A 56,637-nucleotide genomic window follows, 5' to 3' on the forward strand; every position below is an offset into this window, starting at 1 on the left:
GTGGACAGGCTGGCCTCCATGGCCGAGAGCCACCAGGACCCCGGCCACCAGGCCAACGCCCTCATGGCCCTGGAGACGCAGCACCGCTTCGAGCCGGCCATGCTGGAGCGCCTCACCACGCTGGCCAAGAAGGACACGCTCATCACCGGCGTGGCCATGCACACGGTGCGCTCCATCGGCCGGGTGATGGACACCGACTTCCAGCGCACCGGCCGCTTCGACCCGTACATGGGCAAGCTGCTGGAGGTGGCGCTCGACTCCACCGAGCCCAGCGTGCGCGGCCTCGCCATCGAGATGGGCACCTACCCGGACGCCCGGCTCGACGGCGCGTCGGTCCAGCAGCTGGCGAAGCTCCATCTCGAGGACCCGGACCCCGACGTGCGGGAGATGGCCGCGCTGGTGCTGTCCTCGGGACGCGACACCCAGGCGGTGCTCGAGGCCTTCCGCCAGTCCTTCCCCCAGGAGAAGAACGAGTGCGTGCGCTGGGCCATCGTCCGCTACGCGGTGCGGGCCGCGGGCGCCCGGGCCCTGCCACTGCTGAAGGACTTCGCGCGGCAGGACGCGCGCTTCCAGCAGGACTACGCCGACTTCAAGACGATGTACGAGGCGGGCCAGGTCGACTTCGACCGGGCCTTCATCGGCAAGACCATCCACCACAGCTGCGAGGCCCCGGAGGGGTAGGAGATGAGCACGGGAGCGAGGAAGAAGTGGGTGGGTGTTGGCGCGGGGCTGATCGCCGTGCTGGCGGGACTGATGCTGTGGCGCTCGGGCAGGGAGGACGGGCCCTCCGCTGAGGCGCCGGCCCCCACGGCCTCGGACAGCGCGAGCACGGGTGGCGGGCGGAAGGCTCCGGCGTCGTCGGCCTCGGCCCCCGTGGCGACCCCCCCGCCACAGGACATGCTGCGGGCGGTGCCGTGCGAGCTGGACGCGCTGGTGGAGGAGTACCGCCAGGGCAAGGGCTCACCGGCCTGGCGCCGGTATGTGATGGAGCAGCTGCGCGGCATCCTGGAGAACCTGCCGCCCGAGCAGCTGTGGGCGAAGGTGGAGGCGGAGCAGGATCCGGAGGTGCTGGAGGCGCTGACGTCCCTGTGGGTGATGCGCTTCAACCTGACGGGGGACAGCACGGTGCTGGAGCGGGTGCTGGACAAGGTGGGGCGCGAGTCGGACCCGGGGCGCAAGGCGGTGATGGTGCGGGCGCTGCGGGCCTCGGACGAGCCGGCGAGCGACGTGCTGGCGAAGGCGGAGTCCACGCGGCAGGCGTACCGGCAGTGGGTGAAGGACCCGGCGCCCGAGGTGCGCGAGGCGGTGGTGGGCAACCTGAAGGACGAGGCCGGGCGCAACTTCGGACGCACCCGGGGCGTGGCGGAGCAGGCGGTGGCGCTCGCGTCGGAGGCGGGTGATCCGAAGACGGCGGCGGGGCTGCTGAGCGCCTCCTCCATCGAGGCGGCGCGGACCCCCGCGGTGGACTCCGTGCGGCAGCTGCTCGAGAAGTCCGAGCACCCCGAGGTGCGGGCCGCGGCGGCGAAGACACTGGGCACGGTGGCGGTGGGAGAGGCCGAGCGGACGATGAAGGCGCTGACCGGGCGCTTCGCCACGGAGGGCTCCCGCGAGGTGCGGAGCGCCATCCTGGAGAGCATCGCGCGGCTGGGCCTGTCGGGCGCGGTGCCGGTGCTTCAGAAGCTCAAGGGCGTGGACCCGGCGATGGACGGGGAGCTCGACACCTGGCTCACGCTGCTGGCCTCGCAGCCGCAGACGTGGAACCTGCTGCTGCGCGACAAGCAGGCGCTGGAGCTCGGCCGGGGCCAGAAGGGCTGAGCCCCGCGGGGAGTCCCCGCTCCAGGGGCGCTCCTCCCCTCCCCCACCCGGCGGCTCATCCGGGTGGAGGCGGGGGCGTGGCTGGAGCCGTGCTACTCCGCCAACAGGTAGCTCATGTCCACCCGGGTGGTGCCCGCGGTGCCACGGCCGAGCGGATCCAACACCTGCCACATGGGCTGCGTCGCACCGGGCACCGTGCCCGTCCGGTACACGCCCGGGGTGAAGATCTCCCCGGCGCCCACCGGCCACAGGTGCACCTCGCTCTCGAAGGTCCGCCAGAACTGGGCGGTGAACTTGAACGGGGACGCGTAGGTGGTGGGGATGCAGCTGGTGCCGTTGTAGTGCGTCTTCATCTTGTTGCTGGCGAAATCGGTCAGGTAGTTGAAGACGTTGTAGACGTCGTTCGCCTTGGTGTAGCCCGGGTGGTGGTTGAAGGTGATGCCGTAGATGGACGCCAGGTCCGTCTTGAGCTGCCCGCGCTGCGCGTCCTGGTAGCCATTGGCGTACACGTCATGCGCCACCGCCTCCAGGAACAGCCGCTTCGCCACCGGCGAGCCACCGCGGTTGTTGCTGTAGTGCAGGATCTTGGCGATGGCCAGAGACGCACCGATGTTGTTGGCGCCCGTGCCCCAGCCCGAGTAGCCCAGGTAGTCACACTGGGTGGGCGCGGAGGTGTTGTTCCACGAGCCGTTGTGGGTGCGCGCGTCGATGATGAAGGAGCGCTGCCGGTCCGCCGCCGTGTAGGTGTTGAAGTACGACATGAAGCTGGAGTCGTGGCTGGCCTGGTTGGTCCGGTCCACCGAGCAGCGGAAGCCGCCCGTGGTGCTGTCGCCGTAGTAGAGCCAGTCGTCGATGCCGTAGGTGCCACCGTCGCAGCGGGCGGAGCCGCTGGCGATCTTCGTGCCGATCTGCGGCTCGCGGGTGAGCACGTGCACCTCGAAGGCGGCGGTGCCACGCGTGGTGGTCTCGGTGAGGCCCACCTCGGGGAGCTTCTGGTTGAACAGCACGCGCGTGGTGCGCAGCCCATCATAGCGGTGCTGCATGTTCGGGTTGGAGATGCGCACGTACACGGGGTACTGCACGCCCAGGGCGCGCGCGAAGGCCACCGGCATCAGCTCGTCACCTCCGAAGGAGATGGGCTGCGGGGTCAGGCCCGCGGCGGTGAGGATGCGATCATAGCGCTGCTGCAGCTCCGTCTTGATGGACTGGATGAGGCTGTTGTTGTCCGTGGTGTCACCCAGCGAGTAGAGGACGCCCTCCACCTGGATGCCCATGGCATTGAGCAGGGACAGCGTGGTGCGCAGCTTGAAGAGCTCGCGCTCGTGGCGCAGGAGGACGGCGCGGTACTTCGGATCCGAGGTGGTGGAGATGCCACCCAGGCCCATGAAGGAGCCCACCACGTAGGCCTTCCGCTTCTTCTGGATGTAGGGGAGGTAGGCGTCCGGCGTCTGCGCCACGCGATCCGGGTGCAGGAAGGCGTAGGTGGTGCGCACGGAGGACGGCAGCATCAGGTACAGGGTGCGCACCAGGGAGTCCGTCTGCCGGCGGCCGGAGAGCACGAAGGGCGGCATCGGATTCTCCGAGCGCTGGAAGTCCGCCAGGGCCGAGCCGGTGAGCGAGTAGAGGCCCGAGCTCACGATGTCGTTGTTCTCGTAGGGGACGCCGTACACCTCCGGGTTGCTCTTCATCAGGGCCACCACCTCGGCCTGCGTCTGCGAGGTCAGCCCCGCGGTGTCGATGATCCGCAGCAGCTGGTCCGTGGGCCAGTTGTTGGTGGCGCAGTTGGTGTAGCCCAACTGCTGGCAGCGCGTCCGGTAGAGCGTGGGGAAGGGCCCCACGGCGGTGGTGGTGCCGTTGAGCACGCAGTACTTCGTCTTGATGTCGAACGTGGAGCCCGTGGCGCACGAGTAGGTGCCGCCCTCGGGGCCCAGGTAGCGCGAGTCGCTGTACTGGATGTAGGTGCCGGAGGAGCCGTTCCAGTCGAAGAAGTACGTGCGGCCCGAGGTGATGGTCACCGTGCGCGTGGTGCTGTTGTAGTTCACCTGGGCGCCGGCCGCGTCCGCGATGAAAGCCGCGGGCACCAGCGTCTTGTTGTACTCCTGGGCGATGAAGGCCGCGGCACTCATCGAGATGGTGCCCGCATCCAGCCCGTAGATGGTCTTGTACGCGGTGCGGGTGCCCAGGCAGGTGATGACCTTCAGGTCATCCTTCGTCCCGGTCAGCTTGTAGGCCGGTGAGGGCTCGAACGTGATGGCCAGCCCGAGCGCGTTGTAGAGCGCCGCCATCTCCACGAAGACACGGCCGTTGATCATGAACGGCGCCACGCTCTGGTAGGTCAGCGGCTGCCCATTCACCAGCACCGTGACGGGATCCTGCGGGAAGTAGCCACTGATGGGCCGCACCGTCGACTCATCCACCCCAGCGGGACATTGGGCGTGGGACGTGGAGCTGGCCAGCGCCGTGGTCAGCGCCAGCGCCAGCCCCACAAAACCATACAGATTCCTCATTTCACGAAATCTCCAGGAAAATTTGAAAATGGACGTACCCGGGGATTCCTATGAACCAAGACTATAAATCGCAAGTGACAAGTTCATACGCCGGGAGAACCGCCGCCGCGGCTGGAGATTGACGATGGATTGACGATGGACTGACGATGGATTGACGATGGGCCTTGAGCGGTGCGCCGCGTGGCCAGGAAGCAGGCATCACTGCCGACGGCTACTTCCAGTGGAGGCGGCGGGAATCGAACCCGCCGCCTGGATGGAACGTGTGCAGGTCCACGGCTGTCATTGAAGAAGCGAGGAAGGCAGCAGCCGCACCTCGCCCCGGTAGGGCTCTCGCGGTGGGTAGAGCAGCGTCTCGCGCAACGCGCCCTCCTCGTGGCGCAGCTCGACCAGCGGGTGGCGCACCGGCTCCAGGCTCTGGTCCGGGTGCAGCAGGGCCCCTCCCCCGGCGGGAATGCCAATCCCTCGCACTCCCGGGCCGGCCTCCCGCACGGCGCGCTTCAACTCCGCCCACTCTGGCTGCTCGTGCGCCCCCACGATGAACGGGGCCAGTCCGAGCACCGGGAACAGCGCCGACGCACCGGGCCCGGACTCACTCCACGCCCGCTCTCCGAGCTGCATCGCTCCCGCGGAGATGCCCATGAGCACCGCGCCGTCCAGGTAGCGCTGCCGGAGCACGGGCTCCAGGCCGTTCTCACGGAAGCTCTCCCACCCCAACAGTGGATCTCCCCCCGCCAGCAGGATGACGTGCGCTCCCGCGAGCCACTCGCGGTCCTCGTCCGTGGGCCTCGAGGGAATCATCCGGCAGTGGGTGATGCCCGCCAGCTCCATCGCCGCGGTGAAGAGCTCGAAGAAGGCGGGCACGTCTCCGTTCGACGCGCCCAGGTAGGCCGCCTGGATGGGCGGCACCGCGAGGTCCGCCCCCGTCAGCACGCGCAGGCAGTCCAGGAACGGCTTGTCCCCCACGCGCCAGAACAGCAGCGAGCTGTCCGCGAGCAGGAACAGCGGCTTGAGCGGTGTCTTCATTCGGAGCTCTTCGCGGGTTGCAGGACGAAGATGCTGTCGAGCCGGATCTCCCCCCGCTTGCGCGGCGTGTCCACCTGGTAGTCGAAGTCGAAGACCTCCACCACCCGAAGGCCCGCCCGGCGGAACAGGCGCCTCGCCTGCGCCAGGTCGTACGTGCGGAAGTACCAGTGCGTCTCGATGAGCAGGTCCTTCCCCGGCCCCGTTATCCGCAGCCGGTTGCGCATCTCCGAGCGTCTCTGGCGGCGCTCCGGCAGCCCCTCATGGGTGTTGCACACCACCGTGTCCTTCCCCAGCCGCTCCACCCAGCGCTCATGCTCCGGCTTGCGCCGGGCGTAGTGCGTGAGGTGGAAGCCGAGCACGTACAGGCCCTCGGGCTTCAGCAGCCGCCGCGTCCCCTCCAGGTGCGCCAGCGCCGCCGCCTCGCTGTCGAGGTAGCGGAACGTGGACACCAGGTTGAACGCCAGGTCCACCTGCCCTTCCAGCTCCGGCCGGTGGAATGTCTCCATGCGCGAGGTGTGGAGGCGCACCCGCCGGCGCTGCGCCGGAGTCAGGCGCTGGCGCGCGTGGGCCAGCATCTTCTCGGAGATGTCGTAGCCCACCACCTGGCAGCCCCGGCGCGCGGCCTCGGCCACCAGCCGCCCCGCTCCGCACGCGGGCTCCAGCAGCCGCTTGCCGCCCGTGCCGTAGCGGCGGCCCACCTCCAGCAGGAAGTCCATCTCCCGCTCGGTGTCCGTGCCGAAGATGGCTTCGTAATACTCGGGATGATCGTACCAGTCGGAGAGTCGTTCCATGGGCGCGGTGCCGCGCTGGCGGCGGCGCGCATCCTCGGCGCATCGGGCCGAAAAGCAAGCATGGCCGCGCGCCATGCGGCCAACCTCCGGCGTCCACCGCATGGACGGCCCACAACGGCCTCATGGCGCATGTTCCATGAAGGCACTGGTGTCGCGGACCCTCGGGTCCGCTCGCAGGGAGACAGCCATGATGGCCCAACCCATCCGCCGCATCCTCGTGGCCACCGACTTCTCGGAATATTCGCGGCGCGCCATGCAGTACGCCCTCTCGCTCGCAGAACGGATGGGCGCCTCCATCGATCTGCTTCACGTCTGGGAGCCCCCCCCGCACCTGGAATCGGAGAGCCTGGTGATGATTCCCGGGGACCCGGGATCGCAATTGGAATCGACGGGCCTCGCCCATGCCGGCCGGCTGCTGCACGCCTGGTCCGAGCAGTACCACTCCAGCTCCGTGCCCCTGCGGGTCCACCTGGAGCGGGGGCCCGCCGCCGACACCATCCTCCGGATCGCGAACACTGGCTATGACCTGGTGGTGATGGGCACCCATGGGCGCACCGGGCTCGCCCGGCTCTTCATGGGCAGTGTGGCGCAGAAGGTCGTGGCCCGGGCCACCTGCCCCGTGCTGACGGTGCACGGCATGGAAGAGGAGCAGGAGGCCCTGCCAGTGGGGTGAGCCGTCTCAGTGCCGCTCGTCCTTGTCCAGCAGGCGGCCCGCGAGCCGGATGAGATCCGTCTCGGTGATGATGCCCACCAGCCGGTCCCCGTCCTCCACCACCGGCACGCAGCCGAACTTGCGGTCGAGCAGCTTGTGGATCGCCTCGCGCACCGAGCTCCGGGGCCGCAGCGTCTCCGGCGCGCGCGTCATGATGTCCCGCACCTGCACCGGGGGCGAGCCCGGGCTGCGCTCGTGACGTGCCAGGGCTCGAATCAGGTCCCGATGGCTCACCAGCCCGACGAGCTTCCCGTCCTTCACCACGGGCAGATGGCGGATGTCGTGTTCTGCCAGCAGGTCATCTCCCCGGACGACGTCATCGTCCTCCTTCAGGGTGACCAGCTGCCGGGCCATCAGTTCATCAACGGTGAGCATGGGGGTCCTCGCGGTCGCTCCAGGTCCACGACTCAGGGTGCGACCTCGGAAGGTCCCTTGCAGCCCGGGAACCCGCGGCCGGGCCGGGGCCACGTCCACCGGCTGTCCACCGGGCGGCCAGCCGTTCCGCCCCATGCCCGGGCGGGGCTCAGTGGCCGGGGTGCCCGGTCACCTGCGCGAGCGCCAGCATCAACAGCAGGCCCGCCGCCAGCGCCACCAGGTTGCGCCCCCGGTTGTCCTTGCCGTGCCGGTTCACGTGCGGCAGCAGGTCCGACACCGCCACGTAGAGGAACGTGCCCGCCGAGAAGGCCAGCGCCCTCGGGGCCAGGGACTCGAAGCGCAGCACCGCGTCGAAGGCGAAGTACAGCACCGCCCCCACCGGCACCATCAGCCCGTACAGCACCGCGTAGACCAGGATGCGTCCCGAGCTCTTCCCCTCGGTCTTGAGGATGGACGCCAACGAGAGCGACGACGGAATCTTGTGCGAGGTGATGGCCAGCAGCGCCATCAACCCCACGCCTTCCTTCACCGCCGAGCCCAGCGCCACGCCGTCGAACAGCGTGTGCGCCGACAGCCCCAGGAACGCCGTCAGTCCCAGCGTGTTCCCGTGCATGTGCTCCTCGCACTCCGGCGGCTCCTCGCACGCGTGCGTCAGCACGTACCGCTCGAGCACCATCAGGAACACGAAGCCCGCGGGCACCAGCGCGAAGGCCCAGAAGCCTCCGCCGTGGTACGCCTCCGGCAGCATGTGGAAGAAGGCCGCCCCGAACATCACCCCCGCCGCGAACGCCAGGAACGTCACCAGCCGCGTCGGCTTCCGGGTGAACACCACCGCCAGCGCGCCCACGATGGCGCCCAGCAGGATGATCAGCGAATAGGTGGAGAGGGCTACCGCGAGAGACATGGGGGGCCCGACACCTAGCACAGATTGGTGTCGTGGGTAGGAGGGGGCATACACTGCGTTGAATCCAGGAGACGAGCCCCCCTCACCCGGCCCTCTCCCCAAGCGCGACAGGGAGGGGAGGCGCTTGCAGGGCCTCCTCGAAGGCCTTGCGGTCCAGCCCCCCTTCCCAGTTGGACACCACGACGGTGGCCACGGCGTTGCCGATGAAGTTGGTCAACGCGCGGCACTCGGACATGAAGCGATCGATGCCGAGGATGAGCGCCATGCCGGCGATGGGCACCGAGGGCACCACCGACAGGGTGGCCGCGAGGGTGATGAAGCCCGCGCCCGTCACGCCCGCCGCGCCCTTGGAGCTCACCATGGCCACCAGCAGCAACAGCACCTGCTGGCCGAGGCTCAACTCGGTGTTGGTCGCCTGGGCGATGAAGAGCGCCGCCAGCGTCATGTAGATGTTGGTGCCATCGAGGTTGAAGGAGTAGCCGGTGGGCACCACCAGGCCGACGATCTGCTTGGGGCAGCCCGCCCGCTCCATCTTCTCCAGCAGGCTGGGCAGCGCGGCCTCGGACGAGCTGGTGCCGAGCACGAGCAGCAGCTCCGCCCGGAGGTAGCGGATGAGCCGCAAGACGGAGAAGCCGTTGTAGCGGGCCACCAGCCCCAGCACCCCGAGCACGAAGACGACCGACGTCAGGTAGAAGGTGAGCACGAGCGCCGCCAGGTTCACCACCGAGCCGATGCCGTACTTGCCGATGGTGAAGGCGAACGCGCCGAAGGCCCCGATGGGCGCGGCCTTCATGAGGATGCCCACCAGCCGGAAGAAGGCGTGGCTCAGCGACTCGAGCAGCTGCAGCGTGGGCCGGGCCTTCTCTCCAATCATCGCCAGGGCGATGCCGAAGAGCACGGAGACGAACAGCACCTGGAGGATGTCGCCCTCGGAGAAGGCGCTCACCACCGTGTTGGGGATGATGTTGAGCAGGAACTTCACCAGCGACTGCTCATGCGCCTTGGCGGCGTAGTTGCTCACCTCGCCCGCGGAGGTGAGGGTGCTCGGGTCGATGTTCATCCCCTGCCCCGGCCGCACCACGTTGGCGATGACCATGCCCACCACGAGGGCCAATGTCGAGAAGGTGAGGAAGTAGGCGAAGGCCTTCGCGGCCACGCGGCCCACCTTGTTCAGGTCCGAGGAGCCCGCGATGCCCGTCACCACCGTGAGGAAGATGACGGGGGCGATGACCATCTTCACCAGCTTGATGAAGCCGTCCCCCAGGGGCTTCAGCGACGCGCCGAAGCCCGGGGAGAAGTGGCCGAGCAGCGCGCCCAGGGCGATCGCCACGAGCACCTGGACGTAGAGGTGCCGGTGGAGTCCGCGGGGCGCGGGCGTGGCCCGCAGGTCCTGTACGGCCATGGAGGGAGGTTCCTTGGGAAGTGGGGGGCTGGAGCGTATCTCGCGGCGGGGAGCGGTCAATCGTAGCGGCGGAGCACGAGGATGCGCACGCGGCCAGGCTGGACCTCGACCTCCCGCTCGGTGCGCAGGCCCTCGGCCTCCACCGTCACGGTGTGCCGCCCCGCTGGCAACCGGAAGCGCGCCAGCTGGAACTCCGCCGGCAGCGACATCCACGAGCGCAGGTCCGGCTGGTTCATCGTGTTCAGCAGCAGGAACGTCAGCGCCCCCACTTCCTTGCTCTTCGTCAGCGCGCCCGCCCCCGCCGCCACACCCGCCTTGGCCACGGCCCCGGCCACCTGCCTGGCGAGCATCCGGCCGATGCGCTCGTTCAGGTGCACCTTCGCCACGTCCGCCAGCGACGTCACCGTCACCGCCCGCTGGCCGCGCTCCCCCACCCAGACCCGCGCCAGGCCCGGGCGGCCCCGGTCCCGGAACACCGGCACCTGGATGAGATCGTGCGTCTCCAGCCTCCGGTCCACGGGCTCCTTCTCCGGCGCCAGCCCCGCCTCCACCACCACCAGCACCTGCCCCTCGCCCGGGCCCAGCGGCTCGTGCGCCACGTCCGGGAAGCGCTTGCGCAGCCGCTCGTACTCGTCCAGCCGCCCCGTCTTCTTCGCCAGCCTCAACAGCGGCTCCGCCAGCGGCCCCAGCCCCGGCTCCAGCTCGAGCGCCTTCGCGTAGTCGATGTACGCCGAGTCCCACTCCCGCTGGTCCTCGTACAGCACGCCGCCGAGGTAGCGCGCGATGGCGAGCTGCTCGTACGGCTTCTTCTCCTCGGTGATCATCTTCCGCAGCCGCTCGTTCACCCGGCGGACCTCGACGAGGGCTTCCTCGTCCTGGCCCAGCTGCGCGTAGTTGAGCGCCTGCAGCACGGAGATCATCAACCGCTCGAAGTCCTCGCCCCGGTAGGCGCGCTCCCGCTCGTTGGTGAGGAGCGTCCCGGCCTCCTCGCTCACCGAGACGACGTCCAGCTCCGAGGCCAGCCGATCCGCCTCCGCCAGCACCTGGATGCTGTCGCGCCACCGCCCCGCGGCATGCAGCACCATGCCCCGGTCCAGCAGCACCAGCAGCGCGTCCTTGCCCGTGCCGTGCTTCGCCACCGCGTCCAGCTCGGTCAGCGCGAGCTCGTACGACTCGCGCTCGTACGCGGTGCGCAGGTTGCGCGTGCGCGCGACGTAGTCCCCCGCGCAGCCGGACAGCAGCACCAGGCCCGCCAGCACGAGCACGGTACTTCCCAGCCCCCTGTGACGGCGCGAGTCGCTCATGGCCGGCTACCAGGAGATGGGCTTCCGCTCGAACTTCTTGCGGATCTCCTTCTCGTCTGTCCACTCCACGATGCCCGTGCGCACGTTGTTCAGCTTCACGGTCATCTTGTAATAGACGAGCTTGTCGTTGCCGACCTGCTGGACGATGGAGGCGAGCTCTCCGGTGAGCAGGTAGTCCGCGCTGGCCTGCTCGCCCGGGCCCTTGGCCGAGTCGGGGCGCACGTAGCCGGACTGCTGGTACTCGTACTCCTCGGCCAGGTCCTCGCGCGCCGCCTTGTCGAGCAGGGCGAACCGGCCCGTCTGCGCCAGCCCCGTCTGGATCTTGTCCCCCAGCGAGACCATGTCGATGTGCTCGGACGTCTTGTTCTTCAGCCGGCCCACCAGCACCACGGGCAGCTGCGGCCCGGGGGGCTGGGAGAAGCGCGGCGAGGCGGCCAGCGAGTTCACCATCTTCTTGGCGATGAGCTGCAGGTCGTTCTCGTTGAACTGATCCGACAGCATCTCGATGGTGTTCGGGTCCTCGTAGGTGCCGCGGGTGAAGGCGCGAGGCCCTCCGCAGGCGGTGGCGAGGAGCCCGGCGAGCGAGGCGGAGACGATGAGACGGGTCTTCATGGCGAGCACTCCTAGTTCCATTCGCATTCGAAGCGGCTGCCCTGGAAGTTCCACTTGTAGGTCAGCACCGCGTCGCGCTTGTACCCGGCCGTCAGCCGGCAGAGGCTCTGCAGGGACGAGCGCGGGTAGTCGAAGGTGTAGAGCTGGGCCTTGGCCCGCTCGGCGCCGGTGAGCTGCGAGGGGTGGGTGAGCGTCGGGCTGGCGCTGGCCACCACCATCACCCGGTGCGGGCCGTACGTCTTGAGCGGCACCTGCCCGGCCAGCTGGATGCGGCGCACCGTGCGGGCGCGCAGGATGTCGCTGCGGTCCACCATCGTCTCGTGCTGGTTCTGGCGCGCGAGCAGCTCCGGGAGGTTGGCCGTGAAGACGCGCGTCACCTCCCCGTCCTCCACGAAGAAGTAGAGGAAGCCCTCGCGCGCCGTGCGGCTCTCGCCGGTGAAGTCCAGCGTCACCAGCAAGTCCAGCGCCCGGTTGGGCCGCAGCGCGTGGGTGGACACCGCGTCCAGCACGCCCTTGGGCACGCCGGCTTCCTTGAGGCGGATGAGCCCGTCCGCGCTCGCGTCGCAGGCGCAGCGGCGCTGTTCGATCATCTTCACCAGCTGGGCCTCGTCGAAGCCCGCCTTCGCCAGCTTCGCCACCTCTTCATCGGTGAGCGGGAGCTGGTCCGTGCGTTCGTAGATGCGCGGCAGCTGGTTGGGGTCCCACTGGATGATGTTGTACGTCTGCGTCTGGCCCGGGAAGGGAAGCACGGGCACGGGTTGCCGCACCTGTCCGGTGGCGAGCGCGATCACTGCGGCGAGAGCGTGGGCGAGCATGGCGTCAGAACCTGTACCCGACGTTCATGAACAACCGGTTCATGATGCCGCGAAAGTCCCCGGAGCCGACAATGGGAACGTCCAGCGCATAACCCAGGCCGAGCACCAGCCGCTCGTTGGCCGCGAACAGGTCCACGCCCACCTGGGGCGACAGCCCGAAGCGCAGGCCCGTGTCGGGGATGAAGAAGCCGCCGGCCTTGAGGCCCACGTTCAAGCTCACCGGGAAGCCGTAGGTGCGGAAGCGCGGGCCCGCCAGCACGCTCCACTGGCCGTTCTGCAGCACGTAGGCACCGCTCAGGTCGAACTGGTACCACTCCGCGCCCCAGAGCGAGGCGGTACCGCCGAAGAACAGCGGCACGCTTCCCCGGCGCACCGTGGTCGCATCGGCGGCGAACGCCGCGCCCCAGTTGAACTCGAGAGAGAACCGGCTGTCCGAGGACCGGGAGTACCCTCCCTTGCCGTACTCGGAGCCCTCCGGTCCATCGGTGCGGCCCCGCTGCTGGGCCCGCGCCGGCAAGGGCGCCATCATCACCGCGGCCGCCAACGAGGCGGCTCCCCACAACCAGGCAAGACGCTTCATCACAGGCTCCACCCTCTGGTGCACCCGGCCAGGTCTGGCAACCCCGGGTGCGTCAACCACTCCCCCAGACGCGCGGGGGGCGGAGCCTATTCACGCCTCGGGCTGGCGGAGCCGGCGCTCTGTCCGCTGTCCTACGCCCGGGGCGTGGTGGGAGGAGCCGGTGGAGCCTGCTCGCCCGCCGGGGCGGGGGCGGGCTGCGGGGCCGCCGGACGGGACTCGGTGCGCGTGGTGGGCAGCCACTCGGGCCGCGCGCGCAGGTACGCCATCAGCTTCTCGCGCACCAGCGCCCTCAAGTCGAAGAGGTTGGACGGGTGGGCGCTCAACAGCACGCGCACCTGCAGCGTCCGGTCCAGCACGTCCTCCACCACCACGGTGGCCACCTTCCCGTCCCACAGCGCCTTGCCATCGGTGTCCAGGATGCGCCGCAGCTCCGCGCGCAGCGCGTCCATGTCCGTCGAGAAGTCCGCCAGCAGCTTCACCGGGCCCAGCATGCTCTGCCCGCCCTTGCTCCAGTTCTGGAAGGGCTTGTCGAGGAAGTGCGGAATGGGGATGACCAGCCGCCGCTCGTCCCACACCTTCACCACCACGTACGTGAGGGTGATCTCCTCCACCGTGCCGAACTCGTTCTCCACCACCACCTGGTCTCCAATCCGGATGGGCTGGGTGATGGACAGCTGGATGCCGGCCAGCAGCGAGGAGATGGACTTCTGCGCGGCCAGACCGATGACGAGGCCCGCGATACCGGCCGAGGCCAGCAGCGACACGCCCACGTTGCGCACCGTCTCGAACTGCATGAGCAGCAGCGCCGCCGCGATGAGGTAGGTGGCCGCCTCGAACACGGAGCGCAGCACCGCCAGCTGGGTGTGCAGCCCGCGCGCTCGCGAGGCGTCCTTGCCCTCCTTCGTCACCGACTGCTGGACGAACTGCGCCGTCACCCGGAGGAAGCGCAGGATGAACCACGCCACCGACACGATGAGCAGCGTGGTGAAGAGGTGCGATGCCAGGAACCGGGCCGTGGGCGGCAACAGCAGCAGCGTCGCCCCCAGGGCCCCGAGCAGCGCGAAGTACAGCAGCCGCATGGGCCCCTTGCACGCGGGCACCAGCGCATCGTCCCAGCCGTTGCGCGTCCACTTCGCCAGCTGCCCCAGCACCTTCAGGGAGAGCTTCTCCAGCACCACGCACAGCAGCCCCGCCCCCAGCACCGTCAGCACCAGGCCCAACCACTGCCACAGCTCCATCCCCAGCACCGGCTTCTCGAAGAACCACGGCGGCAGCACCTCGCCCAGCGTGGACGGCCCGTACGCCTCGTAGAGCGGATCAATCGCCCGCACCGTCGCCTCGCTGAACACCCACACCCGCCCACCCGCGGCGGGGACGTGGGCCAGGCGGATGGGGTAGGAGGCCTCGCCCACGGTGAGGACGGCGATCTGGTCGAAGCGGGTGCCCTCCGCGTCCCCCTGGGGCTCCTTGCTCAGGGTGGTCAGGGCGGTGGGCAGCTTGTGGTCCAGGACGAACTTGAGCCGCCGGGCCAGCACGGCGCCCCGGGCCTTCTGCTCGGCGGGGGGGATGAAGTCCAGGTCCAGGTAGTGCGCGGCCAGCTCGTAGTCCCCCCGGTGCACGGCGGCGGAGAAGCCCTGGGCGGCGGCATAGGGCGTCTGCCGGTCCAGCAAGGGGGGCTCCCCGAGGCCCGCGTTGAGGGCCCAGGCCCTCGGCAGCAGGAGGACGGACAGCACCAGGCACAGTCCAGTCAGAGCGCGACGCATGGCCGCCTTAGTGCCCACCCCCGTCCCGCCGGGCAACACCAATGTGCCGCCGGGCCGCTCGTCCTCCAGGGTAGCTGACGACTCGTGCCCCGGTGGATTCCACCCCCACGAGAAAGCCTTGGAGTCATCGGAGCCCTGGGCTAGAAAAGGCCGCCCAGGAAGAGGTTGCCGTGCAAGAGAAGCGAAAGATCCTCCTCATCGACGACAGCGAGATCACCCTCGCCATGGAGAAGGCCGTGCTGGAAGCGCGCGGCTACGAGGTCATCGCCACGTCGACGTTGATGGAGTTCGAGAAGACCCTGCAGACGTGGAAGCCGGACCTCATCCTCACGGACATCCACATGCCCGAGGCCAAGGGCACGGACATCTGCCGGACGCTGAAGAACGAGTACGGCACCCAGGACATCCCCATCATCCTCTTCTCCAGCCTCCCGGATGACGAGCTGAGCAAGCTGGCCGAGCAGGTCGGCGCCGACGGCAGCCTGTCCAAGGTGAACGGACTGGAGAAGATGGGTGAGAAGATCGACGAGCTGGTACAGAGCATCATCTGGTGAAGCGGTGAAGCGGCTCGTCACCGGACTGGCCCTGCTGGCGGCGCTCTCAGGGTGCTCGCGCAGCAAGGAGTCCCGTCCCGCCGAGCCACCGGCCGCCTCGCAGGGAAACACCGCCGCCCGGGAGGACGCGCCGGGAGCCATCCTCTTCGTGTCCGCGGACGTGCGCGGCTACCTGGGCCCTTGCGGCTGCAGCGAGAACATGCGCGGAGGCATCGCGCGCGCGGCGGCGCAGGTGAAGGAGGCGCGCAAGGGCGCCCTGCCCGTCCTCTACGTGGACGGCGGTGACAGCCTCTTCGGAGAGAAGGAGCTGAAGCCGGAGCAGGTGCCGCAGGAGGAGCGCAAGGCGCGGGCGCTCGCCGAGGCCATGAAGGACATGGGCCTCGTGGTGCGCGCGGCGGGTGAGCTGGACGACACGCGCGGCGCCGCCTTCCGCCAGGGGCTGGGACTGCCCGAGCTGGAGCCCGGCGGCGTGAAGGTGCTGGCCGCCGGGGCGCGCAAGGTGGGCGTGGTGGGTGCGGCGGACGCGGCGGGGCTGAAGCAGGCCGCGGCCAGGGCCCGTGCCGGGGGCGCCCAGTTCGTGCTGGGCCTCTTCCACGGCACCATGCAGCAGGCCCAGCAGGCCGCGGCCACGCCGGAGCTGGGAGTGGACCTGGTGGTGGCCACGCACACCGACTCCGAGTTCGACGGCGAGGAGAACAAGCCCGCGCGGGACGTGCCCGTCGTCGCGCTGCAGAGCAAGGGCCGCTCGCTGCTGCGCGTGGACCTGGCCTACGGCGCGAAGCCGGGCCCCTTCACCCTCCAGAAGACGGCGGCGGACACCGAGCGCGAGGCCTCCTCCCTCGAGCGGCGTCTGGCGCTCATGGACAAGGAGATCAACCTCCCGGGCCTCTCCCCGGAGCGCAAGCAGCTGCTGCAGCAGAAGGTGCAGGAGCTGGTGGCGCGCCGGCAGGCCCTGCTCACCGCGCCAGTGGCGGCGGCCGGCGAGGGCGACAGCTTCTCGGTGCGCTTCGTCCCCCTGGAGTCCACCCTCCCCTCGGATCCCCAGGCCCTGAAGGTGGTGACGGCCTACGACGCGGACGTGGGGAAGATGAACCTCGAGTGGGCCAGGGCACACGGCCAGGACTGCCCGGCTCCGGAGAAGGGCCAGGCCGCCTTCGTGGGCAACGCCTCGTGCGCCGAGTGCCACGCGGAGTCCTTCCCGCTGTGGGAGTCCTCCAAGCACAGCCACGCCTGGAAGTCGCTGGAGGACGCGGGCAAGCAGTTCCACCTCAACTGCACCGGCTGCCACGTCACCGGCTGGGAGAAGCCCGGCGGGGTGTGCCGCCTGGACAAGGTGGCCGGCCGCGAGAACGTGGGCTGCGAGAGCTGCCACGGCCCGGGCTCGCTCCATGCCGAGGACCCGTCCGACGCCAACATCATCGCCCGCCCGGGGCAGGACGTGTGCGTCACCTGTCACAACCGGGAGAACTCTCCCTACTTCGACTTCGCCACCTACGTGCCGAAGATCCTCGGTCCCGGCCACGGCCAGCCACCGGCAGTGAAACCGAAACCTTGAAACACATCCAGGCGGTGTGTTTCTTCCCGTTGGCACCATCCAAGGGGAAGATGGCCCGCCCGGATGCTTGTTTGAGTGAAGCGAAAAGCATCGAACACTCGAGTCCCCCATCAACCCGGCCCCTCCAGCAGCCGGCTCCCAGGTGACCATGCCGCCCTTCAGCCTGATCTTCCTGGTCCTCTCGTCCGTCCCGCCCGCCAAGGAGGCGGTGCCGATGCCTCCGCCGCCCCCCGGGATGCGGGTGCTCGGCGCGCAGGACAAGCAGTTGCTGGCGGGGGCCGCCACGGCCCGGGCCCAGGAGCCCGAGGCGGAAGTCCCTGTCCAGTCCGCCGACGAGGTGCTGGAGGACCTGCGCAACGAGTCCACCGAGGCCGCCGACGGCGAGGAGCCCACGGAGGAGTCCACCGAGCTCGAGGAGATGCGGGCGCTGGAGGGCGCCACGCTGGACCCGGGTGCCCGGCCCAACGCCGAGGTGCTCCAGTCGCTGCGCCGGCTGGGCCTGGCCAACCCGCTGCGCCAGCGCATGCTGGACGCGTTGGAGGAGCCCACCTTCCGCGAGGACGAGGAGCTGGGCGAGCTGCCCCTCATCACCGACCTGTCCAGCTTCGACGTGGCGCGGGTGCAGCCCAAGTACGACATCCCGGTGGAGATGCAGCCGCTGGTGGCCCAGTACATCCAGTTCTTCCAGGGCCCGGGCCGCAAGTGGTTCCGCAAGTGGGTGAGCCGCTCCACGCGCTACCTGCCGGTGATGCAGCCCATCCTCGAGGCCCAGGGGCTGCCGCGCGACACGGTGTACCTGGCGATGATCGAGAGCGGCTTCTCCCCCACCGCCTACTCGTGGGCGCACGCCTCGGGCCCCTGGCAGTTCATCTCCAGCACCGGCCGCCAGTACGGGCTGCACCAGGACTTCTGGGTGGACGAGCGCAGGGATCCCATCAAGGCCACCTACGCGGCCGCGCGCTACCTGAAGGACCTCTACAAGGAGCTGGGCCACTGGTACCTGGCGTGGGCCGGCTACAACACCGGCAGCGGCCGGGTGCGCCGGCTGGTGGAGCGCCACGGGACGGATGACTTCTGGGTCATCTCCGCCGAGAAGGGGCTGGCCACGGAGACGAAGCACTACGTGCCCAAGCTCATCGCCGCGGCGCTCATCGCCAAGCACCCGGCGGCCTTCGGCTTCTCCGAGGACGAGTTCGTCTACGAGCAGGCGCTCCGCTTCGACGAGGTGAAGATCACCGACGCCACGGACCTGGACGTCATCGCCCGGGCGGCGGGGGTGTCCGTGACGGACATCCAGGAGCTCAACCCCGAGCTGCGGCGCTGGTGCACCCCGCCGGCGAGCGCGAAGAACCCCTACGTGCTGCGCCTGCCCCAGGGCACGGCCCCGCGCTTCGCGGAGAACTTCCCCCGCATCGCGCCCAAGGATCGGCTCACCTTCCGCGTCCACAGGGTGAAGCGCGGCGACACGCTGTCGCAGATCGCCCTCACCTACGGCACGGCGCCCGAGGCCATCCTGCAGATGAACCAGCTCAAGAGCGTGCGGACGCTGAGGCTGGGGGCGGAGCTGGTGGTTCCGGTGCCGGCCGGGCGTGGGGCCAAGGCGGACGCGGACAGCGCGCTGGCGCGCAAGGTGGCGCAGGCCCGGCGCAGCGGCGTGACGGTGATGCGTCCCGAGGACGAGGTGCCCGCCGGCACGCCGCGCGGCCCCGTGGCCACCGGCCCCATCAAGACGGAGAGCCTCAACGGCCGCAAACGCATCACCTACGGCGTGCAGTCGGGGGACAGCCTGTGGGCCATCGCCCAGCGCTTCCAGGTGAACGTGGAGGACATGCGCAAGTGGAACAACCTCTCGGTGCGCGCCAGCAAGAAGGCCCTGAAGGTGGGCTCGGTGCTGTACGTGTGGCCGGACAGCGCGCCCAAGCAGGTGGTGGAGCGCGCGGGCACCGTCATCGCCCAGCGCGCCCCGGCCGCCAACGCGGGCCGCCCCGGCGCCGTGCACGAGCTGGCCGCGGGCGAGTCCATCTGGAGCGTCGCCCAGCGCTACGGCGTGACGGTGGAAGACATCAAGCGGTGGAACAACATCAAGGACACCACGCGCCTGCCCACCGGTCTGCGGCTCGTGGTGAAGGCCCCGTAGGGCCCCTGCCCGGCCCCGGCCGCCAGGCGGAGCCCGGGGCGCATGGCCACACCGTGCGCCATGGCCTCGGCCTTGCCTCGCCTCAGGGCACGGCCAGGTTGATCATGTAATACAGGCCCTGCAGGTAGCGGTTGAGGGCGCCCATCAGCATCGGAAGAACCGTGATGATGCTCGCGCCTCCGCCCAGCGCCAGGACGAAAACGACGGCCGAGTATTCGACCATCGCCTGACCGCGCCGGCGCCGCCAGCCCAAGAGGCCTCGCCGCCCGGCACGCTCCACGCACTTCGCCTCACCCGCTTCAGTGGTCCTCATCGTTCTTCACCTTCACACCCGGGGGAGCCTTGGGCGGCTTGATGTTCTCCATCATGTACTGGGCGTCCAGCTTCCCCTTGGACTTGCAGCTCCCGTTGCAGGCATCGGCCATCTGCTTGCAGTTGGCCTCGCAGGCCTGCTTCGCATCCGGGTTGTTCTTGATGTCCTTGCAGGGATCCGCGCACACCTTGTCGATGATCTCACACTGATCCGCGCACGTCTGCGGAGCCTTGGTGACAAGGGGTTTGGGAGGCTGAGGCGCGGCCTCCTTCTTCTTCTTGGGGGCCTGGGCGGAGGCCAGTCCCGCGGCGAGCAACACTCCCAGGGTCACGGAACGCAAGGTAGGGACGAACACGGCTTTTCCTCTCATTGATCGAGCCACATCAAGCCTACAGCCACCGTGGCGGGATCCGTATGGGCCTGGGCGGAAATGGCCAGCAGGGAGTTGCCCTTCTGGTAGCTCTCCATCCCGGGCAGCCCATCCTTCACCGACACGGCGACGAAGCCGCGCTGGAGCAGCTCCTTGCGGTAGAAGGACTGGACGTTCTCCACCGAGCTCTCCCGCACCAGGAAGAAGGTGCTGCGCGAGGACATGCCAGGCTCGAGCTGCTGGATGGCCGAGGGCAGCTCCGCCTTGGGCGGCAGCGGCACGCCGTCCGGCAAGGTGGAACGCCCTTGGATCAACTCCTCCGGGTTGCCCACCGAGGCCAGGATGACCGTGCCCTCGCCATGGGGGACCAGGGTGATCGTCTTCAGGTTCTTGCTGCCCGGCGGCCGGAAGCTCAGGTACGTCATCCCGGGCACTTCATCCACCTGGCCCTGGATCGGCGCGATCCCCATGTCCTCCAGGGACTGCAGGTAGAACTTCGTCACCACCCGCGGAGGCTCCTCGACGATGAGCGAGGCGATCTCCATCCGCGCGCCGTTGACGAGCTGGCTGCCCATGGGCTCGGGACGCACGCCGCGGTACACACCGAAGCCGAAGAGATCCGCGTCCGCCGGCTCCGTCTCCGGGAGCGGGCCCTGGGACATCACCTCACGCACGAACGTCCGCCAGCTCTCCTCCGAGGCGTAGGGGTCGTGCCCATTGGCCCGGTGCACGGCGAGGGGATCCTCCCCAGGCTGCGCCGCCGCGCCACACGAGCCGCCCGAGCCACCGCAGCACGAGCCCCCAGCGGCGGAGGACGACTGCGCCGGCCTGGCCTCGGAGAGCGCCTGGGCCACGGACTCTTTCGGACCCTGGCCGGCCAGGGCGGGGGCCGCCCAGACCAGGGCGGCGGTGACAACGACGCTTCTCAAGGACACCGATCCCTCTCCTCCTGACGGCAGCCCATGTAGTGCACGCCCCGGTTGCTGGCGGCGTTCACGTAGTTGTTGTTGACGTTGCGGTAGGGCGTGGACTGGAAGCCCTGGCCTCCGCCGAAGCCGAAACCCGCGGACTGTTGCCGCTGTCCCGGGCTCTGCGCCCTGTAGCGGGAGATGAGGAACACACCCGCCATGTTGGGCAGACCCGTCACACTCCGGGTGCTCGCCCCCGCGGTGATGGCCGTCAGGATGCGCTGCGACGCGGCCCGCGCCGTGAAGGCGCCCGAGGCCCCCGCCACCGCCGCGTAGGTCGGCGAGTTCGTGTAGTGGAACGTCACGCGATCATAGAAGGGACCATCCACGTTGCCCGGATCGGCCATCGCGTTGGGGCGCGCGCCGATGTCCGCATCCGCGAGCCTGCCGGAAGCCGCGCCGTTGCGCAGCGCCCACGTGTGGTAGATGAGCGAGCCCGTCTCGTGGGCCACGATGTTGCCACCCCGGCCCTGGAACTCGTGCGAGTCCGAGTTGTTCTGACGCTTGGTCAGGTTGGACATCTTCACGTCGGTGAACTCCGTGAAGAGCTTCTCCGGGATGAGGTAGTTGTAGATGTAGCCCGTGGCGTTGCACCGTACCTGGCCGCCCACGTTGTATCCGGAACTGGCGAACGCGGACATCAGGCCGGTGGGATCACTGGTCACGCCCGAGTCCCCCGACAGCGTGCACTGGAACTGGGTGTCCGGCCCCACGTTCGCGTCGAAGCGGAACGTGTACTGGGCGGCGAAGTAGATCTTGTGGTGCTTCTGGTGGTTGTGGTTGCCCCGGATGCGCTCGACCTCGCCGTAGCCCGGGTTGTTCACCTCCGCGCCATCATCGATGGCGGAGGTGTGGTCCGAGTACGTGGCGCGCACGGCGCGCTGAATCTGGCCGAAGTCCTCGTCCCGGGAACCGGACTCGGAGTTGCGGACGGAGAAGTCCCACAGGCCCGACACGACCGTCTCCTGGAGATCCAGCTTCATGAACGCCGCGTCGATGAGGAACAGGGCGTAGAGCAACAGCGGGATGAGGACGATCATCAACAGCGCGGTCTCGGTCAGCGCGGCACCGCGCCGGCGCCTGGAGCCCGCGAGGGCCCACCGTGAGGAGAGGCTGCTCATTGGACGTTCACTCCCTTTCCGCCGCTATTGGGCACGGCCCTCGCGCCGCCCACCACCACGGCCGCGTCCGAGTCGACGCTCGTGAGCGACGCCAGATCCTGAGCCGTCAGCGGGTGGAGCTTGGCCCGCCAATAGGGATTGAAGAGGTTGGGGTAGTCGGACCAGTCGCCGATGCGGTGGTAGTAGACCTGGGCCTTGGAGAAGGCGTGCATGGGCTCGTTGTTGGTGAGCGTCAGCACGGCATCCTGGGAGCCCGTGTTCTTGATGCGGACCGTCCCGGTGCCGTTCTTGGCCACCTCATAGGGGCCGCGGATGCCGTACTCGTTGACGCGGGCGTCCGTGGTGACCGCGGCGAAGACCGCGGGCTGATTGAACGGAGCGCTGGTGCCGATGTTGAACTCCGTGAAGCGCTCCATCCGCATCTGGGGAGAGGAGTGCTGGCTGCCCGAGTGCGGCCGGTTGAAGAAGTCCAGCATGCCCAGGTCCGCCCGGTGGCGCGCGGACTGGCCACTCACCAGCTCACCGGGGCCCATGGGGCCCATGGCCGGCAGCGGCCCCATTCCGGCGCCGTGCCGCCACTGGCCGTTGAGCGTGCCCCAGTCATACGAGCTCATGCTCTGGCCCTGGGTGGACGACGCCGCGCTGTCGCGCGCCATGAAGACCATGCCGCCCGTCTGCCCCGGGAAGTTGCCGTCCGTCGCACCCGTGCGGCCGCCCGCCATGAAGCCGGTGTCCGGCACCTGGGAGACGAGCCAGTTGCCCTGCGGCCCCATCCACAGCGAGGCCCGGACGAGCTGGTTGAGCTGCGGGAAGAGCACCGCCTGGATGGCCGGAGAGCCCTTGCGGTTCCACGCGAAGTCCTGACGGGAGGCGTTCACCGTCTCGGCCATGATGCGCCGCTTGAGCTGGGTGTTGGTGTAGAAGATCTTGTTCCACTGGGCGACGTTGAAGGCGTTCACCATGTCCTCGTCCTTCGTGACGGACGAGGCCTTCGCCATGTTGTCGTCCTTGAGGGAGCCGAGGCTGCCCGACATCAACGTGGACGTCATGCCCACCCGCACCGCCGTCTGCGAGCCGCTCAGCAGGGTGACGTGGGCGTCCAGGGCGCGCATGAGCTGCTGCGCCGGCTGGTCCAACTGGCGGATGCGCTGGCCCATCCGCCCGCTGATCCAATCGATCGTCAGGCCCACGGCGTTGATGCTCGCCTCGAACGAGTGGATGCAGTGGGTGAAGCAGCAGGGCGCGCACCCGAAGGGCGAGCAGCAGCAGTAGCACAGCGAGCGCTCCTGCGCGGCGATCTGACTCATCACGCCCGCCGCGGACAGCTTCAGGTCCACCAGCATGGCCGCCTCGGACATGTACGCGTGCACGTTGGCCATGCCCACGTAGGCCGAGGCGATGGCCCTGTTGGTGTACGCGAAGTGGTTGAGGGCGCGAGCCTCGGCCACGGCCAGGGAGAAGGCCTTGGCATCCGCGTAGTTCTGCAGCCGGATCTTCTGCTGCACCGACACCGTCACGTTGATGGTGATGAACACCACCAGCGCCAGGACCAGAAGGGTCACCACGCCCAGGATCATCGCCTGGCCGCGCGAGCGCATGGCCCCGGAGCCGGGGCCTCGTGACTGAGCTCGAAGCAACTTCATCATGGAAACCTCGTCATGCCGCATCCGGGGAACCCGCCCCCGCTCAAGGCGTGTAGTGGATGCACTTGTTTTCTTCGGGCAGTTTGAATCGGTTGAGGAACAGGTTGCTCTGCATCCGCATGGCGTAGCTGACGTTGATGGGCAGCGTGTAGATGCGGCGGTTGGCCAGATTGCGGACCGCGGTGAACTGGGCACCCGACTTGGTCACGGTCGGCGGCGCGTCCTTGTCCGTCATCATCAGCACCGACGGCAGGGAGAGCCCCAGATACGTCCGGGTCATGATCCAGTTGGCGAAGGGGATGGGCATCCGGTAGAGCAGCTGCAGCTGAACGCGCAGGCGCATGCGGTTGTAGCGCCGCATGCCCTCACCCGTCTGGGCGTCGAAGCCGGTGGGCAGTTGCACCTGCGGATCATCGAAGTCCACCTCGTTGTTGCTACCGAGGCCGTGCAACGCGCGCTGGGTGGCCGCCGGCAGTGGCGTCGAGCCGGTGCCGCGCAGCTCCCCCAGGGTGGGCCCACAGATGACGATCTCCACCATCTTGGCCCCCCCCATTCCGCTGGCCCGGTTCTCCGCCATCATCCGGTTGTACTTGGTGAGGATGTCGCTGGTGCTGCTGGTGGGCAGGATGGTCTCGGAGCTGCTGACGAGCACGGGCAGCAGATGGAAGATGGCCGCGGCCTCCATCGCATCCACGCTGGCGTGGTTCATGGCCCCCACGCGCGCCGCCCGGTACACGGCGTACTTCGCCATCACCCGGGTCTGGGCAATCATCCCGAGTTGTAGGATTCCGAGAATCAGGAACATGAAGAGTGGAATGATCAGGGCAGTTTCCACTGCGACCTGACCTGATTCTCCACGGGGATGGCGACGAGTGACAAAGGCCATGGCACCGCGCACATTAGGAGCGGGAGAGCCCCCCACACTATCGGTCAACTTGCCGCACGGGCTCTGCGGTAGGGTGCAACCCGGAGGAAGAACGAAAATGAGAGAGATGTGGCGGAACCTGGGAGCAGTGCTGGCGTTATCGCTCGCGGCCTGCGGCGACCCGAACGACGGCGGCGGCAATGGCAACACGGTCTGTACGGGTACCTACAGCGGGGCGCTGACGGGCCGTGTCAGCTTCTGCAGCCTGGAGGCCACCCGGCTGGCCAGCGGGCAGCTCCAGTACAACCTCCAGATCGACCCCGCGCCCGGCAGCGGGACCGTCCAGAGCAACGACAACATTCTCATCACCCTCACGGGTGAGCCCAAGACGGGCACCCTCACCGGGACCGCCATCTCGCAGGCCCTCGGCTCGGTCTACTCGAGCAATGACCGGCAATACACCCTGCAACAGGGCCTCGGGGGCGAGAGCCTCGGCTTGGTGTCGCTGACGATCGACTCGGTGCCTGGCGGGCAGAGCGCGGGCAACGGCAACACGCTCTACCAGTGGTTCGGCGGTAAGGCGCAGATCCGGTACGCGGCCCCCGCGGGCGCGGGCTACACCGGCACGGTCGATCTGTCGCTCGACTTCAAGCCGCAGTAGCGGCCGCCTGCCCGGCAGGTGGGGCGCTCGCCAGGAGTCCGGCCGAGCGCCCCTCGCCTCCCGGCCCTGCTCACCCCTCCTCGAGCAGCATCTTCAGCTCGCGGATGCGCCGGGTGACGTGGTCCCGGTCCAACCGGCGGAAGCTCTCGGGCAGCAGCTCGCGGCTGGTGCACTCCTGCACCGCCACCAGGTTCTGCAGCTCGATCTCCAGCGGGTAGCTCGGCGGCACGAAGTCCTCGAAGACGGCCTTGAGGTCCTCCACCGTCGCCTGCTCGCGCCCCTGCGCCAGCGCCCGGAAGCGCGTGCGCACCAGCACCGCCTCCATGTCCGCGCCGCTCAGCTGCCGCGTCCCCGTGGGAATCAGCTCCGAAATGGACGTCACCTCCAGCTTCAGGCCCGTCTTCTTCTGCATCACCTTGAAGAGCTCCTCCCGCTCCGCTTCCGTCTCCGGATAGAAGAGCGCCAGGTGCTCCTCGGCGCGGCCCTGCCGCTTCAGGTCGATGGGCAGCAGGTCCGGCCGCGCCGTCAGCAGGAACCAGACGATCTTCCCGCGGTACACCGTGTTGCCCATGAACGAGGCGATGGAGCCGAAGATGCGGCTGCTCGTCCCCGAGTCCCCGCCCGAGTCACGGTTGCCCAGGAAGGTGTCCGCCTCGTCCACCATCACCGCCACGGGCCACAGGGCCTTGAGCAGGTTGAAGATCTTCTCCAGGTTGGACTCGGTGACGCCCTGCCACTGGCTGCGGAAGTTGAGGAACTTCACCACCGGGATGCCAATCTCCCCGGCGAAGCAGGACACCATGAACGTCTTGCCGGTACCCACCGGGCCGCTGACGAGGTAGCCCATGGGCATCACCTCGATGCGCCCCTTCTTCAGGGCGTTGGCCGCGTGGCGCAGCATGTCCTTGGCCTTGCCGTGGCCCGCCACCGCGTCCAGCGTGTGCACCGGCTCGATGAACTCGAGCAGACCGTGGCACTCGGCCTGGATGAGCTCCTTCTTCTTCTCCTTGAGCAGATCCGTGGTGATGCGCACGTCGCGCTCGAGGGCCTCGGTGAGCACGCGGTCCAGGTTGATGCGGGAGAGGCCGGCCGTCATCTTCGCCAGGCCCGCCAGCGGCACGTCCGACACCGCCGCCAGCTTCTTGCCCTCCAGCTTGTAGCGCACGTACTCCAGCCGCTCCTCCTCGGTGGGCAGGGGCAGCTCGATGGCCGCCACGTACGGGTTGCGCGACAGGCGCTGGGACACGTCCGCCAGGTTCTCCGCCAGCAGCACCACCGACGCGTCTCCGCCGAGGAACTGCGGGTCGTGCGCCCACTTCTCCAGCGTGGCCAGGACGAACCGGTCCTCCGCCGACAGGTGGCTCATCTCCCCGCCCGGCACCAGCGTCTCGGCGAAGTCGATGATGAGCGCCAGCGACTTGCCCTCGCTCAGGCGCATCCGCAGGAAGTTCTCCAGGATCTGGAGCGCCCGCGCCGGGTCCCTCGGCAGGCTCTTGGCGTAGTCCGTGCCGTAGAGCGCGTCGTAGCCCGCCATGGTCCGCTGGAAGTCCTTCTGCGTCTCCGCGGACGCGGAGCGGATGCCCGACGAGCGGTCATAGAAGATGACGTGGTCGCGCCCGCCGAAGAGCTCCTCGGACAGGAAGGTGCGCAGGGTGCCGAAGCTCCGGCTGCCATCCTCCTGGGTGGTGGGCTGAAGGTCCCTCACCGCTCCGTAGAGCAGGAAGGTGCTGACGGTCTTCGTGTAGTACTTCTGGGCCAGCTTCTGGGCCCAACCGGGCAGCCCCGAGAGTGGATCCGCCGCCTCGGCCTTGCGTGACTTGGACACCGACACACCCCTCCCGCCCCGGACGGGGCGCGCACGCCCGCCCCTCTCCGGGCGGGCGCCTCTCTTTACCTCGCTACTTGCAGCCGCGCTGCTTCTTCAGCCGCTTCTTCACCTCGCCCGCGCCAGGAGCCACGTCCACGTCCACGTCGTCGTGGCAACGCAGCTTGAGGCTCACCTGCTTCACGCCGTTGGCCAGCCGCACCCGCTTGGGCGTCGTGCCGAGTTCCTTGCCACCCGCGACGATGGCCGCTCCCGACGGCGTGGACGCCACGTCCACCTCGAAGCCATCCGCCTCGAGCTTGAACTGCACGTCCGTGGGCTTGTCGCCCGCCTCCGGGGTGACGCGCTGCTGCTTGGGCAGGTAGCCCGGGGCACTGGCCTCCACCAGCACCTCGGTGCCCGCGGTCAGCTCGCCGAAGTACGTGGAGCTGCTGCCCTTCTCGCGCACCACCTTGCCGTCCACCTTCAGCTCCGCGTCCGGCGGCTGGGTGACGATCATCACGCGCGCCACCTGCACCTGGCACTCGAGCTTCGCGGTCACCTGCGTGGGCGTCATGCCCTCGGCGATCACCACCTGCTGCGTGTAGGGGTGGTAGCCCTCGGCGGTCACCATCACCAGGGCGGGGCCGGCCTTCACCTCCTGCAGCACGGGCAGCTTGGACGTGTCCAGCTCCTGGCCACCGAAGCTCACCCGGATCGGCCCCTTCACCTCGGGAGGCACGTTCACGAGCACGTAGCCCATGGGCGGCGGCCGGGACATGAGGAAGCCCGCCACTCCCGCCAGCACGAGCAGCAGGACGGCGAGCCCCGCGATGAGCGGCATGAGGTTGCGTCCCGCCTTCGCCGGAGCTTGCGCGGGAGCGGCCACGGCAGTCAGCGCCGGAGCCGTGGGAGCCGCGGCCGGAACGGAGCGCTGGGCAGCGGCGGCCGCTCGCAGCGGAGTGGCCGGCGTGAGCTCCATGGCGTCCTGGGAATCGGGCTCCTCCAGGAGGGGAGGAGGCGGCGCCACGGGGGACCGGGGAGCCGCCACCGCCGGCGTGGCCGCCAGCGAGGCCCTCGGCACGATGGACGGCTCGGACACGGGAGGCTCCGGCCGCACGGCGCGCAGCCCATCCATCGTGTTGCGGCCCTGACGGGCCACGGTGGTGCTCTCCGCGGACGGCGGGGCGGGCGCGAGCGTCGGAATGGACGGCCGGGGCGGGGCCGCCAGGCCTGGCGGCCGCATGGCCGCCATGCGCTGGGCGGGCTGCTCGTCGATGACGGGCGGGCGCGGCACCTCCACCGGCGTCACCGTGCGCCCGGGGCCCACGAGGCCCGGCTGCGTGGTGGGCTCCGCGAGGTAATCGGGGCTGCTGACCACCATGGTCGCGCCGGACTCCTCCTCGTCCGGCACCGGGGGCGCCGTGGGCGCGGGCGCCGTCAGCTTGGGCATGGCGCCCAGCGTGGGGGCCCGGCGCACGCCCCCCTGCGAGGGGTTGGCGGGCATCGGCGGCGACACGGGCGGCTGGCTCGGCACCGGCGCGCTGGCCGGCACCTGCACCTGCGGCGCCGAGGGAGTTCCGCCGAAGCCCATCTCGATGGCGGCCAGCATCCCCTCCGGGGGCTTGATGTCCGCGTACTCCTGCAGCCGCTGCTTCTCGCGCTCCACGTCCTCGGCGAAGGTGGACTTCATGTACTGCATGAGGTCCTTGCGCCCGAAGATGGAGTCCGACGTCAGCAGGAAGCGCTGCAGATCGTCCCCCAGCTCGTTGGCGTACTGGTAGCGCTCGTCCACGTCGCGCGCGAGCGCCTTGAGGACGATCTTCTCCAGCGCCTCGGGGATGCGCCGGTTGTACGTGGAGGGCGGGGCCACCTCGGCCTTGCGCACCTTCTCCAGCACGCTGAAGTCGCTGTCACCCACGAAGAGCCGCTCACCGGTGAGCATCTCGTAGAGGCACACGCCGATGGCGAAGATGTCGCTGCGCCGGTCCAGCGGCAGGCCGCGGATCTGCTCCGGGCTCATGTAGCCGAACTTGCCCTTGAGGATGCCGGCCTGCGTCTTGGTGGCCTTGCCCGCCGCCTTCGCGATGCCGAAGTCGATGACCTTGACCTCGCCCTCGAAGGAAATGAGGATGTTCTGCGGCGAGATGTCGCGGTGGACGATGTTGAGGTCCTGGCCCTGGTTGGTCTTCTTGCGGTGGGCGTAGTCCAGGCCCTCGCACATCTTGGAGACCACGTAGGCCACCAGCGGCACCGGCGCGGGCTCGCCCTTCTTCCGGCAGCGGTCGAAGATGGCCCGCATGTCCCGGCCAGGGATGTACTCCATCGCGATGAAGTAGCTGTTGGTGATCTGCCCCAGCTCGTAGATCTGCGCGATGTTGGCGTGGTTCAGCTGGACGCTGATCTTCGCCTCGTCGATGAACATCGAGATGAATTCATCGTCCTCGGCGATGTTCGGGAGGATGCGCTTGATGGCGACGAGGCGCTCGAAACCTCCCGCGCCGAACATCTTTCCGCGCCACACCTCCGCCATGCCGCCGATGTTGATGCGGTCCAGGAGGAGATATTTCCCAAACGGGATGGGCTGCCGCTTCGGTTGAGTGGTCGTCACGTGGGTGCGTGGCTCGGTGTTTGAGAGCCGAGCCTATCGACCGCGCCTCCATAGGGTCAACCGCGCGCCGTCCCCCACCCGCAGAACGTCCCAGGTCAACCTCAGGGAGTGGGGGCCGGGGCCAAGGCCCCGGCATCCATTGTCTCGGGGGACACAGTGGGTTCCTCCTCGGAAGAAGGAGCCAGCGGGAGAGCGAGCGGCTCTCCTGCGTCCTCCTCCGGCGGTGTGGGTTGCACGATCGCCACGTGCGGCTGGCCGTCCACGGACAGCACCGCGGGGAGCCCGAAGCGCTCGCCCGCTGGCAGGGCGACCAGGGAGACCCAGGCCGTCTTCCGGTCCGGGGCCACGCAGTAGATGAGCGTCCCCACCGCGAGGCCCGGCGCCTCCCGGACGGGCCCCTCGCACCCCGGACGCACCTGGAGCGACCAGGCCGCCGCGCGCTGTCCCCGGACGAGGTACGGAGGTGGCTCGAGGTCCGCCAGCAGCGGCTGGAGCACCGCCGGGTCCGACGGGACGGTGCGCCCATCGGACAGCGCCTCGGCCTTCTCCTCGAACTGGCCGAGCACCAGGAGAGAGATTTCCTCGGAGCGCAGCGGCACCCGGTTCTCGGCCCGCACCAGGTCCACGAAGAGGGCGCACAGCAGGAGGATGGGCAGCAGCCGGTAGCCCTTGAAGTCCTCGCTCCTGCCGCGCACCAGCCCCCAGAGGACGACGCCCACCACGCCCACGGTGGCGGCGAGCACCCCGGCGGGCCACACCAGCGGGGGCAGCTCCAGGAAGGCGGACACCTCGGCGCTCCGGGCCCGCGAGGCAGCCAGCAGGTCGCTCCCGTAGAGCCACGCGAGGGCGCCCCCGGAGGCGGCGTTGCCGAGGAGCGTCTTGAGGGAGGGCCGCGTCATCCGGCGAGCGTGCGTGCGGGGTCCGTGGCCGCGGCCCTGTGGCTGGGGAACCAGGCGCCGGCCACCGCGGCCAGCAACCCGAGCCCCACCCCCCCCACCACCACGTACCAGGGGAAGGAGAAGAAGCTCTCGGGCTTGAAGGGGAACCGCGGCAGGTAGGAGACGGCGAGCCGGTCGATGAGCAGCGCCAGCAGGAGCGCGACGACGGTGCCCAGGAAACCACCGGCCACGCCCACCACCCCGGCCTCGGCCAGGACGATGTTGCGCACGTCCGAGCGCGAGGCGCCCACCGCCTGCATGACGCCGATCTCCTTGGCCCGCGCGCGCACCGAGGCGCTCAACGCATGGGCGATGTTCACCGCCGCGAGCACGCAGATGAGGATGGACAGCAGCGCCAGCGCGGACGTGGTGAGCGTGACGGCGGCGCCCACGTTCTCGGCGAGCCGCCGCTCCTGGTCGTCGATCTCCAGGCCCATCTCCCGCACCGCCGCCATGATGCCGGGCACCGCGCCGGGGCTGGTGGCCACCAGGGTGATGCCGGAGTACGTCTCCGCGTCCTGGCCCATCTCGCGGTTGAGGCGGATGGCGGCGTCCAGGGGGATGGTGACGCCCGCGAGCAGCGCCCGGTCCGACGCGCCCACCACCTGCACCTGGGCCGAGATGACGGCGACGTCGGGCAGCGGCGCGGTCACGTAGGAGCGGTTGAAGTCCACCGGCAGGGTGAAGCCCACGAGCAGGCTCGGGGTGAGCGTGGGCAGCTTGCGGGCCGGGGCGAAGGTGTTGTTGTAGATCTCCAACAGCCGCGTGGAGATGAGGCCCGGCAGCGGCTGGCCCGGCCCCGGGTCCACGAACTTGCCGAGCTGCACGTCGCCCTCGACGAGGCCGGGCTCCACGCCCACCGCGAGGACGTCCATGCCCATGCGCATCTTCCGGCCGAAGAAGTCACCGTTGTAGAGGCTCGCCGCGGGGGCGCGCACGCTCATCTTCCGGTAGAGCTTCTCCACGCCGGGCAGCGCCTGGAGCCGCTCCACCATGGTGGCGTCCAGCTTGCCACCCCCGAGGAACGAGCCGAGCGACACCGCGGGAGGCACCACGTCCACCAGCCGCGCGTCGTTGGGGAAGATGCGCTCGCGGATGACGCGGCCCACGCCCAGGCCCAGGCCCACGAAGAAGACGAGCGCCCCCACGCCCATGGCCACGCCGAAGGCGGAGAAGAACGCGCCCCGCCGCTCGCGCGCGAGGCTCAACCGCACCAGTTGGGACAGCGCCGCCAGCCTCATGACACACCTCCCGCCAGCGCGGGCCGGGACTCCTCGACGAGCCGGCCCTCCTTGAGGCGCAGCACCCGCCGGGCCGCCGTGCTCATGCGGTCCTCGTGGGTGACGGCGAGCAGGGTGATGCCCTCGCGGTTCAGCTCCTGGAAAAGCGTGATGACGCCCGCGCCCGTGGCGGCATCGAGGTTGCCGGTGGGCTCGTCACACAGGAGCAGCCGGGGGCCGGTGAAGAGGGCCCGGGCGATGGCCACGCGCTGCCGCTCGCCGCCGGAGAGCCGCACCGGGGCGCGGTCCTTCTTGGCCAGCAGCCCCACCCGGTCGAGCAGGGCCTCGGCGCGCTTGCGGGCCTCGGGGGAGGCGGGGCCGAAGTGCGAGGGCATCAGCACGTTCTCCACCGCGGACAGGTTGGGGATGAGGTGGAAGGACTGGAAGACGAAGCCCACGTGCTGGTTGCGGAAGCGCGCGAGCTCCTTGTCCTTCAGGCCGGACAGCTTGACACCGGCCACCTCCACGTCGCCCTGGTAGTGCACGTCCAGGCCGCCCAGCAGGTGCAGCAGCGTGGACTTGCCACTGCCGGACGGGCCCACCACGGCGACGAAGTCACCGTCCGCCACGTCGAGCGAGAGCCCATCCAGGACGCGCACCTCGGTGCCATCTCCGTCCCGGTACTGTTTGACGATGTCGCGTGCGCGTATCAATGGGGTGCCAACCAGAGGGTGAGCTCGGCCTGCAGGGCCTTCTCCTTCTCGGAGAGGCCCAGCGTGACCGCGCGGAGGTCATCCGTGGCGTCCAACCAGCGCACCGTGGTCGCCTTGATGGCGAAGCCGCCAATGCCCCAGGCCTCGGAGGGAAGCGCCTTCACCGCATCGGCGAGGCGCCGCAGGTCCAACACCGCCCCCAGCACCGGACCCTGGAGCGCCGGGCGCAGGTCCTCGGCCAGGGGGCTGGTGCCCGGGGGGCCCTTGAGCTTCGTGAGCGCCGCCTCGAGGCGCGACTGCGGCGCGGCGAGCACCACCTTGTCGCCCACCGAGGCGAAGTGCGCGCCCTCGCCCTGCCGGTACGAGGTGAGGTAGACGCGCTGGCCGCCGACGTCCGAGGGCTTCACCTCGGCGCCGAAGCGCTGGGCGATGGGCGGCACCTTCTCCAGCGTGGAGGCGAGGGCCGCCGGGTCCTTCCCCTCCCCCACCACCACCAGGTGCACGAAGCGGAAGGGGTTGGTGCGCCGCAGGTCCAACGACGGCACGCCCGCCGCGAACTGCGCGGTGGGCGCCAGGGACACGCCCGCGACGAGGCCGGGCTTCAGCTTGTCCAGCACCTCGCCCTTCAGGTCGAAGCCGCTCTCCTGCACCGCGCGGGTGACATAGGGGCCGACGAGGTAGGGCCAGACGCCGCCGAGCTGCGCGGGGTCTCCCCGGTAACGGGCCACGAGGAAGCTGTCCTCCGGGAGGTAGCCGGTCAGGTCCGTGGCCTGCTGCGGCACGAGCGCGGCGAGCGAGGCCTGCGTGTCCGGCCACGGCGTGTCCATGCGCAGCGTCACCGCGCGCTCGCCGAGCGAGCCCGCCAGGGTCACGGCCTGGGTGGTGCCGGCCGGGACGAGGAAGCCCGTGCCACCGGGGAGGAAGGCGTAGAAGTCGCGCTCGGCGGGCAGCCTCTTGAGAGACGCATTGAGGAGCGGCTCCTCGACGAGCGACTTCTCCACGGGCAGCGTGGCGTAGCCGGAGAGCTGGGACACCATGGCGCCCGCGCCCAGCAGGGCGTAGTCGCCGGTGAAGAGGAGCCCCAGCGCGGGCTGCTGCGCGCCGGGCCGGGTGAAGGTGACGAGCGTGCCGCCGGCCACCTTCTGCTCGGCGGTCTCCGAGGCACCGAGCCGGTCCCGGGCGAGCTTGGAGAAGGTGTCCCGGAGGGTCTTCTCGTCCTTCACGCCGAGCACGGTGAAGGCCTGGTCGCCACCGAGCAGGGCCGCACCCGCGCCCCGGCCCGGAGCGAGGCCGGCGGCCTCCATGGCCTGGCGGCTGCGCAGGTCCACGCCCACCTGACGCATGATGGCGGAGACGTAGGCCTCGGCGGACGCGGCGTTCTGGAGCTGGGCGACGAAGTTGGCCAGCTTGAGGTTCTGGAAGCGGGCGAGCCGCTCGCCGAAGGTGCCAAGGTCGGGGACGACGAGGGCGGCCTGGGCGCCACGGGGGAGGAAGCGGGCGGGGTTGTTCGTCTTCACTCCCTGGGTGCCCTGCTTGTCGCCGCAACGGGAACAGCCGGCGAACACGAGCAGGACGAGCAGGAGCCAGGGCGAGGCGCGGCGGAGCATAGGAACGGGAGTGCAGACGGCCCCGGGCCCGGAGTCAAATTCTTCCTGCGGAAGCTTTGGCACGGCCGTCTGGGGGGGGGACCTTGCCCTACCTGGAAGCGCACTGGGAGAGTGGGTGATCAACCCGCGGACCGGCGAGTCCAGAGGCGGCAATCCCCACGAGAAGGCGAGCACCCCCATGTCCGATTCCTTCACCCGCAGAACCGGCCTGCTGGCCGCGATGTTGCTGCTGGCCATGAGCACGGCGGCCGAGGCCACCACCGTCCGGGTCTTCTACGACGTTGGCTACGGCAACCGCATCAGCATCCGGGGCAGCAAGGCGCCCCTGTCGTGGACCACCGGCACGAATGCCACGTGGACCCCGGGCAACATCTGGACGCTGTCCTGGGCCAACACCGTGGGTGACGTGGAGGTGAAGCCCCTCATCAACGACGCCACCTGGTCCACCGGCGCCAACTACCGCATCAAGGCCGGCGCCACGGTGGACATCTACCCGTTCTTCGGCCCCGCCTCGGGCCGGCTGCAGTCCGTCTCCAACTTCTACTCGCCGCAGTTCGGCAACTCGCGGACACTCACCCTCTACCTGCCCCCGAGCTACTCGGAGAACCCGCTCAAGCGCTACCCGGTGCTGTACGCGCACGACGGGCAGAACCTCTTCGATGCCGCCCGGGCCACCTACGGCGTCGAGTGGCGCATGGACGAGACGGCCAACTCGCTCATCGGCAACGGCTCGATGGACGAGGTCATCATCGTGGGCATCGACCACGGCGGGAACAACCGCATCTACGAGTACACCCCCTGCTGCGATCCCCAGTACGGCGGCGGAGGCGCGGACAAGCACGAGCGCTTCATCCTCGACACGGTGAAGCCGTTCATCGACCAGAACTACCGGACGCTGGCGACGAAGACGAACACGGCGTTGATCGGCTCGTCCTTGGGCGGGCTGGTGTCGTTCTACGTCGGGCGGCGCAACCCGGCCGTCTTCGGGAAGCTGGCGGCGATGTCGAGCTCCTTCTGGTGGAACAACCAGGCGCTGACGCAGCAGGTGGAGGCCTCGACCACGAAGGTGGCGGTGAAGTTCTACATCGACGCGGGGACGAGCAGCGACGGACTCACCGAGACGACGCGGATGCGGGACGCACTGGTGGCGGACGGGTACGTGCAGGGCAACGACCTGTACTATTACGTGGCCCAGGGCGCGGGACACACCGAGTCCGCCTGGGCGGCCCGGCTCAACATCCCGCTCACGTACCTCTTCCCCTGGCAGAGCACCGTGTACTGAGGGAGAGGGGACGACCGCGGACCTCCGCTACCGCACCCGAGTCCCGTGCGGCAGCGGACCCGAGGTCTCCTCGGTGAAGTCGAGGAAGCGCTCCATGTCGCGCACCGTATCGTCCGTCGCCTGCGCCTCCGCGCTGAGCGCCTCGAGCTGCCGGTTCACGCTCTCGGGGTCCCGGATGGCGATGGACTGCTCGTGCGTCAGCCGCATCAGGTCCTCGATGCTCGCCAGCTGGTGGCTCACCATCTCGCGGCTCTCCCCCGCCTGCTCGAAGCGCGCCAGCCGCTTGCGGAGGATCTCCAGCCGCTTCTCCTTCACGTCCTTCAGCCGCGGGTTCGTCTCCTGCCCCAGCTCCGACTCCAGCGCGCGCACGTCCTTCTCCAGCGCCTGCCGCTCCGAGGAGTTCAGGTACGTGCGGTACTGGTTCAGCGTGGAGATCAGCCGCAGGAACGAGGTGAGCAGCGCGTCCAACCGCTGCTCGCTGCTGGCCGCCAGCACCCGCCCGCCGGGCAGCTTCGCGTAGTTGGCGAGGATCTTCTCCTTCAGCCCCACCAGCACCTGGTAGTGCTCGCGCTGCGAGGCGGCCAGATCCGACAGCAACGCGTCCACCTGCTGCCGCGCGGCATCGTCCGCCTGCGCCTCCGGGTTGCTCGCGCGCACCGCCCGCTGGAAGCGCTTCGTGAAGGGCACCACGCCCAGGTAGACCGCCTCCACCCCGAGCGCCACCAGCGCTGGAGTCGGATCCCCGGTCATCGCCGCCGAGGCCCCCGCGGTCAACAGCCCGACCAGGTTGGCGGGCAACAGGAGGGCAGCCTTGAAGAAGTTGGGAGTGCGGGCCACGGAAGTCCTCGCCAGCAAGGCGCCTCGCGGACAGAGGGCTCAGGGCCCTCGCGCCTCCGACACGTATTTCAGCGCGCCGAGGTCGCGAGTGTCCTCGGCTGGCGGGGCCGCCGCCGTGCGCCTGATCTTCCGGTAGAGCGCCGAGGCGCTCTGGAAGAGCTCGTCATAGGTGACGGGCGCCTCGCCGGAAAGCCCGAAGAAGGCCCGATTGTCCGCCAACGTCGCCGGAGGGGCGCTGCGGATGGCCTCGGTGGGGTCTCCCAGGTAGGGGGCCACCTCGCCCAACAGCCGCGCCCCGGGCCCCGGGTCCTTCTGAACACTGGCCCCCGCGTCCAGCAGCCCGCGGATGACGCGGCGGACCGCGTCCGGGTAGCGCGCGGCGTAATCCCCCCGGGCCACCAGCACCGTGGCCACCAGGTGCGGCGCGTCCGCCGTGGTGGCCAGCACCGCGCCGCCCCGGTCCCTCGCCGCCAGCTCCACGTCGCCCCACAGCCCCGCCACCGCGTCCGCCCGGCCCTCGCGCAGGGCCCGGCCCGCGTCCAGCGTGGAGGGCAGGTCCACCCACCGCACGTCCGCCATGCGCAGGCCCGCGCGCGACAGCACCCACAGCGCGAAGTAGTACGAGGAGCCCGAGGCATACACCCCCAGCCGCTTGCCCCTCAGCGAGGCCAGGTCCGGCACGCCCACCGCCGCCAGCGCCTCCTGCCCGCGGCTGCGCCCCAGCAACATCACCGTGCGCGGCGCCGCGTCCCGCAGCGACGGCAGCCACGCCGCCAGCCGGTCCACCGAGATGGCCGCCATGTCCACCCCGCCGTGCTCCGCGCCCACCGCCAGCGCCTGCCGCAGCTCCTCGTCCGTGGCGAAGACGACGGCCCGCGCGTCCATGGCGTAGGCCGTCTTCAACAGGCCCTGCGCCGCGCCCGCCGGTACCTCGGGGTTGTCCAGCGTCGAGGCCCCACCGGTGGCCAGCAGCAGCGCCGCCGCCGAGCCTCTCGCGGTGAAGCCGATGAGCGTGGGCCTCAAGGGCACCGAGGCCAGGTCCGCCACCGGTGCCGCCACTCCCGCGGGGAAGTCTCCCGGCGACAGGCGCACCGCCTCCTTGGCCGCCGGGAAGAACCGCGCCTGGAGGCGGTCCAGGTACCCCAGCCGCGAGGCCAGCAGGTACAGCGCCCCCAGGACACACAACGCCAGGAACGGATAGAGGCCGGGTCCGCGTCGCAACGCCATCAGCTCGGCCTCCTCCGTCCCACGGGACTACTTGATCTCCACCTTCTTGCCGATGGTCTTCTCCGTGCCACCACCCACCTCGGACACCGGCGCGGGGCTCTGGAGACCCATCTCCATCTTCATCTGCTTCACGAGGTCCATCGCCTGCAGACGCTCGGCGTCCTCCTCGATCTGCACGGCCTGGTGGTCCACCGACTCGAGCGCCATCTGCATGCGCGCCTCGTTGACGGCGGCCTTCTCGTTGACCTTGCGCACCATCTCGTCGTGCGTGGCGTCGATGCCGGCCACCTGGAAGGACTCCATGGCGTCGGCCACCTTGGACTGCCACTGCGCACGCCGCGCGTCGCGGATGGCGTTCATCGCCTCCTGCGTCTTGCGGTCCTTCTCGCGCATGAAGGCCTTCTTCAGGTTCAGCGACTTCTCGTACGCCACCTTGGCCGTCTCGAGCTGCTGCTCGTTGCGCTCCAGCGCCGCCTTCTCCGTCTGCAGCTTGGTGGCGTACTGCGCCGCCAGGTCATCGCGCCCCGCCTGGATGGCCGCCTTCACCTTCGCCGTCAGGTCGCGGATGTCGTTCTTGTACTTGGCGTTCTCCTTCTCCAGGAGCGTCAGGTTCGCCCGCACCATGGCGATGGACTCGTTCATCTTCGGGACCTGATCGTTCAGGTCACGGATGTTCTGCTCGAGAATGAGCTCCGGGTCCTCGATGGAGGAGACGAAGAAGCCGAAGAAGCTGCGCATTGCCCTTGTGAACCGGTTCCACATGGCCGGGGTCTACCTCCTGCGAATTCGAGTCTTGTGGGGACCTTACACCATCCCACCGTATTCCACGTATGACGAATGCCTGGGGCCTACGCTCGGCGAACGGTGCCCATTGCCCAACGTTCTCCCCGTGACTCCGCTGGTTCGCTCGGAGTGCGAGCAGGCCCTACCTGTCACGGAATCGAGGCCTCAGCGGACCCGGGCGGTGATGCGGGCGGAGTGCTGACGGGCGCTCGAGGCCACGGAGGCCGCGTCCAGGGTCAGGAGGGCGCGGTCCTTGAGGACGGGTTTGCCGTCGATGAGGACGTGGACCACGTCGGTGGAGCGGGCGGCGTAGACGAGCGGGGAGAGCACGTCCCGGGGGTCGGCCGGGGTGGAGTGGAGACCGGCGAGGTCCACCACGGTGATGTCCGCGCGCTTGCCCTCCTCGAGCGAGCCCAGCTCCGCCTCCATGCCAATGGCCTTGGCGCCGCCGAGCGTGGCCATCTCCAGCACGCGCTCGGGCGGCATGCCCCGGGGGCCCACGCGCGGCTTGTGCAGCAGCGCCGCCAGCCGCATCTCCTGGAACATGTCCAGGTTGTTGTTGCAGGGCGCGCCGTCGGCACCGAGGCACACGGTCACACCGGCGTCCAACAGTTCGGGCACCGGAGCGAAACCCGAGGCCAGCTTGAGGTTGGAGCCGGGGCAGTGGCACACCACCGTGCGCGTGTCGCGCAACAGCTTCTGCTCCGCCTCGGAGACCCACACGCAGTGGGCCAGCGTCACATGCGGGCCGGTGAGGCCCATGTCGTGGAACCAGGTCACGTTGTCCCGGCCGGAGAGGTCTCGCACCGCCTGGATTTCCGAGCGGTTCTCGCTGGCGTGGGTGTGGATGCGCACGCCCTTCTCCCGGGCCAGGCGCCCCACCTCGCGCATCAGCTTCTCCGTGCACGAGAGGACGAAACGCGGCGCGAAGGCGTAGCGCAGCCGGTCCCCGTGGGTGCCGTGCCAGCGCTCCAGCAGCGCGAGGCTCTCGGCCAGCGAGGCCTCGGTGGACTCGTGCAGCCCGGTGGGGACATCGGGCGCGTCCATCATCGCCTTGCCGCCGGTGAGCCGGAAGCCGCAGTCACGGGCGGACTCGAAGACGGCGTCGTAGTGGCGCACCGTGCCCATGTCGAGCGCCGCCGTGGCCCCCGAGCGGATGAGCTCCGCGAAGGTCAGGTCCGCCGAGGCGCGCATGGAGTCCGCGTCGTGCGCGGCCTCGAAGGGCCAGATGCGCTCGCGCAACCAGTCCAGCAGCTCCAGCCCGTCCGCCCGGTTGCGGAAGAGCGTCTGGCAGGCGTGCAGGTGGCCGTGGATGAGGCCGGGCAGCACCACCTTGCCGGCGACGTCCAGCACGCGCAGACCGCCGCCCCGGGTCCGGATGTTGCGTCCCACCCGGGCGATGCGCCCGTCCTGGATGAGGACATCTGCCTCCGCGAGCACCTCGCGCTCGCGGTTCATGGTCACGACGGTGCCGTTGGTGAGGAGCAGATCCACGACCGGCACTCTAGAGGAAATCGCTGGTGAAGGCGTGGGGGAGCAGCTCCCCCAGGGAGTAGCGCGCCTCGTCACCCTTGAGGTTGCGGCTGCGCACGGGCAGCTCCTTGGGGGCGAACTCCAGCATCACCTGCCGGCACATGCCGCAGGGGGGGCACGGGGTGGGCGTGTCCACCACGATGGCCACCGCCACCGGCTTGCTCCGGCCCTGGGCCACTCCGGCCGCGAGCGCACCACGCTCGGCACACACGGAGAGTCCGTAGGAGGAATTCTCCACGTTGCAGCCCGTCACCACCGAGCCGTCCGCGTAGAGCACCGCCGCGCCCACGGGGAACTTCGAGTACGGCGCATGGGCGCGCTCCCGGACCTTCCTGGCCGCCTCGAACAGCTGCTCCCAGGGAATCTCCGCGCTCATGGGCCGCCTCCCCTCTTGGATTCCGCCAGCTCGAGGTCATCGAGGTAGCGGGCGATGAGCATCTCGAGCTCCACCGGCAGATCCAGGAAACGCACGTGCGCCGAGGAGCCACGCGAGCCGTGCGCCACGTGGAGGACCTCGCCACGGACCTGGAGCTCCTCGGTGGAGCCGGGCAGCGTGAAGCGCGCCTCCACCTTCATGCCCACCGACAGGGACGTGCCGAACCAGGCGAAGCCCCCGAGTGAGATGTTGCCCTCCCGGGAATCGAACGCCTGCGACGAGTTCTCACGCCGCACGCGGATGCGCATGGGAACCCGGGGAGACTCCCGCCGCTCATCCGCTCGCCGCTGGCCATCGTCCTTGGACTGCTCACTCATGCCTTGCTCGCTCCCGCGCGGGCTACTGCTGGCCCATCATACCTACACTCGCGCCCTTCGCACGGACTCCCGTGCACAGGTGTGGAATGGGTGACCCCTGGACAGTGCGCCCCCTGGGGGGGAAACGACAGGACTGGGAGAGCGCCGGTGGTCCCACAGCCAGGGGTTGGGCATGCTGCACGGCACATGAGGACAGCCCCTTCGCTGCCGCGTATGGCCCTGGCCCTGGGCTTCGCCCTTCTCTCCGCTTGCGCCACCTCGCGGGTCCAGGCGGTCAGCCTCCTGCACTCGCAACCGCCCGCGGTCGTCCGCCAGCAGGCAACGCCCCTGGCCGGTGGACCCCTCTCGGCGGAGCTCCTCCCCGTGCTCATCCATACGCCACTGGAAGGCCCCCTGCGATTGTCCTTCCCCGCCCTGGCACCTCATTCCAGCCTCGAGGCACTGACCGTGACGGAGATACGCCCGCTGCTCGGGGCATTCGACTCCATCCGGCCTCGTGCCACCCCTCGGCTGCGGCTGATGGAATTCCCGGGAGCCACGAACCCAACCCAGGGAGCCGCGACCGCATGGGAGCAGAGGCTGCGCGAGGAGTTCTTCTCCCTTTATGGGCCCGCGCTCCTTCCGGTGCCCGAGTCCCTGGAATCGAGCCGGCTCTCCCTCGCCCTCAAACTCTCCACCCGGTACATGGGTGACGGCATCCGCGAGGCAGCCCAGGAACTCTTCAATGCCCCGGCCTTCCTGACCAGCGTCTCGCTGTCGATACTGGTGTACTTCGCCGCCTGGCTGGCGCCCGAGCCGTTCTTCTCCAAGGCCTTCGTCGCCACGCTCACGGTACGACTGGCCCTGCTGGTGGGGCTGGTGGAGTTGGGACGCCTGGCCCTGGCGTGCTTGCGCCTCCATCAGGAGGCCGAGGCCGCCACCACGCATCAGGAGTTGGAAGCAGCAGCCGAGCGCTTTGGCAGATCTGTCGGGGGCACGGCACTCCGGGTGCTGGTGGTGGTGGCCAGTCTCGGAGTGCCCCAGGTTCTTCCCAAAGTGCCCGAGGGGGGCCTGTGGACGCTCTTGAGCCCTCTTCGCCATGCGCCAGCAGGCGGGCCGGCGCTGGGGTCCATCACCACGGTGCAGATCGTGGCCGACGGGACGCTCGTCGTCACGGGGGTGGCCACGGGCACCGCTGCCGCGTCCCTCTGTGGGGAGCTCGCTTTCTGCGCCGCGATGGATGACCCGGGCGGTGGTCCCAGGCTCTCCACCCGTTATGGCAAGCCCCACACCCGGCAGAACCCTCCCCACAACGAGGCCATCGAAGAGGAACTGGCCAGACGCGAGGCCGCCGGACACACCGCCTTGAGGAAGAACAAGGCACAGCGGACGGCCCAGGGAGATCGGGTCTACGATTCGGAGCCAGTCCAGGGTGTCCGCTCCCGAAAGCCGGATGTCACCTCGGTCCGGCCCGATGGCGTGAGGCACAACACCAACTACGTCTCCAACGCTCGGGATGTGCAACGGGAGCTGACGGCCTTCGAGTCCATGATTCGAGCGGACCCACTGGCCATCCACGAGTTGTACCTGCTCGACGGAACCCTGCTCAGGCGTTATGTCCCGCGAGGCGTGAGCTTCCCCTGAGCAAGCCGGGACACGAGATGACGCCCAGACCAGACGTCATGCAATGGCGGCAGGAGTTGGTGGACGCATGCAGGTTCGGGGACGAGGCTCGAGCGGGCGCCCTGGTGACGCAGCTGGGCACACGCAAGGCCAGGCCCCTGCTGGAAGAGATGCTGACCCACCCGGATGCGCTCGTACGACAAGCCGCGGCATTCGGCCTGGGAGCGCTTGGGGGCGCAGCCAGTGCCAGACGTCTGGAGCAGCAACTCGCCATTGAGGAAGCACGAGATGCCGACGGGGAATCCGTCGTGGAAGCCATCACCCAGGCGCTTGGACGCATCACGGAATCCGGAGCAAGGACAACCCTGGTACGGAGGTTGGAGCGGCTGGTGACGGGCAAACCGGATCCTGGAGACGTGAGCGCACTGGCTCACGCGCTCTGGAGGAAACGCCATCCGGATCTGCTTCCTTCCGTCCGGCGTGGCCTGAAGCGGCTTGAACCACTGGTCTCCAGGCCCTTGCACGGCCTGTTGATGCTCCTGGAGAAGTCTCCGGAAGAGCTTCGCCAGTGGGCCCTCGACCCCGCCATCCCCGTAGGGCACAAGACGGGCGTCCTCTCCGTGCTCGAAGAGGAGTTGCCAGAGTCCCTGGTCTCCGCGCTCCCCCCGTTCATCTCCGTGGCCCGGTCCCTGTCCGAGACCGCTGCTCGCCACCAGGGAGAGGCCTCGTACTACTGCGATCGCCTGCTCATCCTGCTGCTCCTGCATGAGGAGCGAGTCCTCCCTACCCTCCCGCCCGAATCCCGCGCCGAGCTGCGCGATCTGGCCCGGACCCTGGTCGCGGCGACCGCTCTCAACTGCGCTCTGCGAGCAGCGAGTCTGCTCAAGTTCGTCGGACAGCCGGAAGACGCCGACATCATCGAAGCACACCGCCCGGCGGAACCAGTCCTGGCCAGGGTCTTCGATGATGCCGCACGAGCACTCCGCAATCGCCCGGTTACTCCAGCCGCTCGATGACCAGCGGCCGGGGAGCGGGGGCCTGGGGCCCGAACTGGTACGCCTTGGCCAGGCGCCCCTTCACCTCTTCCAGCGGGGCCGGGTCGTTGTAGTGCACCCGCACCACCGGCTCCCCCGCCTTCACGGGCTCGCCCTCCTTGCGCAGCAGCGTGAAGCCCACCGCGGGGTCGATGATGCTGTCCAACCGCTGCCGGCCAGCCCCCAGTGCCACCGCCGCCAGGCCCACCGCCTCCGTGTCGATGACCGTGACGAAGCCATCCCGGGGCGCCAGCACCACATCCACCGTGGAGCGCGCCTGGGGCAGCCGCGAGTAGTCGTCGATGGCGCGCGGATCTCCGCCCTGCGCCTGGACGATCTCCTTCAGCTTGCGCACCGCGCTCCCGTCCGCGATGACCTTCTCCAGCATCGACCGCGCCTCGGCGATGGTGGACGCCTTGCGGCCCAGCACCAGCATCTCCGCGGTGAGCGCCATCGTCACCTCGGTGTAGTCCGCCGGAGCCCGGCCATGCAGCATCTCCACGGCCTCGACGATCTCCAGCGCGTTGCCCACCGCGCGGCCCAGCGGCTGGTTCATGTCCGTGAGCAGCGCCGTCACCTTGCGGCCCATCTCCGCGCCGATACCAATCATCGTCCGGGCCAGCGTGCGCGCGTCCTCCGCCTTCTTCATGAAGGCCCCGCTGCCCACCTTCACGTCCAGCACCAGGGCATCAATGCCCTCCGCCAGCTTCTTGCTCATGATGGAGCTGGCGATGAGCGGAATGCAGTCCACCGTGGCCGTCACGTCCCGCAGCGCGTAGAGCTTCTTGTCCGCCGGGGCGATCGCCTCCGTCTGGCTGATGAGGCAGCAACCCACCTCGCGCACCAGCCGGCGGTACTCCGGCACCGGTACATCCATCCGGAAGCCGGGAATGGACAGCAGCTTGTCCACCGTCCCACCGGTGTGCCCCAGGCCCCGGCCCGAAATCATCGGCACCGGAACCCCACAGGCCGCCGCCAGGGGCGCCAGGCTCACCGACACCTTGTCCCCCACTCCACCCGTGGAGTGCTTGTCCACCTTCACGCCCGGTGAATCCGACAGGTCCACCACCTCGCCGGACCGGAGCATCGCCTGCGCCCAGGCGCCCAGCTCCACCGAGTCCAGCCCCCGGAAGAAGACCGCCATGCACAGGGCGGACATCTGGTAGTCCGGCACCTGCCCCGCCGTGTACGCCTCGATGAACGCCCGGATGTCCTCGGGCGCCAACCGCTGTCCATCCCGCTTGGCCTTGATGAGCTCGTAGGGTCTCACGGGAAAAGCCCATACCAGGAAGCCGGGCGGAAGTGGCACCGGATGTCCGGCGCATGGAACCGTCACAACCACTCGGGCAAAACCTGTTTTAAAAAGAAGACATGAAAATCGCGATCATGGGTCTCGGGCCTCATGCCAGGCGCGTGTATGTGCCCGCCCTGCAGCGGCTGCGGGAGCGGTTCGGCGTGGAGGTGGCGCTGGGGGTGGAGCTCGAGGCGAAGGAAGCGGAGGTCCGCTCGTTCCTCGCCACGCGGGAGCTGCGCCCGGAGCTGCTCTTCGTGAAGCCCTTCCAGCAGCACATGCCCGAGGACGTGAGGGCCGCGCTCAGCCGCATCGCCCGGCGGGAGCGGCTCGACGGCGTCATCATCGCCACCGAGCCCCTGTCGCACAGGGCCTATGCGGAGTGGGCCCTGGAGGAGCGGCTGCACATCCTCATGGACAAGCCCGTCACCACCCGGGAGAACGCCGCCACGGATCTGCACCAGGCCGTGGGCATCCACGGCGACTACGAGGCCCTGCTCTCCGCCCATGCCCGGCTCCAGAAGGAGAAGCAGACCCTCTTCAGCATCAACGTGCAGCGGCGCTTCCACCCGGGCTTCCAGCGGGTGAGGGAGCTGCTCGAGGAGATCGCCGGACGGACGAACTGCCCCATCACCTCCCTCCAGTCCTCGCATGCCGACGGGCAGTGGCGGCTGCCCTCGGAGCTGGTCACCCTCGGCTACCACGGCTACAACGAGGGCTACGGCAAGGTCTCCCACAGCGGGTACCACTTCTTCGACCTGGCCTGGTGGCTCTACCAGTCGGTGGCGCGCATCACCGGAAAGCAGGCGGACTTCGCGGAGGTGTTCTCCTCGTTCCAGGGTCCGGGCGGCTATCTGCGCCAGCTGGACGCGAAGGACCACGAGCGGCTCTTCGGACCGGAGTACCGGAGCGCCTGGCCCCATGACGAGGAGTCACTGAGGCAGCGCGTGCGGAACTACGGGGAACTCGACGCCTTCTCCACCATCCGGCTGCTCCAGGAGGGCGAGAGCGTATGCCACCTGTCCATCCACCTGCTGCACAACAGCTTCAGCCGGCGCGACAGGCTCGAGCCCGGGAAGAACCTGTACAAGGGCAACGGCCGCGTCAAACACGAGCACCACAGCATCCAACAGGGCCCGTTCCAGAACATCCAGGTGCACTCCTACCAGAGCCGGGCCGAGCACGATGAGGGCACGGGGGACGAGCACGCGGTGGGAGGGAACAACCACTTCGACATCCACGTCTTCCGCAACAGCGGGCTCACCGGCGATGCACGGCCGCTGGAGATCATCCGCATGGGCGAGCTGGAGGCGCGGGCCGGGTACGACGCGGAGCGGCTGGCCACCGAGCAGGCCAAGGAGGCGGTGGTGGTGGAGTTCCTCCAGTTCATCCGGGGCGAGCTGCCCCGGGAGCGGGTGCGCTCCAGCCTCGAGGAGCACCGCGTTCCCGTGCGGCTGATGAGCTCCGTCTACGCCTCCCACGTGCTGCAGCGCAGGGGGGAGAATCCCCTCGTGGGCTTCGCGCTGCGCTGAGCTCCGCCATGGGGGGGGCCTCGACCCTCGGGAGCCAGGGCACCGGCACCTTGCCCCCCCACCCCGCCCGTGGAGTGCTGGCCCACCTTCACGCCCGGTGTATCCAGCGTGCACGCCATCCCGCCATCCATCTGATAAAGGTGGACTGTCTTGATCTCCCTCCGGCACATCCACAAGCGCTTCGGCGCCGTGACCGCCCTGGACGACGTGTCGCTGGACATCGGCACCGGGGAAATCCTCGCCCTCGTGGGCGAGAACGGCGCTGGCAAGTCCACCTTGATGAACGTCCTCTACGGGCTCTACCAGGCCGACTCCGGCGAGGTGCTCGTGAAGGGCCAGCCCGTACGCCTGCGCAGCCCCCGCGACGCCATCGCCCAGGGCATCGGCATGGTGCACCAGCACTTCATGCTCGTCCCCACCCTCACCGTGGCCGAGAACGTGGTGCTCGGCCGCGAGCCCTCGCGCTGGGGCCGCATGGACATGGACCGGGCCTGCCAGGAGGTGGCCGCCACCTGCGAGCGCTTCGGCTTCAAGTTGGATCCGCGCGCCCGGGTGGACACCCTCTCCGTGGGCTCGCAGCAGAAGGTCGAAATCGTGAAGGCGCTGCACCGGGGTGCCCAGGTGCTCATCCTCGACGAGCCCACCGCGGTGCTCACCCCCCAGGAGTCGGATGACCTCTTCCGGGTGGCCCGGGGGCTGGCGGCCGGCGGGCGCACCGTCGTCTTCATCAGCCACAAGCTGCGCGAGGTGCTCAGCGTGGCCGAGCGGGTCGCCGTGATGCGGCGGGGCCGGCTGGTGGCCGAGGTGCGCGCCGCCAACACCCGGCCCGAGGAGCTGGCCGCGCTCATGGTGGGCGAGTCGCGCGTCCCCCAGGCCGAGGCCCAGGCCTACCACCCTCCCGGGGGCGAGAAGCTGCTGGAGGCGAAGGACCTCCGCGCCCGGGGCGAGGACGGCCGGCCCGCGCTCCAGGGCGTCTCCCTGGAGGTGCACGCGGGGGAGATCGTCGGCATCGCCGGAGTGGACGGCAACGGCCAGCGCGAGCTCGCCGAGGTGCTCACGGGCCTGCGGACGTTGGACGGAGGCGGAGGCACCCTGCTGGGCGCGCCGCTCACGGGGCTGACGCCCGCCGAGGCCCGGCGCCGGGGCGTGGGGCACGTGCCCGAGGATCGGCTGTGGCGCGCGGTGGTGAAGGCCATGACGGTGGAGGAGAACGTGGCGCTGGGGCGGCAGACGCAGGCGCCCTTCGCCCGGGGACTCCAGGTGGACTTCGCGGGCCGGCGCGAGCGCACCGCGGCGCTGCTGAAGGCCTACGACGTGCGGCCGCCGGACCCCGAGGTGCCGCTGCAGGCGCTCTCCGGTGGCAACCAGCAGAAGGTGGTGGTGGCGCGCGAGCTGGACGCGGGGCCGAAGCTGCTGGTGGTGGTGCAGCCCACGCGCGGCCTGGACATCGGCGCGGTGGCGCAGGTGCAGGCGAAGCTGCGCGAGGCGCGCGACAAGGGAGCCGGAGTGGTGCTCGTCTCGTTGGACCTGGAGGAAGTCCTGGCCCTGGCCGATCGCGTCTACGTCTTCTTCGAGGGCCGCATCACCGGCACCTTCACCCGGCCCGAGTTCGACGAGCGGGAGATCGGCCGCCGGATGCTCGGCACCCGCGGGGAGGTGGCCCATGGGTGAGCGGCTGCGCGCGGTACTCCCCTCCGTCTTCTCCGTGCTCCTGGCGCTCGCCGTGTGCTGGGTGTTCATCGCCCTCACGCGCGACGCGGAGACGGCCACCGGGGCCTATCTCCAGATGCTCCGCGGCGGCCTGGGCGACTGGCCCCAGTACTTCGAGGGCGGGCGGCTCGCCGTCCTCACCCGGCCCCTCGGCGAGGCCGCCATCAAGGCCGCCCTGCTGCTGCTCACCGGCCTGTCGGTGACGGTGGCCTTCAAGGTGGGCCTCTTCAACATCGGCGCCCAGGGGCAGATGCTCGTGGGAGCGCTCGCGGCGGCCGTGGCGGGTGCCCAGCTGCAACTGCCCGCCGTGCTGCACATCCCCGTGGCGGTGCTCGCCGCCTGCGTGGCCGGAGGCCTGTGGGCGCTCATCGCCGCGGCCCTCAAGCTCAGCCGGGGCGTCCACGAGGTCATCTCCACCATCATGCTCAACTGGGTGGCGGTGAGCCTGGTGGACAACTGGCTGTCGGTGGGCCCGCTGAGGGCCGGTGCCGGCACCCACCTCTCCACCACGGGCACGGCGGAGATCGCCGCCAGCGCGCAGCTGCCCCGGCTGCTCGGGGAAATGTCCCGCCTGCACCTCGGCTTCCCCCTGGCGCTCGCGGTGGCGCTGGCCATCTGGGTGTGGCTCTCGCGGCTGCGCTCGGGCTTCGAGACGCGCGCGGTGGGCCTGGGCGCCGAGGCCGCCCGGGCCGCGGGCATTCCGGTGGTGCGGCGCACCGCCCAGGCCATGGGGCTGGCGGGAGCGCTCGCGGGCATGGCCGGCGCCGTGCTCGTGCTGGGCACCGAGTACCGGTACCCGGGCGGACTGGGCGCGCCCTACGGCTTCGACGGCATCGCCATCTCGCTCATCGGCGGCAACCACCCGCTGGGCGTGGCGCTGTCCGCCCTCTTCTTCGGCGCCCTGCGCGCGGGCGGCACGCGCATGCAGCTGCTCGGCGTGCACAAGAGCTACCCCGAGCTCATCCAGGGCCTCGCCCTGCTCTTCGTGGCGGGCCGGATGGTGTGGCTCTCGCTGCTGCGCCCGAGGAAGGTGGCCCCCATGGCGCCCACCCGGCAGCCGGAAGCCAGCCCGGAGGTGCCCCGTGCTTGAAATCATCGAAGCCCTCCTGTCCTCCACGCTGGAGTACTTCCCCTCGCTGCTCTTCGCCGCGCTGGGGGCCACGCTGTGCGAGCGCTCCGGCGTGGTGAACGTGGGCGTCGAGGGGATGATGCGCGCGGGCGCCTTCTGCGCGGCCGTGGCGGCCATCACCTTCCCCACCCCCGTGGGCGTGCTGATGGGCATGGCCGCCGGGGCCGGCATGGCCGCCATCCACGGCTACCTGTGCATCCGCTGGCGCTCGGACCAGGTGGTGTCCGGCATGGCCATCAACCTCGTGGCGCTCGCCGGGGGCACCTACCTCCTCGAGTCCCTGTACGGGCCCAACGGCACGCCCCCCATCCACCAGCTCACCCGCTGGCACCTGCCCGGCCTGTCCGAGGTGCCCCTGCTGCGCGCCTTCTCCGGGCACTCGGCCCTCACGTGGATCGCCCTGGTGCTGCCCTTCGTCTTCCATGGGCTGCTCTACCGCACGCCCCTGGGCCTGCGGCTGCGCGCCGTGGGCGAGAAGCCCCATGCCGTGGCCACCCTCGGCCTGTCCGTGACGGGGCTGCGCTGGCTCGCCGTGCTGGGCAGCGGCATGCTCGCGGGCCTGGGCGGAGCCACCCTCTCCACCGCCGTGCTGGATCGCTTCGAGCAGCACACCCCGGCCGGCCTCGGCTTCATGGCCCTGGCCGCCATGGTGTTCGGCCGCTGGACGCCCCTGGGGGCCTTCCTCGCCGCCCTCTTCTTCGCCACCGGCAACGCGCTGCGCATCGGCCTGGCCTCCAGCGCCCCCGGCCTCCTGGAAGTGGTGCCCCAGGGCTTCCTCCTCGCCCTGCCCTATGTGCTGACGCTCGCGGTGCTCGCCTTCCAGGGCCAGCGCACCCACGCCCCCGCCGCCCTCGGCACCCCCTACGAGCAGGAGTCGCGCTGACGCGGGCGGGCCTCCCCGGCTTCCCCGTGACGAGGTGCGCGTCCGTCCCCGGCCCGGCAGCGGGCCGTGGGTGCGGCTCCGTCGCGGCGTGGGTCTCACCGCACCCGGGTCACAGCACACCGGGTATCCCTTCTGACCCACGTACTCTCCTGTATTCCCAAGAGGTCATCCGTGTGTATTCATCCGGGCAACCAAGCAAAGCTCTGAAACTCAAGGAATAAAGGACAGACTGTTCCGTACCTTACAGTCGTGGGCGGAGCGGAGCGCAAACGGCACGCGTATCGCATGGAATGGGTGGCGCGCGGACGGGCCGCACGGCAGTGGAGACGCGACACTGTCGTTGCGCGCCGCCGGGGCTGGGGAGGGAGGAGGGAGGTCGGCGTCCGGAACACGTTGAGGGGGGAGCCGGCGTGAAATCAGACACACCACACGAGGCACGAGGTGACGCGATGAGCGCGGTGGCGATGGCTTGTTGGCCGAGGCAGATGGCGGTGACGAGCAGTGAGGGCCGTGGCCACCTGAGCGCCGTGGGCGTACCGGACGGCACCGACGTGCAGAACCTGGACCTGTGCGCGCTGGCGAAACACGCGCTGGCCCTGCTCCACGCCACGGGCCATGTGCGGAGCGGCGAGGTGGGGCTGGAGCTGCCGGACGAGCCGGTGTTCGCGCGGGTGAGCCGGCGGCGGATGGAGCAGGTGATGCTGCACCTGCTCAGCGACGCGGTGCAGGCCCACCGCAACGCGGAGATGCCGGCGCGCACCGTGCGGCTGGCGGTGGAGCCGCAGGACGACTTCGGCGACTACGGCCCGCGCTTCCAGGTGCGCTACGCGGCGCGCGAGAGCGCTCCCCAGACGGGCCTGACGGCGGCGCGCGAGCTGGTGGAGACGCTGGGCGGGCACCTGGCGGTGAAGAACCACGGGCTGACGGGCAGCACCATCACCGTCTCCGTGGAGCTGGAGGACCAGGGCACCGCGAGCTGGTAGCGCTCGCGGGCCCGGTGGCCGCTCCGGTCAGAACTTGTAGGCCACGCCCAGCAGCGCCTCGAGCGTGAAGCGGGCGCGGCCCCGGTCCGCGAACAGGCCCGAGTAGGAGCCCACGGACGGCCCCATCCTCACGTTGAAGTTCACGACGAAGTTGCGGTCGATGAAGTACTCGAGCCCGCCGCCCAGGAGGATGGGCACCACGGCGCCGCCCCCCGTGCCGAAGATGACGTAGAAGGGGATGTCCAGGCCCACGTTGAGCATGAGGGCGCTGCCCACGGGGATGCCCACCGTGAAGGCGATGGGCAGGGCCAGGCCCACGTCGGTGTAGTTCTCATAGAAGTAGAAGAGGGGCCCGGGCGCGAAGCTCAGCCCGAAGTTCACCCGCGACGTCTCCAGCAGCTTCAGCCGCATCAACGCCTGCAGCTTCAGCCCCGGCACCACGCTGGTGACGATGCCCTCGCGGCCGTAGTTGAAGGTGAGCTTGCCGCCGATGTCGAAGCGCGACGTGGCCCCGTGCAGCAGGCCCAGCGACACGCCCGGCCAGCCCACCTGGCCCATCAGCGCCGTCCCCTGCCCCAGCGTCTGGCCCGACAGCACGGACCAGCCCTGGCCACGGCCGTACGAAGCCCCCTCCTCCTGCGCCAGGGCGGCGCCCGAGACGAGGAGGACTCCCATCAATACCCAACTCGAGACACTGCGATTCACGCACCCACCTCCGGTTGCCCCCGCTCGCGCGCCAGCGCGATGAAGGCGTCGATGAGCTTCTGGAGCCGGGCCTCTCCCCGGGCGCGCGCGGCTTGCACCGGCTCGCCGGCGGCCAGCGTCTCCTTCAGCTCGAAGTAGTATTTGATTTTGGGCTCCGTGCCGGACGGCCGCGCCGTCACCCGTCCCCCACCCTCCAGCTCGTAGGCGAGGACGTTGGAGGGCGGCAGCCGCTCGCCCTTCTTGTAGTCCAGCACGGTGCGCACGGGCAGCTCGCCCACGCGCGTGGGCCCCGAGCGGCGGAAGCCCTCCATGATGCGGGCAATCACCTGGGCGCCCTCGGCACCCGGGAAGGTGAAGTTGCGCTGCGCGCTCACGTAGAGGCCGAAGCGGCGCTGGATCTCCTCCAGGTAGCCGAGCACCGTCTGGCCGCGCGACTCGCACCAGGCGGCGAGGTCCGCGAACACCAGCGCCGCGCCCACGCCGTCCTTGTCCCGCGTCACGGTGCCCACGCAGTAGCCGAGCGCCTCCTCGTAGCCGAAGACGAACTGGGTGCCTTCCTGCTTCTCGCGCTCGACGGCGCGGTTGGCGATCCACTTGAAGCCGGTGAGCACCTCGTCGTAGGCGATGCCCAGCTCGCGGGCGATGTCGCCCAGCTGCGTCGAGGACACGATGGTGGTGACGACGTGCGGCTTCCCGCGCCGGGTGGGCCCCTGCACCAGCACGTAGTGGCCCAGCAGCACGCCCACCTCGTTGCCGGTGAGCATGCGCAGCTTGCCGGAGCCCTCGCGCACCATGACGGCCAGCCGGTCCGCGTCCGGATCGTTCGCGAGCACCAGGTCCGCCTTCACGCGCTCGGCGGTGGCCAGCGACAGGTCCATGGCCCCGGGCTCCTCGGGGTTGGGGAAGCGCACGGTGGGGAAGGCGCCGTCCGGCTGGTGCTGCTCGGCCACGGGGTGGACGTTGCGGAAGCCGGCGAGTTCCAGGGCCCGCTCCATCCACACGCCGCCCACGCCGTGCATGGCGGTGTAGACGATGGAGAGCGAGTCCGAGCCGCGGCCGTGCACGCGCAGCTTGAGGATGGCATCCAGGTACGCGTTACCGAGCGAGTCCGGCACGTCGCGCCACAGCCCGCGGGCATGCGCCTCGGTGGGGGTGAGCAGCTCCACCTGGTTGGCGGGCTCCACGCGGGAGATGAAGTCGGCGATGCCCTTGTCATGGGGCGGGATGATTTGCGCGCCGTTGCCCCAGTAGACCTTGTAGCCGTTGTACTCGGGCGGGTTGTGGCTGGCCGTCACCATGACGCCCGCGGCGGCATTGAGGTGCAGGGTGGCGAAGGCGGCGAGCGGCGTGGGCGCCAGCGACGGGAAGACGTGCGCCGGAATGCCCTCGGCGGCGAGCACGCAGGCGGTGTCCTCGGCGAGCTCGGCGCTCAGCCGGCGGCCATCGCGGCACACCACCACGCCGCGGGTGGTGACATCCGGGACGGTGGCCTTGAGGTAGCGCGCCAGGCCGGCGGTGGTCCGGCGCACCACGGCGCGGTTCATCCGGTTGGGCCCCGCGCCCAGCACGCCGCGCAGGCCCGCGGTGCCGAACTCCAGGTCCCCCGCGAAACGGTCCGCCAGGTCCGCGAGGTCTCCCCGCGCGAGCACGTCCCGCAGCTCCGCCACGGTGGCCGCGTCCGGGTCCGCCGCGAGCCAGGCCTCCGCCTTCTCCTTCAATCCAACCGCGTCCATGTGCATCCCCTCCTCAAGGCCGGTGCGGCGCTGTGGCCGCCCCCGTCCTCCCCGTCTGTTCAGCGATGATCAGACCCGAGCCGGGGCTCAGGTGTAATCGGTGAGTTTGCGCCGGGTCGGGCCGCCCTTGGGAGCGTCCTTCTGACCCTGGCAGTTCACGCAGTAGCCCACGTAGGGCATGGCCTCGAGCCGGCCGGGTGGAATCTCGTCGCCGCACTCCTCGCACTCGCCGAAGGAGTCCGGGTCATCGCGCAGCTTGCCCAGCGCCTTCACCACGAGCTGGAGCACGCCGTCCATGTTCCGGTTCCGCTTGGAGGCGATGGCCTGCATCATCTCGTTGAGCGGTTGCTCGTCCTCGTCGCCGCCCACCCGCGCCTCGTCGGTGCGGTTGGGCTCGATCTTCGCGGGCGCCTTGCCGGTCAGCCCGGCGTGGAGCGCCAGCAACTTCTGCCTGTACTTCTCGCGCTGTGCCTCGGTCACGGGCCTCTCCCCACCGGGTGGCTAGTACTTCGCGGTGGACCTCTGGCCGGAGACGATGGCCACCGACGCCGAGGCTCCCAGGCGGTTGGCCCCCGCCCGAATCATCTTCAGGGCGTCCTCGGCCGAGCGGATGCCACCCGAGGCCTTCACGCCCACGTCCTCGCCCACCACCCGGCGCATGAGCGAGACATCCTCCACGGTGGCGCCGCCGGTGCTGAAGCCAGTGGACGTCTTCACGAACGCCGCCCCCGCCGCCTTGGACAACACACAGCCGGCGATCTTCTCGTCCTGGGAGAGCAGGCTCGTCTCGAGGATGACCTTCACCGGCCAGGGCCGGCTGGCCTCCACCACCTGGGCGATGTCGGAGACCACCAGGGCGTAGTCGCGCGCCTTGAGCGCCCCGACGTGGATGACCATGTCGATCTCCCGCGCCCCGGCTTGAATGGCCTCACGGGCCTCGAAGGCCTTGGCGCTGGTGAGGGCCGCGCCCAGGGGGAAGCCCACCACGGCGATGGGCACCGAGCGGGAGCCCGCCAGGATGCCGGCCACGGTGGCCACGTGGCTCGAGTTCACGCACACGGTGGCGAAGCCGTGCTCCACGGCCTCACGGGCCACCCGGGCGACGTCCTCGCGCGTGGCCTCGGGCTTGAGCAGCGTGTGGTCGATGTAGGGCGCCAGGTCCGCGTTGTCGCGGATGGACTCGGGCGCGATGGAGGCGGTCCGCACGGGGCTCGGGGGCGGCGGGTGGGCCGCCCGGAGACCGGGCATGCTCTTGCGGACCTGGTCGGCGATCTCCTCGACGACCCGCTGGATGTCTTGGGCCTCGGACATATGGGGGCGGGGTGTAGCCCACTCCAGCCCGCTCGGGAAGCACGGAGACGGCCACTTGCTTGACACGCAACGGACCCCGCCCCGTGCGCTAGAGTCCCTCCGCTCATGGCTCTCGCGCGGTTGCTCCTCGTCCTCTTCGCCCTGCTCGCCGCCCTCCCGGGCCGCGCCGCCCCGGCTCCCACTCCCCCGCTCAAGCCGCTCACCGTCTACTTCTTCGACGTGGGCCAGGGAGACGCGGCGCTCATCGTCTCGCCCACGGGCAAGACGGTGCTCATCGACGGCGGCCCTCCCGAGGCCGACGAGGCCCTGGTGCCCCGGCTGCGCCAGCTGCTCCAGGGGCCCATCGACCTGGTCATCATGACCCACCCGCACCTGGACCACCTGGGCGGCCTCGTGAAGATCATCCAGGCCGTGGGGGCGCGGCGCTTCATGGACCCGGGCTTCGACCACCCGAGCGAGGCCTACCGCAAGCTGCTGGAGGTGGTGGGCCAGAAGGTGGGCCAGGTGATGACGCCCACGCCCAACCCGGGCTCGCCGGAGACGCTGCTCACCGTGGGCCTGGGCGAGGGCGTGACGCTCACCGTCCTCTGGCCGCGCACCCCGCGCGATGCCTTCCTCGACGACACGCGCTCGGACGTCAACGCCAACTCCATCGTGGCCAAGGTGACGTACGGCAAGACGGCGTTCCTCTTCACGGGAGACGCCGAGCCGGAGACCGAGGCCTTCCTGCTGACCCGGCCCATCGACTTCACCTCCACCGTGCTGAAGGTGGCGCACCATGGCGGCAAGCACTCGTCCACCACGCCCTTCCTCGCGGCGGTGAAGCCGCGGGCGGCCGTCATCTCCTGCGGCACGGGCAATGACTACGGACACCCCACCCCCGAGGCCCTCGAGCGGCTCGGCAAGACGGGCGCGCGCGTGTTCCGCACGGACCTCCAGGGCGAGGTGCTCGCGGTGAGCAACGGCACCACCGTCACCCTCACGCCCCAGAAGGGCCGGAGCGCGCCCGTCGTCGTCACCGGCCAGACGGCCGGCCCGGTGGCCAAGGGGCCCATGCCCTCGGGGGCCTCGGGCTCCATCGGCGGCAAGGTGGTGCCCGCCAGCGGAAAGCTCCCGGCCGCCAGTGCCAAGGGGATGCGCTACGTGAGCCTCAAGGGCAGCGAGGTGTTCCACAGCGAGGACTGCCGCGCGCTCGAGCGGGCGAAGACGCAGGAGCGCACCGTGTACAAGGACCGCGCCTCCGCCATGCGGGAGCGCCGCCCCGCCAAGGACTGCGACCCATGACGAAGAAGAAGCCGCGGAAGACGCCGCGCACCCGGACGCTGGCCAGCGTGGACCGGTTCGAGGACGGGCTCGCCGTGCTCCTCGTGGACGGCCGCCAGGAGACGCGGCGCCGCGAGGAGCTGCCGCCCGGGGTGCGCGAGGGCGACGTGCTGGACCTGGAGACGCTGACGGTGGACGCCGAGGCCACCGAGCGCCTGCGCACCGAGGTCCGCGAGGCCCGGGAGCGGGCCATGAAGGACAAGGCGCCGCCGCCCGGGGACTTCGACCTGTAGCCGGCCCCGGGCGGGGCCCACCGCTCCACTACATGCAGGTGTACTCGCGCAGGGTGCTGGCGCTCGCCACCTGCCAGCAGTAGTCCCCCACGTTCGAGCAGGGCTTGCCGGCCGGACTGGACGGGCAGCTCGGCGTCCAGGAGCGCGTGTAGCAGGACGCCATGATCAGGTCGTAGCAGTTCTCGGCGCCCGTGAGCGTCCAGACGCCTCCGGGGCAGGCCGCGGTGGAGACGTTCTGCGAGACCGTATTGGGCGAGGCCCAGCAGGTGGAGCGGTTCCCATTGCTGTCGATGACCATGGGGTAGGCCTTCACCTGGAAGGCGTACGTGGTGCCGCACGCGGTGAAGCCCGTGTAGCTGAAGTACCAGGTGCCCGAGCTGCCGGTGCGCTCCTCGGAGGTGTAGAGCGTGTTGTTGACGTAGTACTCGAGCCGCACGGCGTTGGCGCCCGTGGACGACGTCCAGGAGCCGCTCGCGGCCAGCTCGCCCTGATAGATGCTGGCGCCCGAGATGGAGGTGGAGACGCTCACGCCGGAGCACAGCGCCGACTCCTGCGTGCCCAGGGCCTCCTCGGCGGGGACGACGTCGGTGCCACCACAGGCCACCAGCACCAGGGCGGAAAGCAGAGAACAGAGGGGCGCACGAAGCGGACGGTGTTGCATGGTGAACTCCTTGGGGCTGAAATCACTGGAAAAAACCACACTCATTGTATTCCAGAATTCAGCGAAATGCACGCGCGCGCCCCGCGCTGAAGCGCCTCAGGCTCCAGCCGGGGGACGCGCACGCGGCAGCAGCACCACGAGCAGCAGCGCGCTCACTCCGGCGAGCACCCCGGCGGTGACGAAGGCGGTGGTGCTGCCCCGGTCCCTCCACAGCAGGCCGAAGAGCAGGCCCGCCACGAGCGACGCGCCGCCCGTCAGCCCGTTGTACAGGCCAAAGGCACGCCCCCGGGCCTCGGCCGGCACCAGCGAGGTGAGCAGCGACTTCTCCGCGCCCTCGGCCAGCGCGTGGTACAGCCCGTAGACGGCGATGACGATCATCGTGAGCGTCACGCCCCGGGCCCACGCGAGC

Annotated in this window: 53 protein-coding genes (1 of these 53 only partly in view); 17 read left to right on the forward strand and 36 right to left on the reverse strand. The window is 69.9% G+C overall.

Going from position 1 to position 56,637, the window contains the following annotated elements:
* Window positions 1-681 (forward strand): HEAT repeat domain-containing protein (locus tag VFZ09_RS20140; RefSeq protein ID WP_329729242.1); only part of this gene is annotated, 681 nt, incomplete at its 5' end.
* Between the two features lie 3 nt (window positions 682-684).
* The gene (locus tag VFZ09_RS20145; RefSeq protein ID WP_329729243.1) at window positions 685-1,815 is read left to right on the forward strand and encodes a HEAT repeat domain-containing protein; all 1,131 of its coding nucleotides are present in this window, start codon (window positions 685-687) and stop codon (window positions 1,813-1,815) included.
* 92 nt (window positions 1,816-1,907) lie between these two features.
* On the opposite strand, the gene VFZ09_RS20150 is transcribed toward VFZ09_RS20145, so the two are convergent.
* From VFZ09_RS20150 to VFZ09_RS20160, 3 genes are all read right to left on the reverse strand, one after another.
* The gene (locus VFZ09_RS20150; protein ID WP_329729244.1) at window positions 1,908-4,322 is read right to left on the reverse strand and encodes a stalk domain-containing protein; all 2,415 of its coding nucleotides are present in this window, start codon (window positions 4,320-4,322) and stop codon (window positions 1,908-1,910) included.
* A 279-nt stretch (window positions 4,323-4,601) separates the two neighbouring features.
* Entirely contained in the window at window positions 4,602-5,345 is a 744-nt protein-coding gene (locus VFZ09_RS20155; RefSeq protein ID WP_329729245.1) for a Type 1 glutamine amidotransferase-like domain-containing protein, read from the reverse strand.
* A complete protein-coding gene (locus VFZ09_RS20160) occupies window positions 5,342-6,136 on the reverse strand; it encodes a class I SAM-dependent methyltransferase (protein WP_329729246.1) in 795 nt (264 codons plus the stop codon). The genes VFZ09_RS20155 and VFZ09_RS20160 overlap by 4 nt, the downstream gene beginning before the upstream one ends.
* A gap of 187 nt (window positions 6,137-6,323) precedes the next feature.
* On the opposite strand from VFZ09_RS20160, the gene VFZ09_RS20165 reads away from it, so the two are divergent.
* Window positions 6,324-6,809 carry a universal stress protein gene (locus tag VFZ09_RS20165; protein ID WP_329729247.1) on the forward strand — a complete coding sequence of 162 codons (486 nt, stop codon included), beginning with the start codon at window positions 6,324-6,326 and terminating at the stop codon, window positions 6,807-6,809.
* Between the two features lie 6 nt (window positions 6,810-6,815).
* Here the strand turns inward: VFZ09_RS20165 and VFZ09_RS20170 are convergent, their stop codons facing one another.
* The 8 genes from VFZ09_RS20170 to VFZ09_RS20205 all read right to left on the reverse strand — a co-directional run bounded on the left by VFZ09_RS20170 (window position 6,816) and on the right by VFZ09_RS20205 (window position 14,603).
* Window positions 6,816-7,223: a CBS domain-containing protein gene (locus VFZ09_RS20170; protein WP_329729248.1), complete on the reverse strand. Its 408-nt coding sequence runs from the start codon at window positions 7,221-7,223 to the stop codon at window positions 6,816-6,818.
* Between the two features lie 148 nt (window positions 7,224-7,371).
* Window positions 7,372-8,127: a ZIP family metal transporter gene (locus tag VFZ09_RS20175; protein ID WP_329729249.1), complete on the reverse strand. Its 756-nt coding sequence runs from the start codon at window positions 8,125-8,127 to the stop codon at window positions 7,372-7,374.
* Between the two features lie 82 nt (window positions 8,128-8,209).
* Window positions 8,210-9,529: a dicarboxylate/amino acid:cation symporter gene (locus tag VFZ09_RS20180; RefSeq protein ID WP_329729250.1), complete on the reverse strand. Its 1,320-nt coding sequence runs from the start codon at window positions 9,527-9,529 to the stop codon at window positions 8,210-8,212.
* Between the two features lie 56 nt (window positions 9,530-9,585).
* Complete coding sequence (locus VFZ09_RS20185) at window positions 9,586-10,833, reverse strand: hypothetical protein (RefSeq protein WP_329729251.1); 1,248 nt, start codon at window positions 10,831-10,833, stop codon at window positions 9,586-9,588.
* A gap of 6 nt (window positions 10,834-10,839) precedes the next feature.
* On the reverse strand, window positions 10,840-11,445 hold the full coding sequence (gene lpoB / locus VFZ09_RS20190; protein ID WP_329729252.1) for a penicillin-binding protein activator LpoB: 606 nt from the start codon (window positions 11,443-11,445) through the stop codon (window positions 10,840-10,842).
* Between the two features lie 11 nt (window positions 11,446-11,456).
* The gene (locus VFZ09_RS20195; RefSeq protein WP_329729253.1) at window positions 11,457-12,260 is read right to left on the reverse strand and encodes a hypothetical protein; all 804 of its coding nucleotides are present in this window, start codon (window positions 12,258-12,260) and stop codon (window positions 11,457-11,459) included.
* A gap of 4 nt (window positions 12,261-12,264) precedes the next feature.
* On the reverse strand, window positions 12,265-12,840 hold the full coding sequence (locus VFZ09_RS20200) for a hypothetical protein (protein WP_329729254.1): 576 nt from the start codon (window positions 12,838-12,840) through the stop codon (window positions 12,265-12,267).
* Between the two features lie 131 nt (window positions 12,841-12,971).
* Window positions 12,972-14,603: a mechanosensitive ion channel family protein gene (locus tag VFZ09_RS20205; RefSeq protein ID WP_329729255.1), complete on the reverse strand. Its 1,632-nt coding sequence runs from the start codon at window positions 14,601-14,603 to the stop codon at window positions 12,972-12,974.
* A gap of 170 nt (window positions 14,604-14,773) precedes the next feature.
* On the opposite strand from VFZ09_RS20205, the gene VFZ09_RS20210 reads away from it, so the two are divergent.
* From VFZ09_RS20210 to VFZ09_RS20220, 3 genes are all read left to right on the forward strand, one after another.
* Window positions 14,774-15,157 carry a response regulator gene (locus VFZ09_RS20210; RefSeq protein ID WP_047859801.1) on the forward strand — a complete coding sequence of 128 codons (384 nt, stop codon included), beginning with the start codon at window positions 14,774-14,776 and terminating at the stop codon, window positions 15,155-15,157.
* A gap of 4 nt (window positions 15,158-15,161) precedes the next feature.
* Complete coding sequence (locus tag VFZ09_RS20215) at window positions 15,162-16,712, forward strand: multiheme c-type cytochrome (RefSeq protein WP_329729256.1); 1,551 nt, start codon at window positions 15,162-15,164, stop codon at window positions 16,710-16,712.
* Between the two features lie 148 nt (window positions 16,713-16,860).
* The gene (locus tag VFZ09_RS20220; RefSeq protein ID WP_329729257.1) at window positions 16,861-18,849 is read left to right on the forward strand and encodes a LysM peptidoglycan-binding domain-containing protein; all 1,989 of its coding nucleotides are present in this window, start codon (window positions 16,861-16,863) and stop codon (window positions 18,847-18,849) included.
* 82 nt (window positions 18,850-18,931) lie between these two features.
* Here VFZ09_RS20220 and VFZ09_RS20225 read toward each other — a convergent pair whose 3' ends face one another.
* From VFZ09_RS20225 to VFZ09_RS20250, 6 genes are read right to left on the reverse strand one after another with little or no spacing between them, the layout of a single operon-like run.
* Window positions 18,932-19,162, reverse strand: coding sequence for a hypothetical protein (locus VFZ09_RS20225; protein WP_329729258.1), 231 nt, complete (start codon window positions 19,160-19,162; stop codon window positions 18,932-18,934).
* Window positions 19,149-19,517 (reverse strand): hypothetical protein, encoded by a 369-nt coding sequence (locus VFZ09_RS20230; protein WP_329729259.1) that lies wholly within the window; start codon window positions 19,515-19,517, stop codon window positions 19,149-19,151. Before VFZ09_RS20230 ends, VFZ09_RS20225 begins: the two co-directional genes overlap by 14 nt.
* A gap of 11 nt (window positions 19,518-19,528) precedes the next feature.
* On the reverse strand, window positions 19,529-20,461 hold the full coding sequence (locus VFZ09_RS20235) for a hypothetical protein (RefSeq protein ID WP_329729260.1): 933 nt from the start codon (window positions 20,459-20,461) through the stop codon (window positions 19,529-19,531).
* The gene (locus VFZ09_RS20240; protein ID WP_329729261.1) at window positions 20,458-21,621 is read right to left on the reverse strand and encodes a hypothetical protein; all 1,164 of its coding nucleotides are present in this window, start codon (window positions 21,619-21,621) and stop codon (window positions 20,458-20,460) included. Before VFZ09_RS20240 ends, VFZ09_RS20235 begins: the two co-directional genes overlap by 4 nt.
* Window positions 21,618-23,267, reverse strand: a complete 1,650-nt coding sequence (locus VFZ09_RS20245; protein WP_329729262.1) for a hypothetical protein — start codon at window positions 23,265-23,267, stop codon at window positions 21,618-21,620. Before VFZ09_RS20245 ends, VFZ09_RS20240 begins: the two co-directional genes overlap by 4 nt.
* A 40-nt stretch (window positions 23,268-23,307) precedes the next feature.
* A complete protein-coding gene (locus VFZ09_RS20250; RefSeq protein WP_329729263.1) occupies window positions 23,308-24,150 on the reverse strand; it encodes a TadE family protein in 843 nt (280 codons plus the stop codon).
* Window positions 24,151-24,247: 97 nt separating this feature from the next.
* On the opposite strand from VFZ09_RS20250, the gene VFZ09_RS20255 reads away from it, so the two are divergent.
* A complete protein-coding gene (locus tag VFZ09_RS20255) occupies window positions 24,248-24,790 on the forward strand; it encodes a hypothetical protein (protein WP_329729264.1) in 543 nt (180 codons plus the stop codon).
* A gap of 70 nt (window positions 24,791-24,860) precedes the next feature.
* Here VFZ09_RS20255 and VFZ09_RS20260 read toward each other — a convergent pair whose 3' ends face one another.
* The 6 genes from VFZ09_RS20260 to VFZ09_RS20285 form a co-directional block, all read right to left on the reverse strand.
* Window positions 24,861-26,615 (reverse strand): ATP-binding protein, encoded by a 1,755-nt coding sequence (locus VFZ09_RS20260; protein ID WP_329729265.1) that lies wholly within the window; start codon window positions 26,613-26,615, stop codon window positions 24,861-24,863.
* 73 nt (window positions 26,616-26,688) lie between these two features.
* The gene (locus VFZ09_RS20265) at window positions 26,689-29,205 is read right to left on the reverse strand and encodes a serine/threonine protein kinase (RefSeq protein ID WP_329729266.1); all 2,517 of its coding nucleotides are present in this window, start codon (window positions 29,203-29,205) and stop codon (window positions 26,689-26,691) included.
* A 101-nt stretch (window positions 29,206-29,306) separates the two neighbouring features.
* The gene (locus VFZ09_RS20270; protein ID WP_329729267.1) at window positions 29,307-30,104 is read right to left on the reverse strand and encodes a hypothetical protein; all 798 of its coding nucleotides are present in this window, start codon (window positions 30,102-30,104) and stop codon (window positions 29,307-29,309) included.
* Complete coding sequence (locus tag VFZ09_RS20275; RefSeq protein ID WP_329729268.1) at window positions 30,101-31,384, reverse strand: ABC transporter permease; 1,284 nt, start codon at window positions 31,382-31,384, stop codon at window positions 30,101-30,103. The genes VFZ09_RS20270 and VFZ09_RS20275 overlap by 4 nt, the downstream gene beginning before the upstream one ends.
* Complete coding sequence (locus VFZ09_RS20280; RefSeq protein WP_329729269.1) at window positions 31,381-32,076, reverse strand: ABC transporter ATP-binding protein; 696 nt, start codon at window positions 32,074-32,076, stop codon at window positions 31,381-31,383. The genes VFZ09_RS20275 and VFZ09_RS20280 overlap by 4 nt, the downstream gene beginning before the upstream one ends.
* Window positions 32,073-33,683 (reverse strand): hypothetical protein, encoded by a 1,611-nt coding sequence (locus tag VFZ09_RS20285; RefSeq protein ID WP_329729270.1) that lies wholly within the window; start codon window positions 33,681-33,683, stop codon window positions 32,073-32,075. Before VFZ09_RS20285 ends, VFZ09_RS20280 begins: the two co-directional genes overlap by 4 nt.
* 178 nt (window positions 33,684-33,861) lie before the next feature.
* Between VFZ09_RS20285 and VFZ09_RS20290 the strand changes: the two genes are divergently transcribed.
* Window positions 33,862-34,965 (forward strand): alpha/beta hydrolase, encoded by a 1,104-nt coding sequence (locus VFZ09_RS20290; RefSeq protein WP_329729271.1) that lies wholly within the window; start codon window positions 33,862-33,864, stop codon window positions 34,963-34,965.
* 27 nt (window positions 34,966-34,992) lie between these two features.
* Here the strand turns inward: VFZ09_RS20290 and VFZ09_RS20295 are convergent, their stop codons facing one another.
* The 6 genes from VFZ09_RS20295 to VFZ09_RS20320 form a co-directional block, all read right to left on the reverse strand.
* Window positions 34,993-35,802, reverse strand: coding sequence for a hypothetical protein (locus VFZ09_RS20295; RefSeq protein WP_329729272.1), 810 nt, complete (start codon window positions 35,800-35,802; stop codon window positions 34,993-34,995).
* A 39-nt stretch (window positions 35,803-35,841) separates the two neighbouring features.
* Window positions 35,842-37,029, reverse strand: coding sequence for an ABC transporter substrate-binding protein (locus tag VFZ09_RS20300; protein ID WP_329729273.1), 1,188 nt, complete (start codon window positions 37,027-37,029; stop codon window positions 35,842-35,844).
* A gap of 27 nt (window positions 37,030-37,056) precedes the next feature.
* Complete coding sequence (locus VFZ09_RS20305; RefSeq protein WP_329729274.1) at window positions 37,057-37,791, reverse strand: PspA/IM30 family protein; 735 nt, start codon at window positions 37,789-37,791, stop codon at window positions 37,057-37,059.
* A 186-nt stretch (window positions 37,792-37,977) separates the two neighbouring features.
* Window positions 37,978-39,306 (reverse strand): 5'-deoxyadenosine deaminase, encoded by a 1,329-nt coding sequence (locus tag VFZ09_RS20310; protein ID WP_329729275.1) that lies wholly within the window; start codon window positions 39,304-39,306, stop codon window positions 37,978-37,980.
* A gap of 10 nt (window positions 39,307-39,316) precedes the next feature.
* Entirely contained in the window at window positions 39,317-39,721 is a 405-nt protein-coding gene (locus tag VFZ09_RS20315; protein WP_329729276.1) for a cytidine deaminase, read from the reverse strand.
* On the reverse strand, window positions 39,718-40,098 hold the full coding sequence (locus VFZ09_RS20320) for a PilZ domain-containing protein (RefSeq protein WP_329729277.1): 381 nt from the start codon (window positions 40,096-40,098) through the stop codon (window positions 39,718-39,720). Before VFZ09_RS20320 ends, VFZ09_RS20315 begins: the two co-directional genes overlap by 4 nt.
* A gap of 186 nt (window positions 40,099-40,284) precedes the next feature.
* Between VFZ09_RS20320 and VFZ09_RS20325 the strand changes: the two genes are divergently transcribed.
* Window positions 40,285-41,721 (forward strand): hypothetical protein, encoded by a 1,437-nt coding sequence (locus VFZ09_RS20325; protein WP_329729278.1) that lies wholly within the window; start codon window positions 40,285-40,287, stop codon window positions 41,719-41,721.
* 104 nt (window positions 41,722-41,825) lie between these two features.
* Window positions 41,826-42,716: a HEAT repeat domain-containing protein gene (locus VFZ09_RS20330; protein WP_329729279.1), complete on the forward strand. Its 891-nt coding sequence runs from the start codon at window positions 41,826-41,828 to the stop codon at window positions 42,714-42,716.
* Here VFZ09_RS20330 and VFZ09_RS20335 read toward each other — a convergent pair.
* Window positions 42,697-44,004: a thymidine phosphorylase gene (locus VFZ09_RS20335; protein WP_329729280.1), complete on the reverse strand. Its 1,308-nt coding sequence runs from the start codon at window positions 44,002-44,004 to the stop codon at window positions 42,697-42,699. The two genes, VFZ09_RS20330 and VFZ09_RS20335, sit on opposite strands and share 20 nt — an antisense overlap.
* A 101-nt stretch (window positions 44,005-44,105) precedes the next feature.
* On the opposite strand from VFZ09_RS20335, the gene VFZ09_RS20340 reads away from it, so the two are divergent.
* The 5 genes from VFZ09_RS20340 (at window position 44,106) to VFZ09_RS20360 (ending at window position 50,262) form a co-directional block, all read left to right on the forward strand.
* A complete protein-coding gene (locus VFZ09_RS20340; protein ID WP_329729281.1) occupies window positions 44,106-45,557 on the forward strand; it encodes a Gfo/Idh/MocA family protein in 1,452 nt (483 codons plus the stop codon).
* Window positions 45,558-45,764: 207 nt separating this feature from the next.
* A complete protein-coding gene (locus tag VFZ09_RS20345) occupies window positions 45,765-47,228 on the forward strand; it encodes an ABC transporter ATP-binding protein (RefSeq protein WP_329729401.1) in 1,464 nt (487 codons plus the stop codon).
* Window positions 47,221-48,357, forward strand: a complete 1,137-nt coding sequence (locus tag VFZ09_RS20350; RefSeq protein WP_329729282.1) for an ABC transporter permease — start codon at window positions 47,221-47,223, stop codon at window positions 48,355-48,357. The genes VFZ09_RS20345 and VFZ09_RS20350 overlap by 8 nt, the downstream gene beginning before the upstream one ends.
* Window positions 48,350-49,279 carry an ABC transporter permease gene (locus VFZ09_RS20355; protein ID WP_329729283.1) on the forward strand — a complete coding sequence of 310 codons (930 nt, stop codon included), beginning with the start codon at window positions 48,350-48,352 and terminating at the stop codon, window positions 49,277-49,279. The genes VFZ09_RS20350 and VFZ09_RS20355 overlap by 8 nt, the downstream gene beginning before the upstream one ends.
* Before the next feature lie 410 nt (window positions 49,280-49,689).
* Complete coding sequence (locus VFZ09_RS20360) at window positions 49,690-50,262, forward strand: sensor histidine kinase (RefSeq protein WP_329729284.1); 573 nt, start codon at window positions 49,690-49,692, stop codon at window positions 50,260-50,262.
* 27 nt (window positions 50,263-50,289) lie between these two features.
* Here the strand turns inward: VFZ09_RS20360 and VFZ09_RS20365 are convergent, their stop codons facing one another.
* The 4 genes from VFZ09_RS20365 to deoC form a co-directional block, all read right to left on the reverse strand.
* Window positions 50,290-50,967, reverse strand: a complete 678-nt coding sequence (locus VFZ09_RS20365) for a hypothetical protein (protein WP_414640722.1) — start codon at window positions 50,965-50,967, stop codon at window positions 50,290-50,292.
* Entirely contained in the window at window positions 50,964-52,700 is a 1,737-nt protein-coding gene (locus VFZ09_RS20370; protein ID WP_329729285.1) for a phospho-sugar mutase, read from the reverse strand. The genes VFZ09_RS20365 and VFZ09_RS20370 overlap by 4 nt, the downstream gene beginning before the upstream one ends.
* Window positions 52,701-52,787: 87 nt before the next feature.
* Window positions 52,788-53,180 (reverse strand): TraR/DksA family transcriptional regulator, encoded by a 393-nt coding sequence (locus tag VFZ09_RS20375; protein WP_329729286.1) that lies wholly within the window; start codon window positions 53,178-53,180, stop codon window positions 52,788-52,790.
* Between the two features lie 21 nt (window positions 53,181-53,201).
* A complete protein-coding gene (gene deoC, locus VFZ09_RS20380; protein WP_329729287.1) occupies window positions 53,202-54,011 on the reverse strand; it encodes a deoxyribose-phosphate aldolase in 810 nt (269 codons plus the stop codon).
* A 105-nt stretch (window positions 54,012-54,116) separates the two neighbouring features.
* Here deoC and VFZ09_RS20385 point away from each other — a divergent pair, with 105 nt between their 5' ends.
* On the forward strand, window positions 54,117-55,295 hold the full coding sequence (locus VFZ09_RS20385; protein ID WP_329729288.1) for a ComEC/Rec2 family competence protein: 1,179 nt from the start codon (window positions 54,117-54,119) through the stop codon (window positions 55,293-55,295).
* Window positions 55,292-55,567, forward strand: a complete 276-nt coding sequence (locus tag VFZ09_RS20390) for a DUF3006 domain-containing protein (RefSeq protein WP_329729289.1) — start codon at window positions 55,292-55,294, stop codon at window positions 55,565-55,567. The genes VFZ09_RS20385 and VFZ09_RS20390 overlap by 4 nt, the downstream gene beginning before the upstream one ends.
* Before the next feature lie 28 nt (window positions 55,568-55,595).
* On the opposite strand, the gene VFZ09_RS20395 is transcribed toward VFZ09_RS20390, so the two are convergent.
* Complete coding sequence (locus tag VFZ09_RS20395) at window positions 55,596-56,228, reverse strand: hypothetical protein (protein WP_329729290.1); 633 nt, start codon at window positions 56,226-56,228, stop codon at window positions 55,596-55,598.
* Window positions 56,229-56,324: 96 nt separating this feature from the next.
* On the reverse strand, window positions 56,325-56,637 hold the end of the coding sequence (locus VFZ09_RS20400; protein ID WP_329729291.1) for an MFS transporter. The gene runs 887 nt beyond the window's last position; 313 of the gene's 1,200 nt are visible here — the last part of the coding sequence; the start codon falls outside the window, past its right edge; its stop codon occupies window positions 56,325-56,327.

This window comes from Archangium sp., from assembly GCF_036277355.1.
Lineage (GTDB): Bacteria > Myxococcota > Myxococcia > Myxococcales > Myxococcaceae > Archangium.

Coding starts and splice junctions, on each gene's coding strand:
- VFZ09_RS20145 (WP_329729243.1), top strand. CDS start 685: ATGAGCACGGGAGCGAGGAAGAAGTGGGTGGGTGTTGGCGCGGGGCTG.
- VFZ09_RS20150 (WP_329729244.1), bottom strand. CDS start 4,322: ATGAGGAATCTGTATGGTTTTGTGGGGCTGGCGCTGGCGCTGACCACG.
- VFZ09_RS20155 (WP_329729245.1), bottom strand. CDS start 5,345: ATGAAGACACCGCTCAAGCCGCTGTTCCTGCTCGCGGACAGCTCGCTG.
- VFZ09_RS20160 (WP_329729246.1), bottom strand. CDS start 6,136: ATGGAACGACTCTCCGACTGGTACGATCATCCCGAGTATTACGAAGCC.
- VFZ09_RS20165 (WP_329729247.1), top strand. CDS start 6,324: ATGATGGCCCAACCCATCCGCCGCATCCTCGTGGCCACCGACTTCTCG.
- VFZ09_RS20170 (WP_329729248.1), bottom strand. CDS start 7,223: ATGCTCACCGTTGATGAACTGATGGCCCGGCAGCTGGTCACCCTGAAG.
- VFZ09_RS20175 (WP_329729249.1), bottom strand. CDS start 8,127: ATGTCTCTCGCGGTAGCCCTCTCCACCTATTCGCTGATCATCCTGCTG.
- VFZ09_RS20180 (WP_329729250.1), bottom strand. CDS start 9,529: ATGGCCGTACAGGACCTGCGGGCCACGCCCGCGCCCCGCGGACTCCAC.
- VFZ09_RS20185 (WP_329729251.1), bottom strand. CDS start 10,833: ATGAGCGACTCGCGCCGTCACAGGGGGCTGGGAAGTACCGTGCTCGTG.
- lpoB (WP_329729252.1), bottom strand. CDS start 11,445: ATGAAGACCCGTCTCATCGTCTCCGCCTCGCTCGCCGGGCTCCTCGCC.
- VFZ09_RS20195 (WP_329729253.1), bottom strand. CDS start 12,260: ATGCTCGCCCACGCTCTCGCCGCAGTGATCGCGCTCGCCACCGGACAG.
- VFZ09_RS20200 (WP_329729254.1), bottom strand. CDS start 12,840: ATGAAGCGTCTTGCCTGGTTGTGGGGAGCCGCCTCGTTGGCGGCCGCG.
- VFZ09_RS20205 (WP_329729255.1), bottom strand. CDS start 14,603: ATGCGTCGCGCTCTGACTGGACTGTGCCTGGTGCTGTCCGTCCTCCTG.
- VFZ09_RS20220 (WP_329729257.1), top strand. CDS start 16,861: ATGCCGCCCTTCAGCCTGATCTTCCTGGTCCTCTCGTCCGTCCCGCCC.
- VFZ09_RS20225 (WP_329729258.1), bottom strand. CDS start 19,162: ATGAGGACCACTGAAGCGGGTGAGGCGAAGTGCGTGGAGCGTGCCGGG.
- VFZ09_RS20240 (WP_329729261.1), bottom strand. CDS start 21,621: ATGAGCAGCCTCTCCTCACGGTGGGCCCTCGCGGGCTCCAGGCGCCGG.
- VFZ09_RS20245 (WP_329729262.1), bottom strand. CDS start 23,267: ATGATGAAGTTGCTTCGAGCTCAGTCACGAGGCCCCGGCTCCGGGGCC.
- VFZ09_RS20250 (WP_329729263.1), bottom strand. CDS start 24,150: ATGGCCTTTGTCACTCGTCGCCATCCCCGTGGAGAATCAGGTCAGGTC.
- VFZ09_RS20255 (WP_329729264.1), top strand. CDS start 24,248: ATGAGAGAGATGTGGCGGAACCTGGGAGCAGTGCTGGCGTTATCGCTC.
- VFZ09_RS20270 (WP_329729267.1), bottom strand. CDS start 30,104: ATGACGCGGCCCTCCCTCAAGACGCTCCTCGGCAACGCCGCCTCCGGG.
- VFZ09_RS20275 (WP_329729268.1), bottom strand. CDS start 31,384: ATGAGGCTGGCGGCGCTGTCCCAACTGGTGCGGTTGAGCCTCGCGCGC.
- VFZ09_RS20285 (WP_329729270.1), bottom strand. CDS start 33,683: ATGCTCCGCCGCGCCTCGCCCTGGCTCCTGCTCGTCCTGCTCGTGTTC.
- VFZ09_RS20290 (WP_329729271.1), top strand. CDS start 33,862: ATGTCCGATTCCTTCACCCGCAGAACCGGCCTGCTGGCCGCGATGTTG.
- VFZ09_RS20300 (WP_329729273.1), bottom strand. CDS start 37,029: ATGGCGTTGCGACGCGGACCCGGCCTCTATCCGTTCCTGGCGTTGTGT.
- VFZ09_RS20305 (WP_329729274.1), bottom strand. CDS start 37,791: ATGTGGAACCGGTTCACAAGGGCAATGCGCAGCTTCTTCGGCTTCTTC.
- VFZ09_RS20315 (WP_329729276.1), bottom strand. CDS start 39,721: ATGAGCGCGGAGATTCCCTGGGAGCAGCTGTTCGAGGCGGCCAGGAAG.
- VFZ09_RS20320 (WP_329729277.1), bottom strand. CDS start 40,098: ATGAGTGAGCAGTCCAAGGACGATGGCCAGCGGCGAGCGGATGAGCGG.
- VFZ09_RS20325 (WP_329729278.1), top strand. CDS start 40,285: ATGAGGACAGCCCCTTCGCTGCCGCGTATGGCCCTGGCCCTGGGCTTC.
- VFZ09_RS20340 (WP_329729281.1), top strand. CDS start 44,106: ATGAAAATCGCGATCATGGGTCTCGGGCCTCATGCCAGGCGCGTGTAT.
- VFZ09_RS20350 (WP_329729282.1), top strand. CDS start 47,221: ATGGGTGAGCGGCTGCGCGCGGTACTCCCCTCCGTCTTCTCCGTGCTC.
- VFZ09_RS20370 (WP_329729285.1), bottom strand. CDS start 52,700: ATGGACGCGGTTGGATTGAAGGAGAAGGCGGAGGCCTGGCTCGCGGCG.
- deoC (WP_329729287.1), bottom strand. CDS start 54,011: ATGTCCGAGGCCCAAGACATCCAGCGGGTCGTCGAGGAGATCGCCGAC.
- VFZ09_RS20385 (WP_329729288.1), top strand. CDS start 54,117: ATGGCTCTCGCGCGGTTGCTCCTCGTCCTCTTCGCCCTGCTCGCCGCC.
- VFZ09_RS20390 (WP_329729289.1), top strand. CDS start 55,292: ATGACGAAGAAGAAGCCGCGGAAGACGCCGCGCACCCGGACGCTGGCC.
- VFZ09_RS20395 (WP_329729290.1), bottom strand. CDS start 56,228: ATGCAACACCGTCCGCTTCGTGCGCCCCTCTGTTCTCTGCTTTCCGCC.